Annotated in this window: 52 protein-coding genes and 1 riboswitch (2 of these 53 running past the window's edge); of the genes, 15 read left to right on the plus strand and 37 right to left on the minus strand. The window is 66.2% G+C overall.

Going from position 1 to position 57,319, the window contains the following annotated elements; translation table 11 throughout:
- Positions 1-647: the 3' portion of an MFS transporter gene (locus DIE13_RS07175; RefSeq protein WP_124826485.1), read on the plus strand. It extends 616 nt beyond the left edge of the window; the window shows 647 of its 1,263 coding nt (coding positions 617-1,263); the start codon falls outside the window, past its left edge; the stop codon is at positions 645-647.
- Between the two features lie 115 nt (positions 648-762).
- Here the strand turns inward: DIE13_RS07175 and DIE13_RS07180 are convergent, their stop codons facing one another.
- The 10 genes from DIE13_RS07180 to DIE13_RS07225 form a co-directional block, all read right to left on the minus strand.
- Entirely contained in the window at positions 763-1,929 is a 1,167-nt protein-coding gene (locus DIE13_RS07180) for a glycosyltransferase family 4 protein (protein ID WP_124826486.1), read from the minus strand.
- Positions 1,929-3,113 (minus strand): glycosyltransferase family 4 protein, encoded by a 1,185-nt coding sequence (locus DIE13_RS07185; protein WP_124826487.1) that lies wholly within the window; start codon positions 3,111-3,113, stop codon positions 1,929-1,931. Before DIE13_RS07185 ends, DIE13_RS07180 begins: the two co-directional genes overlap by 1 nt.
- Positions 3,110-4,576, minus strand: coding sequence for an O-antigen ligase (locus tag DIE13_RS07190; RefSeq protein WP_124826488.1), 1,467 nt, complete (start codon positions 4,574-4,576; stop codon positions 3,110-3,112). The genes DIE13_RS07185 and DIE13_RS07190 overlap by 4 nt, the downstream gene beginning before the upstream one ends.
- Positions 4,577-4,586: 10 nt before the next feature.
- Entirely contained in the window at positions 4,587-5,723 is a 1,137-nt protein-coding gene (locus DIE13_RS07195) for a glycosyltransferase family 4 protein (protein WP_124826489.1), read from the minus strand.
- A 127-nt stretch (positions 5,724-5,850) separates the two neighbouring features.
- Entirely contained in the window at positions 5,851-6,810 is a 960-nt protein-coding gene (locus DIE13_RS07200; RefSeq protein WP_124826490.1) for a glycosyltransferase family 2 protein, read from the minus strand.
- 62 nt (positions 6,811-6,872) lie between these two features.
- Positions 6,873-9,098 (minus strand): polysaccharide biosynthesis tyrosine autokinase, encoded by a 2,226-nt coding sequence (locus DIE13_RS07205; protein ID WP_124826491.1) that lies wholly within the window; start codon positions 9,096-9,098, stop codon positions 6,873-6,875.
- Positions 9,099-9,148: 50 nt separating this feature from the next.
- Positions 9,149-10,327 (minus strand): polysaccharide biosynthesis/export family protein, encoded by a 1,179-nt coding sequence (locus DIE13_RS07210; RefSeq protein WP_124826492.1) that lies wholly within the window; start codon positions 10,325-10,327, stop codon positions 9,149-9,151.
- A complete protein-coding gene (locus DIE13_RS07215; protein ID WP_124826493.1) occupies positions 10,321-10,764 on the minus strand; it encodes a low molecular weight protein-tyrosine-phosphatase in 444 nt (147 codons plus the stop codon). The genes DIE13_RS07210 and DIE13_RS07215 overlap by 7 nt, the downstream gene beginning before the upstream one ends.
- Positions 10,765-10,804: 40 nt before the next feature.
- Positions 10,805-12,220, minus strand: a complete 1,416-nt coding sequence (locus DIE13_RS07220; protein WP_124826494.1) for a UDP-glucose/GDP-mannose dehydrogenase family protein — start codon at positions 12,218-12,220, stop codon at positions 10,805-10,807.
- Positions 12,221-12,328: 108 nt separating this feature from the next.
- Positions 12,329-13,702, minus strand: a complete 1,374-nt coding sequence (locus DIE13_RS07225; protein WP_124826495.1) for an undecaprenyl-phosphate glucose phosphotransferase — start codon at positions 13,700-13,702, stop codon at positions 12,329-12,331.
- A 425-nt stretch (positions 13,703-14,127) separates the two neighbouring features.
- On the opposite strand from DIE13_RS07225, the gene DIE13_RS07230 reads away from it, so the two are divergent.
- Positions 14,128-15,654: a mannose-1-phosphate guanylyltransferase/mannose-6-phosphate isomerase gene (locus tag DIE13_RS07230; RefSeq protein ID WP_124826496.1), complete on the plus strand. Its 1,527-nt coding sequence runs from the start codon at positions 14,128-14,130 to the stop codon at positions 15,652-15,654.
- Between the two features lie 129 nt (positions 15,655-15,783).
- On the opposite strand, the gene DIE13_RS07235 is transcribed toward DIE13_RS07230, so the two are convergent.
- The 8 genes from DIE13_RS07235 to DIE13_RS07275 all read right to left on the minus strand — a co-directional run bounded on the left by DIE13_RS07235 (position 15,784) and on the right by DIE13_RS07275 (position 22,805).
- Entirely contained in the window at positions 15,784-16,725 is a 942-nt protein-coding gene (locus tag DIE13_RS07235; protein ID WP_124826497.1) for a transposase, read from the minus strand.
- A 650-nt stretch (positions 16,726-17,375) separates the two neighbouring features.
- Entirely contained in the window at positions 17,376-17,957 is a 582-nt protein-coding gene (locus DIE13_RS07245; RefSeq protein ID WP_124826498.1) for a DUF3501 family protein, read from the minus strand.
- 44 nt (positions 17,958-18,001) lie between these two features.
- Entirely contained in the window at positions 18,002-19,339 is a 1,338-nt protein-coding gene (locus tag DIE13_RS07250; RefSeq protein WP_124826499.1) for a heterodisulfide reductase-related iron-sulfur binding cluster, read from the minus strand.
- Positions 19,340-19,461: 122 nt separating this feature from the next.
- Positions 19,462-19,884 carry a rubrerythrin family protein gene (locus DIE13_RS07255; protein ID WP_096505537.1) on the minus strand — a complete coding sequence of 141 codons (423 nt, stop codon included), beginning with the start codon at positions 19,882-19,884 and terminating at the stop codon, positions 19,462-19,464.
- A 303-nt stretch (positions 19,885-20,187) separates the two neighbouring features.
- Complete coding sequence (locus DIE13_RS07260) at positions 20,188-21,456, minus strand: RNA polymerase sigma factor (protein WP_124826500.1); 1,269 nt, start codon at positions 21,454-21,456, stop codon at positions 20,188-20,190.
- On the minus strand, positions 21,453-21,869 hold the full coding sequence (locus DIE13_RS07265) for a VOC family protein (protein ID WP_124826501.1): 417 nt from the start codon (positions 21,867-21,869) through the stop codon (positions 21,453-21,455). Before DIE13_RS07265 ends, DIE13_RS07260 begins: the two co-directional genes overlap by 4 nt.
- A gap of 37 nt (positions 21,870-21,906) precedes the next feature.
- A complete protein-coding gene (locus DIE13_RS07270) occupies positions 21,907-22,326 on the minus strand; it encodes a YciI family protein (RefSeq protein WP_124826502.1) in 420 nt (139 codons plus the stop codon).
- A gap of 125 nt (positions 22,327-22,451) precedes the next feature.
- Entirely contained in the window at positions 22,452-22,805 is a 354-nt protein-coding gene (locus DIE13_RS07275) for a YciI family protein (RefSeq protein ID WP_124826503.1), read from the minus strand.
- A 216-nt stretch (positions 22,806-23,021) separates the two neighbouring features.
- Between DIE13_RS07275 and DIE13_RS07280 the strand changes: the two genes are divergently transcribed.
- From DIE13_RS07280 to DIE13_RS07295, 4 genes are all read left to right on the plus strand, one after another.
- Complete coding sequence (locus DIE13_RS07280; protein WP_124826504.1) at positions 23,022-24,818, plus strand: ExeM/NucH family extracellular endonuclease; 1,797 nt, start codon at positions 23,022-23,024, stop codon at positions 24,816-24,818.
- A gap of 337 nt (positions 24,819-25,155) precedes the next feature.
- Positions 25,156-25,542 carry a YqjD family protein gene (locus DIE13_RS07285; protein ID WP_098552630.1) on the plus strand — a complete coding sequence of 129 codons (387 nt, stop codon included), beginning with the start codon at positions 25,156-25,158 and terminating at the stop codon, positions 25,540-25,542.
- 64 nt (positions 25,543-25,606) lie between these two features.
- Entirely contained in the window at positions 25,607-26,191 is a 585-nt protein-coding gene (locus tag DIE13_RS07290; RefSeq protein ID WP_124826505.1) for a YSC84-related protein, read from the plus strand.
- A gap of 232 nt (positions 26,192-26,423) precedes the next feature.
- Complete coding sequence (locus DIE13_RS07295) at positions 26,424-27,476, plus strand: AI-2E family transporter (protein WP_096505553.1); 1,053 nt, start codon at positions 26,424-26,426, stop codon at positions 27,474-27,476.
- Positions 27,477-27,745: 269 nt separating this feature from the next.
- Here the strand turns inward: DIE13_RS07295 and DIE13_RS07300 are convergent, their stop codons facing one another.
- From DIE13_RS07300 to DIE13_RS07325, 5 genes are all read right to left on the minus strand, one after another.
- Positions 27,746-28,762 (minus strand): NADP-dependent oxidoreductase, encoded by a 1,017-nt coding sequence (locus DIE13_RS07300; protein ID WP_124826506.1) that lies wholly within the window; start codon positions 28,760-28,762, stop codon positions 27,746-27,748.
- A 34-nt stretch (positions 28,763-28,796) separates the two neighbouring features.
- Positions 28,797-29,585, minus strand: a complete 789-nt coding sequence (locus DIE13_RS07305) for an SDR family oxidoreductase (RefSeq protein WP_124826507.1) — start codon at positions 29,583-29,585, stop codon at positions 28,797-28,799.
- A 419-nt stretch (positions 29,586-30,004) separates the two neighbouring features.
- On the minus strand, positions 30,005-30,592 hold the full coding sequence (locus DIE13_RS07315; protein WP_124826509.1) for a phosphatase PAP2 family protein: 588 nt from the start codon (positions 30,590-30,592) through the stop codon (positions 30,005-30,007).
- Positions 30,593-30,673: 81 nt separating this feature from the next.
- Positions 30,674-31,990 carry an Nramp family divalent metal transporter gene (locus DIE13_RS07320; RefSeq protein WP_124826510.1) on the minus strand — a complete coding sequence of 439 codons (1,317 nt, stop codon included), beginning with the start codon at positions 31,988-31,990 and terminating at the stop codon, positions 30,674-30,676.
- The gene (locus tag DIE13_RS07325) at positions 31,939-33,012 is read right to left on the minus strand and encodes a helix-turn-helix domain-containing protein (RefSeq protein WP_124826511.1); all 1,074 of its coding nucleotides are present in this window, start codon (positions 33,010-33,012) and stop codon (positions 31,939-31,941) included. The genes DIE13_RS07320 and DIE13_RS07325 overlap by 52 nt, the downstream gene beginning before the upstream one ends.
- 485 nt (positions 33,013-33,497) lie before the next feature.
- Between DIE13_RS07325 and DIE13_RS07330 the strand changes: the two genes are divergently transcribed.
- Both DIE13_RS07330 and DIE13_RS07335 read left to right on the plus strand, forming a co-directional pair.
- Positions 33,498-34,439: a LysR family transcriptional regulator gene (locus DIE13_RS07330; protein ID WP_124826512.1), complete on the plus strand. Its 942-nt coding sequence runs from the start codon at positions 33,498-33,500 to the stop codon at positions 34,437-34,439.
- Between the two features lie 113 nt (positions 34,440-34,552).
- Positions 34,553-34,954 (plus strand): OsmC family protein, encoded by a 402-nt coding sequence (locus DIE13_RS07335; protein WP_124826513.1) that lies wholly within the window; start codon positions 34,553-34,555, stop codon positions 34,952-34,954.
- A 131-nt stretch (positions 34,955-35,085) separates the two neighbouring features.
- On the opposite strand, the gene DIE13_RS07340 is transcribed toward DIE13_RS07335, so the two are convergent.
- Complete coding sequence (locus tag DIE13_RS07340; protein WP_124826514.1) at positions 35,086-35,967, minus strand: Dyp-type peroxidase; 882 nt, start codon at positions 35,965-35,967, stop codon at positions 35,086-35,088.
- Between the two features lie 508 nt (positions 35,968-36,475).
- Here DIE13_RS07340 and DIE13_RS07350 point away from each other — a divergent pair.
- Positions 36,476-38,338 (plus strand): ABC transporter ATP-binding protein, encoded by a 1,863-nt coding sequence (locus DIE13_RS07350; protein WP_124826515.1) that lies wholly within the window; start codon positions 36,476-36,478, stop codon positions 38,336-38,338.
- A gap of 328 nt (positions 38,339-38,666) precedes the next feature.
- Here DIE13_RS07350 and DIE13_RS07355 read toward each other — a convergent pair whose 3' ends face one another.
- On the minus strand, positions 38,667-39,569 hold the full coding sequence (locus tag DIE13_RS07355) for a LysR family transcriptional regulator (protein ID WP_124826516.1): 903 nt from the start codon (positions 39,567-39,569) through the stop codon (positions 38,667-38,669).
- Between the two features lie 230 nt (positions 39,570-39,799).
- On the opposite strand from DIE13_RS07355, the gene DIE13_RS07360 reads away from it, so the two are divergent.
- From DIE13_RS07360 to DIE13_RS07370, 3 genes are all read left to right on the plus strand, one after another.
- Positions 39,800-40,762 carry a LysR family transcriptional regulator gene (locus DIE13_RS07360; protein ID WP_124826517.1) on the plus strand — a complete coding sequence of 321 codons (963 nt, stop codon included), beginning with the start codon at positions 39,800-39,802 and terminating at the stop codon, positions 40,760-40,762.
- Between the two features lie 242 nt (positions 40,763-41,004).
- Positions 41,005-41,658, plus strand: coding sequence for a cytochrome d ubiquinol oxidase subunit II (locus DIE13_RS07365; protein WP_124826518.1), 654 nt, complete (start codon positions 41,005-41,007; stop codon positions 41,656-41,658).
- 95 nt (positions 41,659-41,753) lie between these two features.
- On the plus strand, positions 41,754-42,434 hold the full coding sequence (locus DIE13_RS07370) for a hydrolase (protein ID WP_124826519.1): 681 nt from the start codon (positions 41,754-41,756) through the stop codon (positions 42,432-42,434).
- Between the two features lie 94 nt (positions 42,435-42,528).
- On the opposite strand, the gene DIE13_RS07375 is transcribed toward DIE13_RS07370, so the two are convergent.
- From DIE13_RS07375 to DIE13_RS07415, 9 genes are all read right to left on the minus strand, one after another.
- A complete protein-coding gene (locus DIE13_RS07375; protein WP_124826520.1) occupies positions 42,529-42,882 on the minus strand; it encodes a BON domain-containing protein in 354 nt (117 codons plus the stop codon).
- A 50-nt stretch (positions 42,883-42,932) separates the two neighbouring features.
- The gene (locus tag DIE13_RS07380; protein ID WP_390680040.1) at positions 42,933-44,024 is read right to left on the minus strand and encodes a porin; all 1,092 of its coding nucleotides are present in this window, start codon (positions 44,022-44,024) and stop codon (positions 42,933-42,935) included.
- A gap of 148 nt (positions 44,025-44,172) precedes the next feature.
- Positions 44,173-44,622: a nuclear transport factor 2 family protein gene (locus tag DIE13_RS07385; RefSeq protein WP_124826521.1), complete on the minus strand. Its 450-nt coding sequence runs from the start codon at positions 44,620-44,622 to the stop codon at positions 44,173-44,175.
- A 248-nt stretch (positions 44,623-44,870) separates the two neighbouring features.
- Positions 44,871-45,581 carry an NIPSNAP family protein gene (locus DIE13_RS07390; RefSeq protein ID WP_124826522.1) on the minus strand — a complete coding sequence of 237 codons (711 nt, stop codon included), beginning with the start codon at positions 45,579-45,581 and terminating at the stop codon, positions 44,871-44,873.
- Between the two features lie 38 nt (positions 45,582-45,619).
- Positions 45,620-46,678, minus strand: coding sequence for a maleylacetate reductase (locus DIE13_RS07395; RefSeq protein ID WP_124826523.1), 1,059 nt, complete (start codon positions 46,676-46,678; stop codon positions 45,620-45,622).
- A 42-nt stretch (positions 46,679-46,720) separates the two neighbouring features.
- Complete coding sequence (locus DIE13_RS07400) at positions 46,721-47,356, minus strand: alpha/beta hydrolase (RefSeq protein ID WP_124826524.1); 636 nt, start codon at positions 47,354-47,356, stop codon at positions 46,721-46,723.
- 62 nt (positions 47,357-47,418) lie between these two features.
- A complete protein-coding gene (locus tag DIE13_RS07405; protein WP_124826525.1) occupies positions 47,419-48,378 on the minus strand; it encodes a VOC family protein in 960 nt (319 codons plus the stop codon).
- 64 nt (positions 48,379-48,442) lie between these two features.
- Positions 48,443-49,201, minus strand: coding sequence for a citryl-CoA lyase (locus DIE13_RS07410; protein ID WP_124826526.1), 759 nt, complete (start codon positions 49,199-49,201; stop codon positions 48,443-48,445).
- Positions 49,201-50,697, minus strand: coding sequence for a class I adenylate-forming enzyme family protein (locus DIE13_RS07415; protein ID WP_124826527.1), 1,497 nt, complete (start codon positions 50,695-50,697; stop codon positions 49,201-49,203). Before DIE13_RS07415 ends, DIE13_RS07410 begins: the two co-directional genes overlap by 1 nt.
- A gap of 49 nt (positions 50,698-50,746) precedes the next feature.
- Between DIE13_RS07415 and DIE13_RS07420 the strand changes: the two genes are divergently transcribed.
- The 3 genes from DIE13_RS07420 (at position 50,747) to DIE13_RS07430 (ending at position 53,622) form a co-directional block, all read left to right on the plus strand.
- Entirely contained in the window at positions 50,747-51,700 is a 954-nt protein-coding gene (locus DIE13_RS07420) for a GntR family transcriptional regulator (RefSeq protein WP_244107968.1), read from the plus strand.
- A 281-nt stretch (positions 51,701-51,981) separates the two neighbouring features.
- Entirely contained in the window at positions 51,982-52,785 is an 804-nt protein-coding gene (locus DIE13_RS07425; protein WP_124826528.1) for an SDR family NAD(P)-dependent oxidoreductase, read from the plus strand.
- Positions 52,786-52,908: 123 nt separating this feature from the next.
- Positions 52,909-53,622 (plus strand): riboflavin synthase subunit alpha, encoded by a 714-nt coding sequence (locus DIE13_RS07430; protein ID WP_124826529.1) that lies wholly within the window; start codon positions 52,909-52,911, stop codon positions 53,620-53,622.
- 85 nt (positions 53,623-53,707) lie between these two features.
- Here the strand turns inward: DIE13_RS07430 and DIE13_RS07435 are convergent, their stop codons facing one another.
- The 3 genes from DIE13_RS07435 to DIE13_RS07445 all read right to left on the minus strand — a co-directional run.
- On the minus strand, positions 53,708-54,949 hold the full coding sequence (locus DIE13_RS07435) for a voltage-gated chloride channel family protein (RefSeq protein WP_124826530.1): 1,242 nt from the start codon (positions 54,947-54,949) through the stop codon (positions 53,708-53,710).
- 79 nt (positions 54,950-55,028) lie between these two features.
- Positions 55,029-55,134, minus strand: a riboswitch (Fluoride riboswitch).
- A 97-nt stretch (positions 55,135-55,231) separates the two neighbouring features.
- Positions 55,232-56,251, minus strand: coding sequence for a chemotaxis response regulator protein-glutamate methylesterase (locus DIE13_RS07440; RefSeq protein WP_124826531.1), 1,020 nt, complete (start codon positions 56,249-56,251; stop codon positions 55,232-55,234).
- A protein-coding gene (locus DIE13_RS07445; RefSeq protein WP_124826532.1) for a hybrid sensor histidine kinase/response regulator crosses the window boundary here: on the minus strand, positions 56,248-57,319 show its 3' end. It continues 1,238 nt past the right edge of the window; the window shows 1,072 of its 2,310 coding nt (coding positions 1,239-2,310); its start codon lies beyond the right edge, outside the window; it ends in the stop codon at positions 56,248-56,250. Before DIE13_RS07445 ends, DIE13_RS07440 begins: the two co-directional genes overlap by 4 nt.

Genomic DNA, 57,319 nt, shown 5'->3' on the forward strand with positions numbered 1-57,319 from the left:
CCGATGCCGATGCGCCGCGCGAACGCATCGGCTACGCGGCGCTGCTGGGGTCGATGGCGACGCTGTTGCGCACCGAACGCGTGCTGCGCGTGCGCGGCGCGATCGCCCTGCTGATGTTCGCCGCGTTCAGCATCTTCTGGTGCGCGCTCGTGCTGCCGCTGAGCGCCCCGCCGCATTCGATGTCGCATACGCAAATCGGCGCATTCGGGCTCGTCGGCGCGCTGGGCGCGGCGGCGGCGGCACGTGCGGGCCGACTCGCGGATCGCGGGCTCGGCGAAGCGACGACCGGCGCCGCGCTCGCGCTGCTCGCGTTCTCGTGGCTGCCGCTGGCGTTCGGCGGCTCGTCGATCGCGCTGCTGGTGATCGGCATCGTGCTGCTCGATGTCGGCGGGCAAGCCGTCCATGTTGTGAACCAGAGCATGATTCTGGGCGCGCGGCCCGATGCGCATGCGCGGCTCGTCGGCTGCTACATGCTGTTCTATTCGGTCGGCAGCGGGCTCGGCGCGATTGCGTCGACGATGATGTACGCGCACGCCGGATGGACCGGCGTCTGCGGGCTTGGCGCGGCGGTCAGCGTGATCGCGTTCGTCGTCTGGGCCGCGACGCGCACCCGGACGCGACACGTGCCGGCAACGGCGCGCGGATGACGGCAAGAAGCCGGCTCGCCCGAATCGGGTGGCCGGCCTGCGAACGGACGCACACGCGCGCGCATCGGTTCCTGCTTCGCGACGGCGACGGCGTGCGCTCACGCGCCGCGCTCGTTCAACCCGCCATCCGGATCGCCTCATCGTACACGCCGGCGACGCGGCGTGCGATCACCGCATTGTCGAAGTGATCGCGTGCATAGCCCTTGCATGCAGCTTCGTCCGGCAGCTTGATCGCGCCCGACAGCGCGGCGCCGAGCCCTTCGGCGATCGCGTCGGCGCCGGTGGACGGCAACACGAGATCGTCGGACAACCCGGCGACCGCCTCGGGCAGCCCGCCGACCGGCGTGACCAGCACCGGCGTGCCGGACGCCAGCGACTCGACCGTGATCAGCCCGAAGCCCTCGAGCGCGACCGTCGGCACGACGCTGACGGTGGCCGCGCGGTACAGCGCCGCGAGATGCTGGTCGGGCACGAAGCCGAGCAGCTTCACGTTGTCCTGCAGCCCGGCCGCGTCGACGCGTTGCTGCAGCTCCTCGGCGAGCTTGCCCTTCCCCGCGATCAGCAGCAGCACGTCGGGATGGCGGCGCTTGACCATGCCGATCGCGTCGACCAGATCCTCCAGCCCCATGCGCCGCACGAGCCGGCGCACGGCCAGCACGATCGGCCGGTCCTGCGGCAATTGCAGCTTGTGGCGCGCCTCGCCCGGCGTGAGCGGCGTGTCGAACTGCGCGGTATCGACGCAGCCGGGAATCACGCGCACGCGCGACGGATCGATCCCGTAGCGGTTCGTCAGGATCTGGCCGAATGCCTGCGACAGCACGATCAGCCGCGACGAACGCGTATAGACGGCCTGTTCGAGATAGCGCTTCGCACGCTGACCGAGCGATGCCGCGCCCTCGACCTGGCTCTCGTCGGCCCACGGCCCCTGGAAGTGCGACACCTGCGGAATCCCGCGCGTCACGTCGAGGCCCGGGAAAGTGTAGAGCGCGAAGTGCGACGAAATCACGTCCGGCCGCTCGCTGCGGATCTCGTCGCGCAGCGCGCGGCGCGCGGCCAGCATCCGGCGCGCGAGCGGCTGCGACGCGGGACCGAAGCCCTGGATCGCGCCGCCCGTGTCGTCGGCGACCTTCGGCGAGCCGGCGACAAGCCCGCGCACCTCGACACCCGCGCCCGGCAGCGCGCCGACGAGCGAGTAGTACATCCGGTCGAGGCCGCCCGCGCGTTCGGGAAACCAGTGCATGCCGATTTGCAACGATTTGATCGGCCGGGAAGAAGAAGACATCACGATTGCTCCTGCGTGACCGCATGCTCGACTCGCTCGAAGGCGGACGGCTGCGAGGGTTGGCCGATGCGCCGGTAAAGCGCGACGTACTGGGCGCCCATGTGGGCCCAGCCGAAACGGGTCATCAGTTCGCGGGCCGCGTCGCCCATCGCGCGGCAGGTGTCGCGCGACGCCGCGAGCGAGCCGATCGCCCGCGCGAGCGCGTCCGGATCGTCCGGGTCCTCCAGCACGATCCCGCAGTCGCGCGTGATGATTTCCGCGCCGCCCGCGGTGCGCGCGGTGACGACCGGCAGCCCGGCCGCCATCGCCTCCAGCAGCGACAGGCTCATCGCTTCGTAGCGCGAGGGGAACACGTACGCGTCGACCGAGCGCATCAGCGTCGGCATGTTCTTCACGAGCCCGAGGAAATGCACGCGCGACGCGATGCCGAGCGCGCGCGCCTCTTCCGGATACGGGCTGCCGGGCAGATAGCCGGCTACCGCGAGATGGACATGCGCCGGCAGCCGGGTAAGCGCCTTCAACACTGTGCCGAGGTTCTTGCGCGGCGTGCGCAGGTCGCCGACGAACAGCAGCAGGAACGCGTCCTCGGGGAGCTCGAAGGCCGCGCGGTCGGCCTGCGCGCCCGCGAACGCGCTGCCGTCGACGCCGTTGTGGATCACGCCGATCTTGCGGCTGTCGATACCGAGCCCGGCAATCTCGTCGGCGACCTTCTGCGACACCGCGGTAATCGCGCGCGAGCGGCGGTATGCCCAGCGCTCCAGCGCGGTGTTCACGCGCGTATAGACGTACTGGTAGGCCGACCACACCCCCTTCGTCAACCCGAACGGATAGTACGGGCTCTTGAACCAGCCGCCGTGCACGAAGTGCGCGGTATTCACGTCGGCGCGGATCCACGAGATGAAGCCGTTCACGTGCAGCACGTCGTATTCGCCGCGATGCGCGCGCAGCCACCACGCGCTCTTCAGTGCGAACACCTGCTGCTTGACGAGATTCGACGGCCAGAAACGCCCGGCCTTCACCGGCACCCAGCGCACGCGCGGGTCGGCCAGCAACGCCGGCGCGACGTGCGACGCGACCAGCGTGACCTCGTAGTTTTCGGCCAGCGCCGCGCGCGCGATTTCGTAATTGACGCGGCCCTGCCCATCGTTATGACGCACGACGTGCGTGACGATCGCGATCCTCAATGGTCGCCTCCCCGTGAATGCGCGGCGGCCGGCAGGCGCTGCGCCTTCTGCCAGTGCGCCGCGGATAGTATGGAAAAAATGGCCGTGAACATCAGCAGGCCGCCCGTGCCGATCAGCGAGTTCGTGAACACGAGCATCGCGAACGTCGACAGGCACAGGCTCAGGCATGCGCCGACGAACTTGTCCTTGCGCAGCTTGAACGCCGCGCGCAACGTGCGGCCGAACAGCATCACGACGCCTGCGAGATACAGCAGCGTGCCGGGCCAGCCGAGCACGAACGGCACGTTCATCACGCCGCTGTCGAAGCTGCCGTACTTGCCGAGCTCGCCGCTGTCGCTCGACAGCTTGGTCGACGCGCCGGTCGCGCCCATCCCTTCGCCGGCGACGTCGGTAAACGCCGTTTGCGCGAACGTCGCGTAGAACTTGTTGCGGTCGTCGTAGCTGCGGTCGTCCTTCAGGTTCGTGATCGATTCGAGACGCTGGCCGAGCCGGTCGGCCACCGGCCCGACGGTCAGGAGCGGCACGCACAGGCCGACCAGCACGACGCCGCTGACGAGGATCCGCATCCGCACGCGGTTGCTCGACTGCACGAGCTGGATCGCGAGTGCGATCACCCAGCCGCCCCACGTCGAACGCACGAGACACAGCGCGAACGACACGAAGCCCGCCGCGCCGGCGAACCAGCGGATCCGCTGCGGCGCCACCAGCACGAACACCAGCGCGCCCATCATCGCGAACGCAAACGGCCCGGACGAATTCATCGTGCTGAACACGCGCACGCCGTACGGCACCGGCTCGCCCTGCGAGCCCATGTCGGATCCGATCATCCACAGCACGTCCCACTGCGGCATCACGAAGTACTGCACGACACCGTACACGCCCATCACGAGCATGCCCCACATGAAGGTGGACAGCAGCACGTCGCGATACTCGGGGTAGTCGCGCGAGTTGACCATGATGTGAAAGCCGATCAGCACCGGGTACACCCAGTTCGCGAGGTCGTAGGTCGCAGCCATCACGCCGCTCGACACGATCCCGACGAGATACGCATAGGTGAGCCCGAAGAGAATCAGCAGCACCGGAATCCCGCGCCGCTGCGCGAGCACGCGGTAGTGCCGCAACAACCCGAGGCCGGCGATCATCGTCACCGCGAGCGGCGCGACCTGGATCAGGCTCGTCGGCGTGAAGGCGCCCTTCGACCAGTCGGCCAGGCGCCGCACCTCGGGACTCAGGAACCACACCCACCACATGAAGGCGACGTAGCGCGCCGGGCTCTTGAAATAGAGCCAGAGGCCGACCAGGATGGCCAGCACCGGAAACGCGAGCGTCAGTACCTTGCCCTGGTGAATGGCGATCAGCGCGGCGGTCAGCGTCCACAGCCCGGCCTGCCCGGCCCAGTGCTTCGGCTCGGCGAACCAGCTGCGGGGGCGCGACGGTGCGCGTTCGGCGGCAATCGTACTCATCGATCGGTACTCACTGCGACGACGGACGCGAATCCGCAAGCGGCATCGCCAGGCCCGCGGCGGCCGGTGTGCGACGCCGGCGCAGCATGTCGCGCGTGATCCGCACGTGCTGTTCGGCGAACGCCTGCGTGGTCAGGTCGCGCTCGCGCAGGCACGTCGCCGCGGCGCGCGCGCATTCGAGCGCGGCAGCCGGGTCGGCCACGAAGCGGTCGGCGGCCTGGCGCATCGCCTGCGCGTCGAACGGCGGCACGTACGCGGCCGTGTCGTGCGGGAAGTAGTCGCTGAGCCCGCCCACGTCGGACACGATCATCGGCTTGCCGACGGCCGCCGCCTCGAGCATCACGGTGATGCCCGACGCGTGGAAGTTCGGCCGCAGCGGCACGACGATCACGTCGGCCCATGCGTACAGCTCGTGCTGCTTCGCGAGCCCCGGCGCCGAACCGATCCGCACGTTCGGCGCATGCCACTCGCGCGGCACGCGGCGACGCGTCGCGAGCCGCACGTCGTAGCGCTCGTCGCCGCCGAACGCGGCGAGGAAGGTGCGCCAGTCACGATCGCGGTCGTTGCCGATCGCCGCGATCCGCAGCGGCCGGTTCGGCTGCCACCGTTGCGGGTCGGTGAGCGGAAAATCCTGCGTGTTCAGGCCGTAGTACACGAACTCCGCATCGCGCCCGAGGTAGCGGCGGCACAGCTCGGCGTTGTCGCGGGCGAGCGTGGTCAGCGCGTCGGCACGCGCGAGCAGCTTGCGGTACAGCCAGCGGCGCGGGCCGCCGAAGGTGCCCCACTTGTCGAACAGCCACACGCTCTGCGCGAGCAGCAGCGGACGCTTGCCTTGCGCGCCGGCCAGTTTCAGGATCAGCGCGGCGGCGAGGTGTTCCTGCTCGGTGTGCGTCCAGATCACGTCGGTGCTCAGCAGCGCGGCGCGATTGCGCCATGCGTGCACGACGTCGAAGCCAAGCGCGGCCTTCAGGCCGCGGCGCGCGAGGCTCGCGACGCGGCCCTCGCGCCGGTCCTGCGAATAGGTGAGCCGGAATTCGTCGGATTCCGCGTGGTGATAACCGTACAGGCAGCCGATGTTCTCGCCTTTCCGGTAGGTACGCGGATCGGCGCCGTAAAACAGGTGGACGTGAACCTTCGTGGCAGTCATGTCAGCCTCCGCCGGGCCGCCGCAAGGAGGTTGACCGCCCCCGCGGGGGACAGTGAACGCAGTGAGCGTGGGGGTCGTACCATTTCAGGCCCTCCGGGTGTGGCCGTGCGCAATGCGCGCGGCCCGTTCAAGACGTCACCGGCGGCATCGCCGCGCGGTGAGGGGCAAGGTTCGCGCGGCGCGCATCGCGTGCGCCGCGGCGCACCGCGCGCCAGTGCTCGCGCACACGCTCGCGCCTGGCGGTATGCAGCGACAGCAGCACGTGCGTAAAGCCGGGATAGACGCGCGTGCCGACCAGCGTCCACCACCACCACGCGATCTCGCGCCGCAGCGGCGGCAGATGCTCGCGCAGGATCAGATGCAGGTTGTACGCGCCGTTGCTGATCGCGTTGAGCGACGCGGCATCGCGCCGGTCGTCGTCGAAGCGCTCGGCCGGGAAATGATCGACCGCGATCGCCGGGTCGTACACGAGCTTCCAGCCTTCGCGCCGCACGCGCATGCTGAAGCCCATGTCGTTGTGCACCTGCGCGCCGGCGCCACGCAACCGTGTGTCGAAGCGCAGCCGCTCGATCGCGGCGCGCCGGTAGCTCATGTTCGCGCCCTTGAGCATGTCGACTTCGCGCGCGCCGCCGACGCCGAGATGATGGTTGCCGACGATCTTGCCGGACAGCGTGAGCTGGCCCACGCGTTCGCGCGATTCGTCGAGCACGCGGCCTTTCTCGTGAACCCAGTCGCGTCCGCCGACCGCACCGACGCGCGGATCGGCCTGGAATACCGCTTCGACGCGCGCGAGCCAGTCGGCGCGCGGCGCCGCGTCGTCGTCGGTGATCGCGACGACGTCGCCGTTCGCCGAGTCGAGCCCCTGGTTCAGGGCGGCGACCTGCCCGGGCACGTCGACCGGCACGATGCGCAGCGACAGCGCGCCGCCGACCGACGGATCGGCGAGGCGCTCGTGCGTGGCGTCGTCCTCCGGGCGCGCGACGACGATCACCTCGTCGGGCAGCCGCTGCTGGCGCTGCAGCGCCAGCAGGCAGCGCGCGAGGTCGGCGGGGCGCCGGTAGGTCGGAACAAGCACGGAAATCTTCATTTGGGGTTCTCCAGTCGGCCGGGCGGGCGCCGTTCGCGCCGGCCCGGTTGCGCGCAATACGCTCACGCGCTGAGGTATTCGTGCACGGCCGCATAGCCACGGCCGTAGCCGCGCGCTTTCGGCGGCACGCCGTTGAAGATCCCGCCTTCCAGATCGACGCCCGCGGTACGCAAGCGCTTGATCGCGTCGGCGATCTCGCCTTCGGTGTGCATGCCCGAGCGCAGCACGAGGAACGTCGCGCCCGCCATGCGGCCGATGATGGTCGCGTCGGTCACGGCCAGTACCGGCGGCGAATCGATCAGCACGATGTCGTAGCGCTTGCCGAGCCCTTCGAGGTATTGCGGCAGGCGCGTCGACATCAGCAGCTCCGACGGGTTCGGCGGGCGCGTGCCGGCCGCGATGAACGACAGGCCCTGCACCGGCGTCTCGCGGACCGCCTCCTCGAGCGGCGACTGGTCGCTCAGCAGCTCGGACAGGCCCGGCTGCGCGGTAAGGCCGAAGTAGCGGTCGAGCATCCCGCGGCGCATGTCGGCGTCGATCAGCAACACGCGCTTGCCCGAATGCGCGAGCAGCACCGCGAGGTTGACCGTCAGGAAGCTCTTGCCGATGCCCGGCGTCGGGCCGGTCAGCACGATCACGCGGTTCTTCGCATCCATCATCGCGAACTGCATCGCGGTGCGCAGGCTGCGCATGCTCTCGACGCTCAGGTCCTTCGGACGCAGGCTCGCGAGGATCGGCCGCGCACGGCCGCCGGCCTTCCCGGCCGCGGTGTCGAGCTTCACCTGCTCGGCGCTTTGCGGCACGAGCCCGTACATCGGCAGGTTGAACGTGCGCTCGACGCGGTCCGGATCCTCGATGCCCTGGAACAGGTTGCGGCGCAGGAACACGACGCCTGTGCCGAGGATCAGCCCGAGGAACACGGCGGCCGACAGGATCAGCACCTTCTTCGGCTTGACCGGATCGCCCGGACGCAGCGCCGAATCGACGAGGTGGATGTTGCCGCCCGTTCCGGCCTTCTGCACCGACAGTTCCTGCACGCGGTTCAGCAGCAGCACGTAGATGTCCTCGGCAACCTTCGCGTCGCGCTGGAGCTGGACGGCCTTCACCTCGGTCGCCGGCAGGCTGCGGAAGCGGTTGCTGAACTTGTCCTTCTCGGCCTGCAGTTCCGCGAGCTGCTGCTTCGCTGCGATCACCATCGGGTGCGAATCGGTGAAGCGCTGCGCGAGCGATGCGAGCTGCAGGCGCTGCGCGGCGATCTGCTGTTCGTACTGCACGCTGCCTTCGAGATAGACCTTCGCCTCGTCGCTCGCGTTGATCGAGCCGGACGTGCGCTGATACTCCGTGAGCGCGGCTTCCGCCCGCTCGAGGTCGGTCTTCAGACGCGGCTCCTCGCTCTTCAGGAAGTCGAGCATCTTGGTCGCTTCGGCCTGCTTCGCGATCACGTGCTGGTTCAGGTACGACTGCGCGAGCGCGTTCGCGATCGCGGCGGTCTGGTCCGGATCCTTGCCTTCGAGCGAGATCTGCACGACGCCCGTCTGCTTGCCCTGCTCGGTCACCTGGATGCCGGACTGGAAACCGGTGATCGCGTCGAGATCGTTGTAGCGGACCACCGTGAACTGCGTGCCCGGACGCGCGACCAGCTTCTGCACCAGCAGCGTCACGCCGCCGCCCTGCTCCGATTCGCCGGCGCGGCCCGACAGCAGCCGGTTGCCGTTTTCGTCCACCAGCGTATAGGTGCCGTTCGGGCCGGCCGTCAGCGTCAGCTTCTTGCCTTCGAGCGCCGGCACGACGTTGATCGTGTCGATGTCGGCCACTTCGCCGCCCCACGCGTAGGACTTCAGGCCGAGCCACGGCCGCGCCGGGTCGCCCGGCGTCGCCATGCGCGCGGCGAGGCTGCCGAGCAGCGGAATCGTCTTCGGCACGACCGAGAAGTTCAGCTTGAACTGATCGACGACCGGCGCGACGACGCCGCGGCTCTTGATGATCTCGATTTCCGCATCGGTCGGCGCCTGCTGCGGACCGCTGTTGATCATCGCGCCCGTCTGCGTCTGCGTGAGCGCCTGCGTCGTGTTGTCATTGCCCTCGACCCGCACGTGCACGTCGGCCTGGTACACCGGCTTCGCGACGTAACAGTAAAGGCCGGCGAGCGCGATGACCGTCACCGCGATGCCGAGCAGCAACCAGATGTCGTCCATGATCACCTGGAGCAACTGGCCGAGGACGACGTCCTCTTCCTCGGTTTTCGCGGTCAGATCCGCGTAGGAGTGTTTCGCTTGCGTGTTCACCATTCGTTCCCGCTTGAGTGGTGCCGGAGGGCAGGCGCCGCCCCGGCGGGCTATCAGCGCGTGATTTGCCGCATGTAGAAGATCGTCTGGATCGTCGGCAGCACCTGCTGCAGCACGCGGTTGAACTGCACCGAGCTTGCCGTGCTGACGTAGACGACGTCGAGCGGCTGCAGCGGGAAGCGGCTCGACAACATCAGCGCGTCCGGCTGCGTCATATCGAGACGGAAGACTTCCGGCTTCGTCGGGTTGTCACGCATGCCGCGCATCACGTAGATCTTGCGCGGATTCGCATCGGTGTCGAGGATGCCGCCGCCCGCGGTCAGCGCGTCGGCGATGGTCAGCTTGCCCTTGAGCATCGGCACGGTGACCGGCGTCTTGACCTCGCCCATGATGAACACGCGGCTGTCGCTGCGGTCCGGCACGTTGACGATGTCGCCCGGCTGCAGCATCACGTTCTGCTTCACTTCGCCGCGATCGAGCACGCCGTTCGCGTCGAGCGTGTATAGCTTGCCGTCGCGCGTCAGTCGCACGCGCTGCAGGTCGGCATCGCCGGTCGAGCCGCCCGAGCGGGAGATCGCGTCGACGAGCGTCAGAGGCACGTCGCTCACCGCGAGCGGGCCCGGCTGCTTCACCTCGCCCGTCACCTGTACCTTCTGGCTGCGGAACGACAGCACGCGCACGTCGAGCTGCGGATTCTTCACGTAGCGCGCGAGGGTCGATGCCATCTGGTCGCGGATCTGCGCGACCGTCTTGCCCGCCACGCGAATCCGGCCGACGAACGGGAAGAAGATCGTGCCGTCGGCGGCGACCGTCTGGCCGTACGGATCGGCCTGACCCGGCAGCGCGGTCGTATACGGCTGCTGCAGCGCGCCGGCGACCGACTGCGTTGTGTTGCCGCCGCTCGAGAACGACTGGCCCTGCGGCGTCGTCAGCTCGGGGTGATCCCACACCGTGACGCCGAGGATGTCCTGCGGGCCGACGCGGTATACGTACTGCGACGGATCCGTATAGCGGCTGGGTGGCAGCGGGTGCTCGACCTGCTGCTTCTGCAGCTGATCCATCACCAGCTTCGCGTCGATGTAATGAACCGGATAGGTTTCGGCCTGACCTTGCCGGCCTTCGTCCTGCAGGTTCGACGAGTCGAGATAGTTGCCGGGCGCGGTCGCGCAGGCCGACAGGAATGTCGTCATTGCGACGGCGAGCGCCAGCGGGCGCATGGGACGTTTCAGCATAGTTTTTGCAGCCATCCTTGAACCAGGCGTTCGATCAATGAGTAGCTCTCGCGATAGTCGGCCTCGGGGCCGCCGTGCGGATCCGCGATTTCGGCGTCCTCCCACTTGCCCAGCAGGTGGACCTTGCCGCGCGCGAACGGATCGACCGATTCGACGGCCTTGATCTGCTCGCGCTCGCTGACGAGAATCAGGTCGGCGTCGCGCACGATCCGGCGCGACAGCCGCCGCGAGCGGTGCGTCGTCGCATCGACGCCGCGCTCGGCAAGCAATTGCCGCATCACCGGATCGATGCCGTCGCCGTCGTTCGCACGGACGCCGGCCGAGTGGAACGTCGCGCGCGGGCCGCCGCGCGACGCCGCATGCGACTTGAACAGCATTTCCGCTGCCGGGCTGCGGCAGACGTTCGCGTGACAGACGATCAGGATGTTCCGGAACATGGCGTCTCGATTCGGGTGACGGGTGACGGTGACGCGCCGGTTACGCGTTCGCGCGCACGGCGCCCGGCACGCGGGCGGCGACGGCCTGGCGCGAGCCGGGCCGGCCGATCGGGTGGTATTCGATGCCCTGCTCGGTCATCGTCTCCGGCTCGTACAGGTTGCGTCCGTCGAAGATCACCGGCGACTTCCACTGCCGGCCGAGCGCGACGAAATCGGGGCTCTTGAATGCCTTCCATTCGGTGACGATCACGAGCGCGTCGGCATCGTGCGCGGCCTGCGCCTCGTCGTCGACGAAGGTCAGGCGCTCGAGCCAGCCCGGGTGATCCGCGAGATCGAGCGCGAGCACGCGGCGCGCTTCCCGCTGCGCAACCGGGTCGTAGGCGGCGATACGCGCGCCGCGCGACAGCAGCTCGGCGATCAGCTCGCGGCTCGGCGCCTCGCGCATATCGTCGGTGTTCGGCTTGAACGCAAGGCCCCAGATGCCGAACGCGCGGCCCGTCAGGTCCTCGCCGAAGCGCGCGACGATCTTGTCGGCCAGCACGCGCTTCTGATTCGCATTGACGGCCGACACGGCCTGCAGGATCTGCAGCGCCTGGCCGTGCTCGTCCGCGGTGCGGATCAGCGCCTCGACGTCCTTCGGGAAACACGAGCCGCCATAGCCGCAACCCGCATAGAGGAAGTGATAGCCGATGCGCGGATCGGAGCCGATCCCGCGGCGCACGGCCTCGATGTCGGCGCCGAAGCGATCGGCGAGGTTAGCAAGCTCGTTCATGAACGAGATGCGCGTCGCGAGCATCGCGTTGGCCGCGTACTTCGTGAATTCGGCCGAGCGCACGTCCATGTACAGCGTGCGTTCGTGGTTGCGGTTGAACGGCGCGTACAGCTTCTTCATCAGTTCGCGCGCGCGCTCGCCCGGCACGTCGTCGTCGCAGCCGATCACGATACGGTCCGGCCGCGTGAAATCGTCGACCGCCGCGCCCTCCTTCAGGAATTCCGGATTCGACACGACGGAAAACATCTGGTCGCCTTCGCCGCGCTTCGCAAGTTCGTCGGCGACCGCCGCGCGCACACGCTCGGCCGTGCCGACCGGCACCGTCGACTTGTCGACGATCACCTTGAAGCCCTCCATGGTGCGGCCGATGTTGCGCGCCGCCGCGAGCACGTACTGCAGGTCGGCCGAGCCGTCCTCGTCGGGCGGCGTGCCGACCGCGATGAACTGCACGTCGCCGTGCGCGACCGCGGCCTCGACATCGGTCGAGAAACGCAGGCGGCCCGCCGCGCGGTTGCGCGCGATGACTTCCTTGAGGCCCGGCTCGTGGATCGGTACGCCGCCGTCGTTCAGGACGTCGATCTTCGCCTGGTCGACGTCGAGACAGAACACGTCGTGCCCGATGTCGGCGAGACAGGCGCCGGTGATGAGACCTACGTAACCGCTGCCGATGATAGTCAGATTCATGATGTGTCGGACCTCTTGACCGATGATTCGAAATTCGTAAGCCGGATTCCCGGGGGACTGTCCGTCGCGTGGCCTGGCGGCGACGCGACGGATCCGGGAGCGCCCGACTCAGTAAGCGTTGCCGCCGGTGAAGCCTTTCCATAGCGTCAGCACGACGATCTTGATGTCGAGCCAGAACGACCAGTTCTGCATGTAGTACAGGTCGAGCTTCACGCGGCCCATCATCTTCTCGATCTGGTCGGTCTCGCCGCGAAAGCCGTTGATCTGCGCCCACCCGGTGATGCCCGGCTTGATCCGGTAGCGGAACATGTAGCCCTTGACCAGATCCTTGTAGATGTCGTCATGCGCGAGCGCATGCGGCCGCGGGCCGACGACCGACATCTCGCCCTTCAGCACGTTGATGAACTGCGGCAGTTCATCGAGGCTCGTGCGGCGCAGGAACCGGCCGACCGGCGTCACGCGCGTGTCGTTCCTGGTCGCCTGCGTGACCTGCCCGGCCGCTTCCTGGTGCACCTTCATCGAGCGGAACTTGTAGATCTCGAACTCGTGCCCGTCGATGCCCTTGCGCTTCTGGCGGAAGAACACCGGCCCGCGCGACGTCAGCTTGATCAGGCACGCGATCAGCAGCATCGCCGGCGCCAGCATCGTGAGCGCCGCCAGCGCGAACAGCCGGTCGAACACGAACTTCGGCAGGATCCGCACGTCGGTAATCGGCGACGCGGCCAGGTTGATCGCCGGTACGCCGAGCAACTCAACCACTTCCTGGTTGAAGAACGACAGGCTACGCACGTCCGGAATGAAGCGGATGTTCACGAAGTCGTGGCGAAACACCGTCACGATCTGGTGCATCCGGCGCTCTTCCGCGATCGGCAGCGTGAGCCACAGCTCGCGGATCGCGCGGCTGCGCACGAGCCATACCAGCGATTCGAACTGCCGCTCGATGCGCACGTCGTCGAGCGCCACATCCCCAGCCGCCGCGCTTTCGTCGTAGACGCACACCGGGTTGAAGCCCGCTTCCGGCCGCGCCCGCATTTGCGCGATCAGCCGCCGCGCCGCCGGCGTGCCGCCGACGATCGCGACCGCCTTCAGGTTGTAGCCGCCGCGACGCAACCGGCGCAGCACCGCATGCACGCATGCTTTCGAACCGGCCAGCAGCGTCATCGTCGTGACGGCCCAGTAACCGAGCCACAACCGCGACAGCTCGCCCGACTGGTGAAAGCTGAAACTCATCAGGATGCCGGCCAGCTCGACCACCAGCCAAGCGAACGCGACGCGGCCCATCAGCCCGACCAGACGCTTGCCGCGCCACGACTGGTAGATGCCGAATGCCGGAAAGCACACGACGACGAGCAGGCAGTCGAACAGCACCATCGTGCGCTGCAGGTCGTTGAACCAGACGCTGCCGCCGTGCAGCGCGGCGGCGAGCACTGCCCCCGTCACGACCATCGCGATATCGATGACTCTCGCCAGCACGCTCAACATGTCTGCTTCCTCTCTGAACAGGCGTTTGCCGAACAGCTCCTTGTGCAGCCCGTGCCGCACATTCGATTCAAACGTTGCATGACGCTATTGAAGCGGCAAGAAAATCCGCTCTCAAGCGCACAAGTATTTCGAAAAATAATCGGAAATTCTTGCCGCGATATTCTGGAATTAAATCGGCAGGTTTTCCCGAATCGAACGTGAATCAGGAATTTTTCGAAATCTTTACGGTTTCCGCTAACCCTTTGCTGGCTGGCGTCCCCAGATACCTCGCCGAATTATTTTTTATTTTTTTATTTGCATCCGACGCTATCGCGGAAAATTTTCCCGGATAGGTATTCCGCGAATATCGCGCAACGACCTCGGTTTTATTGTCGATTTACTTCATGCTACAAACAGGCCTGACTTCAATCGAGGAGAGTGTCATCATGATTGCTCCGGCCGTGGTAGCCGATACGCGCCATTCTTCTTCCGCCGCGAGCGACGCCGGTACGCGCGTCGCGGTGCAGCCGGTGATCCTTGCCGGCGGTTCGGGCACGCGTCTGTGGCCGATGTCGCGCGAACACTATCCGAAACAGCTGATCGGCCTGCTCGGCGATCGTTCGCTACTGCAATCCACCGCGCTGCGCCTCGACGATCTCGAGACCGGCCATCCGCTGAACGACGACGTGCTGGTCGTGTGCGGCGAGGATCACCGCTTCACGACCGCGGAACAACTGCGCGTCGCCGGCAAGTCCGCGTCGATCATGCTCGAGCCGCTCGGCCGCGACACCGCGCCCGCACTGACGCTCGCCGCGCTGCGGATCGTCGCGACCCGCGGCGACGCCGTGATGACCGTAATGCCGGCCGACCACGCGGTGGCCGACCTGCCGCGCTTTCACGCGGCCGTCGCGGCCGGCGTGCACTGTGCGGCCCAGGGCAGGATCGCGACGATGGGCATCGTGCCTGCCCGCGCGGAAACGGGCTACGGCTACATCCGCGTCGGCGCGCCACTTCGCGATACCGCGACGGGCGACCTCGACGTGCGCCGCCTGGATCGCTTCGTCGAGAAACCGCATCTCGAACTTGCTCAGCAGTACGTCGCATCCGGCGAATACTGGTGGAACAGCGGGATCTTCATCGTGCGCGCATCGGTCTGGCTGAACTCGATCCGCCAGCTCGAACCCGCCATCTACGCAGCCTGTGAGCGCGCCGTCGCGCAGGGCAAGCAGGACGGCGACTTCTTCCGCGTCGATCGCGACGCCTTCGCCGCATCGCCGTCGAACTCGATCGACTACGCGGTGATGGAGCCGCTCGCGAACCAGCCGCTGCTGTGCGAAAGCGTCGTCGTGCCGCTCGATGCCGGCTGGTCGGACGTCGGTTCGTGGGACGCGATCTGGCAAATCCTGCCGAAGGACGACGCCGAAAACGTCGGCCGCGGCAACGTGCTGTTCGAAAACGCCGAGTCGACCTTCGCGCATTCGGAAAGCCGGCTCGTCGCGTGCGTCGGCACGCAGAACCTCGTCGTCGTCGAAACGCCCGACGCCGTGCTCGTCGCCGACAAGTCCCGCGTGCAGGACGTGAAGAAGATCGTCGGTCGCATCAAGGCCGTGCGCGGTACGGAGGCCACCGACCACCGCAAGGTGCATCGCCCGTGGGGTCATTACGATTCGGTCGACATGGGCGAACGCTTCCAGGTGAAACGCATCGTCGTGAAGCCGGGTGCGCGCCTGTCGCTGCAGATGCACCACCACCGCGCCGAACACTGGATCGTCGTGCGCGGCACCGCGCGCATCACACGTGGCGAAGAAACGTTCCTGCTGTCCGAAAACGAATCGACGTACATCCCGCTCGGCGTGTCGCACCGTCTCGAGAACCCGGGCAAGATGCCGCTCGAACTGATCGAGGTGCAGTCGGGCGCGTATCTCGGCGAGGACGATATCGTCCGCTTCGACGATACCTACGGCCGCGAATGACGCAGCAATGCATGCCGGGCACGCCGCATCGACGGCGCGCCCGGCATGACGGAGAAACGGGAAGACAACCGGGAGATCGCGCGGGCATCGTGGCACACGACGGCCCGCGCGCTTCCGTTCGAATGACGATCAACCTACGCGGTACGCATACTCGCGGCGATCCGGCTGTACGGGATCGTTACGGCTCTCGGACAGCGCACCCGCGTGACGCTCGGCGATGAAGCGCTTGATGTCCGACTCCGCCCGCGCCAGCACGGACAGGCCGGCCAGCACCTCGCTTTGCGGCGCGTGCGCCGGCTCGTCGCCCGCACCATGGCGATCGATCCACTGGCGCGCCCAGTCGAGCGCGTACTGCTCCGCTTCGTCGGCATCGGTAAAGCGCGGACCGATCAAGCCCGAGCGCTCGACGCGCCGGTCGTCCTGCATGATCTCGGCCCAGGCGCGATACATCAGGTTCTGCACCGGCTGCGCCAGACCGCAGATCGTATAGCCGCGATATTCGTCGACTTGCGGTTCGGCCGCGGCGAAGCTCGCCGCGGTCGGACGCCCGCGGCGCAGCCCGGCGGGCGCTGCGCCCGGCACCGAGAACGACGCATCGGACGACACGGCCGCGTCGTCGCTCGACATCGCGGCGAGCGCCGCCCCTTCGCCGTCCCACGCACTCGCCTGCGCGACCGGCAGTTGCCACGACTCGGGGTTTTGCCAGAACACGCCGCGCAGCCGATCGTTATCGGGCACGGGCTCCGCACGGCACGCCGGCGCGACCGGCACAGGCGGCGGCGGAACGTACGCGAACGTGCGCCCGCTGAACTGGGTCAGCAGGTCGATCATCTGCAGCAGCGTACCGTTCGCGAGCCACTCTTCGTAGCGGCGGCGGCACGTCGGCCCGGACGGATAACGCCCGGGCAGTTTGGACCAGGCTTCACCGGTCGTCAGGATCCAGAGGACGGCGTTGGCAACGACGCGCGGCTCGGCTCGCGGACGGCCGCGACGGTTCAGCCGGATGGGTTCATCGGCGATCAGCGTTGAAAGACGAAACCACTCTTCATCGTTAAGCTCATCGAAGAACATAGTAGATCTCTCCACGCAGCCAGGCCGGGGCTGCGATTGGCGGCGCCGTCGTCACGCATCGCGTCACGGGGCGGCCCGGTTGCACATTATGGTTATCCGAATGTTGTGCATGCCGGCGCGGCACCGCACTTTCACGGTGCCGCCATTCCCGGCAATGGCGCACAAATCACGGTCTCACTCCAATGTGGGAATTTTTGTGCACGAAGCATACCACCCTCAGGGTTTATCTCAATATGACAATGACTTAATGTTACTTACTGAAACAACCTGCCATGGATGCGCAATCTATTTACGCTTGAATTTTTTTACGCGATCGTTATTCCCATGGCTGGAAAGCCCCGTCTGGCATGGCTTTGCCGGGGATACCCGAAGTCCTTACAACAGGCTTCAACCGATGTTCCGTCCCTCTCCGGCAACACTCGGCTGCATTGCTTCAAAAATTCGGTAAATCAGGGAAAATTCCGTAACAAGATATTCACGGATCGGTAAATCGTTCGAATACGGCTCAACTGAATTATCTCCGTGCACAATCTTTTTATTGTTTCTCTGCGGATGATGAAAGCGCCGAAGCAGGCAACGCGCATTGCTCCCGGCAGGCGAGTCCGGGCAGGTTCGTTACATCCTCGGCGACAGCGGCGGGCAACCGCGCGTCAGCGCAGATCTGCGACGAGCGATGCGCTTACGTCCGCATCGATGCGTTGCGGCGGCACCGAATAGGCCGGATGGTCGCAGCCGATAGACAGCGCCGCGCCGTCCTTGAGCGCCGCGCGCACGGGTCCGCTCAGTTGGAAGCGCACGAAATGAACGGCCGACGTTTTCTCCGCGTTGTCGCGATCGAGATCCTCGTCGGCGATCGCATAAACATCCGGATGCCCGTTGACGCGCAGGTACACGCGATCCTCGACACCGATCAGCCGCGCGAGCGCCGCGCGCCGTTCGGCCTCGTGCTCGTATTCGATCTGCAGCGTCGCCTTCAGGTTGGTGCCGTCGGGCACGAGCGGCAGATAGGCTTCCAGCTCGCCGTCGATGCCCGCTTCGTCGAAGATCTTCTCGATGTGCAGCATCTCCTGGATCTGATAGCGGATCGTGGTCTCGTCCTCGAACAGGAAGCGCAGATGGTTGCCGAGCGCCACCGCGCGGCGGCGCTTGTACGCGACGAGCCGCGCGTGTTCGGCCTTGCGGATCTTCGCGTACGCTTCGAGCGTCAGCAGCGAGTCACGGGTCAGCGTCATGGGATGTCCTCGAATGTCGTCGATGTCTTCACGGCGCGATCGATTCAGATGCCGTACGCGCGGCGCAACAGCGTCAGCGGATGCGCGAGCGGCGCGGCCGGCAGCCCGTGCTCGTCGATGCCCTGCTCGATGTGATGGCCGGCGAGCGCGCAGTCCGACGACACGACATCCGGTTTCGGCTCGGCCATCGCCTTGAACACGGGCGCGCCGATGCGCATCGCGTCCGCATGGAATGCCTTCTTCACGCCGAACGTGCCCGCGTGCCCCGAACAGCGCTCGACGACGTTGACGCGCGTGCCGGGCACGAGCGACAGCGTGTCGGCCGTCTTGCGGCCGATGTTCTGCACGCGCGCGTGACACGGCACGTGATACGACACCGTGCCGAGGCCGTTCTTGAAATCGGTCTTCAACAGACCGTCGCGGTGCCGCGCGATCATGTATTCGAACGGATCCCAGAATGCGTCGGCCACCGCGCGCACGGCTTCGTCGCCGGGGAACATCAGCGGCAGTTCGCTCTTGTACATCAGCACGCAGCTCGGGATCGCGCCGATCAGCGCATAGCCTTCGCGCGCATAGCGCTCCAGCACCGGCAGGTTCACGGCCTTCTTCGCGGCAACGCCCGCGAGGTTGCCCTGCTCGAGCAGCGGCATCCCGCAGCACGCCTCGCGCGTGACGAGCTCGTACGGAATCTCGTTGTGCGCAAGGATCGCGAGCAAGTCGTGACCGATGCCCGGCTCGTTGAAGTTCACGTAGCACGTCGCGTAGATCGCCACCTTGCCGGGCGTGCGCTCGCCGTCGCGCACCGGCAGGCCGTCCGAACGTTTCGCGGCGCGCCGGAACTTGCGCGGCGCGAACTCGGGCAGCCATGCGTTGCGATCGACGCCGAGCGCCGCTTCGAGTGCGTGGCGCGCGGGACGCGTACGATTCACCGCGTTCACCGTCTGCGTGACGACCGGAATGCCCGCGAGATGGCCCAGCGCGTCGGTATTCGACAGCACCTTGTCGCGCAGCGTCGCTTCGCCGCGCTGGTAGCGCGCGGCCTTCGCGCGCAGCATCAGGTGCGGGAAGTCGACGTTCCATGCGTGCGGCGGCACGTACGGACACTTCGTCATGTAGCAGAGGTCGCACAGATAGCACTGATCGACGACCTTGCCGAACGCGTCCTTCGACACTTCCTCGATGTCGCCCATCGGCGTGTCGTCGACGAGGTCGAACAGCGTGGGGAATGCGCCGCACAGCGACACGCAGCGCCGGCATCCGGCGCAGATGTCGAATACGCGCGTCATTTCCGCATCGATCGCGGCCTGGTCGTAAAACGCGTCGGACTGCCAGTCGAGCGGATGCCGGGTCGGGGCTTCGAGACTGCCTTCCTTGTGGGGCATGGGGCGCTCCAGCATGGCGCGCATCGCGCGGGCGCGCCGGCCGCGCGATGCGGACAGCGATCAACGCACGGCCAGCCGCGCGCCATGCCGCGGCGGGCCGTGCGGCCTTGCATGGGCTCGCGTCAGTCGACGAGACCGTCCAGCGCCTTCGTATAGCGGTTCGCGTGGCTGCGCTCGGCTTTCGCGAGCGTCTCGAACCAGTTCGCGATTTCGTCGAAACCTTCGTCGCGCGCGGCTTTCGCCATGCCTGGATACATGTCGGTGTATTCGTGCGTCTCGCCGGCGATCGCCGATTCGAGATTCTGCCGCGACGAGCCGAACGGCAAACCCGTGGCCGGATCGCCAACGGCTTCCAGATATTCGAGGTGACCATGCGCATGGCCGGTTTCGCCTTCGGCAGTCGAGCGGAACAGCGCGGCGACGTCGTTCTGGCCTTCGACGTCGGCCTTCGAAGCGAAATACAGATAGCGCCGGTTCGCCTGCGACTCGCCCGCGAATGCGGCCTTCAGATTCTCTTCGGTTTTGCTGCCCTTGAGTTGAGCCATTTGCGCCTCCGTTCGAGTCGGCGCGGCCGCATGCGAAGCCGGGCCGATGATGTATGTGGGGAACGATGCATGTGCGAAGCGCGCACGCATCGTGCTCTTTAATCTAGGCGCTCGCGTTCGCATCCCCCAATAGGCTTTTTCAATGCAACCGATAGCGGGCGGCCAGCGGGAATCCGGGGACGATACGGAATGCGCGGGCCGGAATGGCGCTCGGCGAGCGCCCGGCGACTGGCCGATTGGTGGCCGGGGCCCGGCCGGCTCCGCGCGACACGGCCTGCGGTGTGGTCGGGACGACATCACGCATCACGCATCCGTCGCGCGCTTGAGCAGCAATTCCCTTTCGCGCTCGTTACGGGTCAATTCCGCCGCGCGCCGGAATTCGACCTTCGCCTCGTCCGCCCGGCCGAGCTTCGCGAGCAGGTCGCCGCGCACGCTCGGCAGCCAGTGATAGCGCGCGAGTGCGGGATCGTCGCGCAGCACGTCGACGAGTTCGAGCGCCGCGGCCGGCCCGAACGCCATCCCTACCGCCACCGCGCGATTGAGTTCGACGACCGGCGAAGGCGCGACTTCGGCCAGTGCGTCGTACAGCGCGACGATCTGCGCCCAGTCGGTATCCGACGCGTGCCGCGCACGCGCATGGCAGGCCGCGAGCGCGGCCTGCAGCGCATACGGCCCGCGCAGGCCGCCGAGTTTCGTCGCCTGCTCGAGTGCCGCGAGGCCGCGCCGGATCAGTAGCGGATCCCAGCGGCCGCGGTCCTGGTCGAGCAGCAGCACCGGCCGCCCCTGCGCATCGGTGCGCGCATGCATGCGCGACGCCTGCAGTTCCATCAGCGCGACGAGCCCGAGCACTTCGCTTTCGTCCGGCGCGAGCCCGGCCAGCACGCGGCCGAGGCGCAACGCCTCGTCGCACAGCGCCGGGCGTGTCCAGTCGTCGCCCGCAGTCGCCGCATGGCCTTCGTTGAATATCAGGTAGATCACTTCGAGCACCGACGCGAGCCGTGCGGGCCGCGCGTCGGCGGAGGGCACTTCGAACGGCACGCGCGCCGCCGCGAGCGTGCGCTTCGCGCGCACGATGCGCTGCGCGATCGTCGGCTCGGGCGAGAGGAACGCGCGCGCGATCTCGCCCGTGGTCAGCCCGCCGAGCAGCCGCAACGTCAGCGCGACGCGCGCGTCGGTCGACAGCACCGGATGGCATGACGTAAAGATGAGCCGCAGCAGGTCGTCGCCGATGTCGTCGTCGCGCGCATCGGCGAGCGCATCCGCGATGTCGGGGACGACGTGCGCTTCGAGCGCGTCCATTTCACGGCCAAGCTGGTCGCGCTTCGCCGCATGTAGCGACTCCTGCCGGACCCGGTCGAGCGCGCGGCGTTTCACGGCCGTCATCAGCCATGCGGCCGGGTTGTCGGGCACGCCGTCGACGGGCCAGTGCTCGAGCGCCGCGACGAGCGTGTCCTGCGCAAGCTCCTCGGCCACGCCGACGTCGCGCACCACGCGTGCCGCGCGCGCGATGATCTTCGGCGCCTCGATGCGCCAGACCGCTTCGATCGCACGATGGGTCGCCTCGCGCATCACGATGCCGGCCCCTGCCCGGCCGCGTCCTGCGCCACGTACATCAGTTCCCATGCGTGGCCGTCCGGATCGGCGAAGCTGTGGCCGTACATGCCCGGGTATTCCATCGGCGGACGCGGCGTGGTGCCGCCGGCTGCACATGCCTTCGCGACGACTTCGTCGACTTCGGCAGGGCTTTCGCACGACAGGCACGACAACACCTGCACGTGCGTCGCCGGATCGACGATCGTCTTGTCGGTGAAGGTCTGGAAGAACGGCCGCACGAGCAGCATCGCGAAGATCGTGTCGCTGATCTTCAGGCAGGCGGCCTGATCGTTGGTATAGGCCGGTACGACCTCGAAGCCGAGCGCCTGATAGAACGCCTTCGAGCGCGGCAGGTCGGCCACGGGCAGGTTGATGAAGACCATCTCGTGCATGTCGGGTGCTCCGGGTGAGGGTGTGGTCAGGCGGACATCAGGCGCCAGGGCGGCCGACATGGAGTTCGCGGAACCGCTCGACCGCGTCGCCGGGCGTGAGGTCGTCGAGTTCGAACAGCGGGCGCACCTCGATCTCGCAGTCCATCTCCGCGCCGAACGGCGCGGGGAACCGGCGCGTCCATTCGAGCGCCTCGTCGCGTGAACGCACCTGGATCAGCGTGTAGCCGGCAATCAGTTCCTTCGTCTCCGCGAACGGGCCATCGACTACCGTACCCTTGCCGCCGGTGTACCGCACGCGCCAGCCGCGCGCGCTCGGCCGCAGGCCGTTCGCATCGAGCAGCACGCCTGCCTTGGCGAGTTCCTCGTGATAGACCGTCATGGCCTCGACCAGCCGGTTGTCCGGCAATGCGTCGGATTCGCTGACGGCGTTCGCCCGGATCATGATCATGAATCGCATCGTTCACTCCCTGTCGTCGGTGGAAAGAGGCGTCCGTTCATCGGCGCCTTATCCTGACGACGGGCGGCAGGCTGAGGGATCGACCTTCCACATGGCGAATCAGGGTAAACACCGGGAAACGGCCGTCACAGAAAGCACGGACCAACCGCACGCACTTCGACCGTGCACCATTGCGCGGCCGGGCACTGGCGCGCAATCTCGATCGCTTCGTCGCGCGTATCGACGTCGACGAGGAAGAAGCCGCCGACCATCTCCTTCGCTTCGGCAAACGGGCCATCGACGAGGCGCGTCTCGCCGTCGCGAACCTGCACACGGGTCGCGCGCTCGGAGCGCTCCAGCGACTCGACGCCGCGCAGCACGCCGCGCGCTTTCAGCGTCTCGGCGAAATCGACCATCCGCGCATACAGCGCCTGCCCGTCCTCGAGCGTGCGCTCGGCGCGCTGGCCGGTCGGTTCGACAATCAACAGCATGTAGGCCATGAAGATCTCCTGGTGAGGCCGTGCACGGAAGCGTCCGGAATGCATGCAGAAGCGATGCGCAACGGCAGGTCAGGTGCAGAGCGTAACAGCCGCGGCCGGCCCCGCCGGCATCGTTGGCCATCCGGCACTGGCCGAACGGCCATTTCGATCGCGGCACGCCATTTTGCCGTCAACATGCTTTCCCGAACCTTCGAATTTTCTTCCCGGGACCGCTCCATGTCACGCCTGCCGCCGTCGCTCGTGCTCGCCGCATCGCTCGTCTGTGCCGCCCTGCCCGCCACCGCCGCGCCGCCGATCAGCGCCGGCTGCGGCGGCGCAACCACGGCGATCGCCGACATCCGGCACCGCAGCGGCCGTTCGCCGCTGGCCGGACGAACCGCGTCGATCGAAGCGGTCGTCACCGCGGAATTCGGCGGCGCCGACGGCTTCGGCGGATTCTTCGTCCAGCAGGCCGACGCGCAGCGGCGGCAGCGGCCGGGCGTCCCAGAAGGCATGTTTGTCTACGCACCGAACGCGCGGGCCAACCCCGGCGATCTCGTCCATCTGACCGGCAGAGTCGAACAGAAGTACGGCCGCACGCAACTCGCGCTGTCGGGCCGCGTGGCCGTCTGTGCGCGCGGGCAGTCCGTTACCCCGGCAACGCTCGCGCTACCGGTCGACACGCTGTCGGTGTTTGCCGCGCACGAAGGCATGCGGGTGAGGTTCGCGCAAACGCTGACGGTCAGCGACACCTATTCGCTCGGCCGCTACGGCAGCATCGTGCTCAGCAACGGCCGTCTGCAGATCCCGACCCACGTGGCCTTGCCGGCCGAAGCCGCGATGCAGGCGGCGGCCAATGCCCGCAACCGCATCGTGCTCGACGACGGTTCGAGTCGCGTGACGCCAGTGACCGTCCGCTATCCGCCGCCCGCGCTGAGCGCCGCCAATACGCTGCGCACGGGCTACACGGTGCGCGGTATCGAAGGCGTGCTCGAGAAACGCTACGGGTCGTGGCGGCTGCAGCCAGTGCCGGCGTCGGCACCGGTCTTCGACGCCGCGTCGAATCCGCGAGCCGATGCGCCGGCACGGCATGCGCGGGCCGACGTGCGCGTCGTATCGTTCAACGTATTCAACTATTTCAACGGCAGCGGCGGCCGCTTCGGCGATCCGGCCAATCGGGGCGCGAAGACGCCCGCCGCATTCGCGCGCCAGGAAGCGAAGATCGTCGCCGCGTTGCGCGCGCTGCGCGCCGACGTGATCGGCCTGATGGAAGTCGCGAACAACGGTCATGGCCCCGCGAGCGCCGTGCAGCGGCTCGCTGCCCGGCTCGGCGACGGCTGGCGCGCGGTCGACCCCGGCACGGCACGGCTCGGTCGGGACGCGATCGCGGTCGCGTTGCTGTACGACAGCCGGACGATCGAACCCGTCGGACACGCCGCCACCGTCGCGATCGATGGCCGCGGCCGGCCGCCGCTCGCGCAGACGTTCCGGCGCATCGGCGGAACACTCGCGTTCACGGTCGCGGTCAACCACCTGAAGTCGAAGAATTGTCCGCACGCGACCGGCCCGGATCTCGACCGGCAGGACGGCCAGGGCTGCTGGAACGCGACGCGCACGCGCGCAGCCGCACGCATCGCCGACTGGCTCGCCACATCGCCGACCGGCATCGCAGCAGACGGCGTCCTGTTGATCGGCGACCTGAACAGCTACGCGAAGGAAGATCCGCTACGCGTGCTCGAGTCGCACGGCTACACGAACCTCGTCGCCCGCTTTCTCGGTAATGCCGGGTACAGCTACGTCTTCCGCGGCGAAGCCGGCAACCTCGACCACGCGCTCGCCACCGCGCCGCTCGCCGCGCGCGTGAAGGCCGTGCATGCATGGCACATCAATGCCGATGAGCCGACTGCGTTGCAAGCCGTACCCGATTACAAAACGCCGGCGCAACGGGCCGCGTATTACGCACCCGATGCATATCGCTCGTCGGACCACGATCCGATCGTCATCGACCTTGCACTGGCGGAAGGCGGCGCGTGAACCGCCGCGGGCACGAACCGTGCTCCCTTGAAAACCGGCGACTAGTGCAATTGCATCAAGCCGACGCATGCAATGGCACTATTTACCTGACCACTCGGGCAACGCCATATTTACCGTACTTTCACTTCGTGCAAACGCGACCCAACGCCACCTCGCCAGAAGCGCGAAATTTTTTCAACCGCCGCTCCGCCCCGTGTGGCGGGGCTTTCGAGGCATCCCGCCGACGAATTGAAAATTTGTCTCGAAACTCAATTGGAAGATGTGAATCACACTAGTTGCTGGGATTCGTCTTATCTTCAAATTGGCCTGTAAATCAAATCGAAGGAGGATAAACACCATGGCGCTCACTGACTCGATCGAACACAAGCTGGACCGCGGCCTGTCCGACATCCGTCGCACCGGCCGGCGCGTGGGACGCACGACGCGATCGGCCGCCCGCGATCTGCATGCGGACGTGACCGACGATCTGCGCGGGCTCGTCGACGAACTCGAAGATCTGCTGAAGAACGATGGCGACGGCGACATCGCTGCGCTGCGCAAGCGCGTGCAGTCGCGGCTCGATGAAGCGCGCAGCACGCTCGATTACGCATCGGGCTCCGCAGCCGCCCGGCTGCGGGATTCGGCCGAACGCGTGTCGCAAGCCGTACACGACAACCCGTGGCAGACCGCTGGCGTCGTCGCGGGCCTCGCGTTCGTTGCCGGCCTGCTCCTTTCCCGCCGTTGAACGGGGCTGCCCGCAGCGCTGAGCGCCCCGTCCGTCATCAACCCGACAACGAAGGAGAATCGCCATGCAGAAGTCCCTCGCCCTGAAAGCTGCCGCCGCCGTCATGCTCGGCAGTCTCGCACTTGCCGGCTGCACCACCACACCTGACAAACCCGAGAGCGCATCCACCAGCGCGTCGAAACGCGAGTCCATCGACGCGAGCGTGAACGCGACGCTGTCGCGCCTCTATTCGACGGTGCAGGGCTCGCGTGAGCTCGTCGCGAAATCGCGCGGCGTGCTCGTGTTCCCGAACGTGCTGCAGGCCGGCTTCATCGTCGGCGGCCAGTCCGGCAACGGCGCGCTGCGCGTCGGCGGCAGCACCGTCGGCTACTACAACACGTCGTCGCTGTCGGTCGGCCTGCAGGCCGGCGCGCAATCGAAGGCGATCGTGTTCCTGTTCATGACGCAGGATGCGCTCGACTCGTTCCGCAAGTCCGAAGGCTGGTCGGCCGGCGCCGACGCCTCCGTCGCGGTCGTGAAGGTCGGCGCGAACGGCGCGATCGACTCCAACACGGCCACCGCACCGGTCGAGGTGCTGGTGCTGACCAACGCGGGCCTGATGGGCGACCTGTCGGTGAACGGCACCAAGGTCACCAGGCTCAACATCTGACGAACCGGCGCGGCATCGCCGCGTCTCCGCTTCCCGGCAGCGCCGCGGCTCCGGCCGCGGCGTTTTCATGTGCGCCGCGCGCCCCGGCTATGATGGCGACACCTTTGCGGGCATACTGCGATCGGGCCGCCCCGCCGCGCGCTTCGCCGCGAACTCCGTGACGTTCGCGAGTCGATCTCGCCCGGGGCAACGAGATTCAATCAAACCAGGCATCAATCTGCGCGAACCATCCATGGATAGCGGACACGATCACCAAAAATTCTTCTATTTCCTGCTGTTCGCGGTCACCGTCGGACTGTGCTGGATTCTCGCGCCGTTCTCCGGCGCCGTCTTCTGGGGCACCATTCTCGCGATCCTGTTCCAGCCGGTGCAGCGCTGGCTCGCCGCACGCCTCGGCAAGCGTCGCAACCTCGCCGCACTCGTCACGATGTCGCTGATCATCCTGATCGTGATCCTGCCGCTCGTGTTCGTCACGGCCACGCTCGTGCAGGAAATCGCGTACGTGTACCAGGAACTGAAGAGCGCGCAGCCAAACTATTCGCAGTATTTCCAGGACATCATTCACGCGCTGCCGACGTCGATCCAGCACCTGCTGCAGAAATACGGGCTGACCAACATTCCCGGCATCCAGAAGAAGCTGACCGACGGCGCCGCGCAGATCAGCCAGTTCGCGGCAACCCAGGCGCTCAGCATCGGCCAGAACACGTTCCAGTTCGTCGTGAGCTTCGGCGTGATGCTGTATATGGTGTTCTTCCTGCTGCGCGACGGCGGAGAGATCGGCCGGCGCGTGCGCCGCGCGATGCCGCTCGACGAAGAGCACAAGAACCTGCTGCTCGCGAAGTTCACGACCGTCGTGCGTGCGACCGTGAAAGGCAACATCGCGGTCGCGCTCGTGCAAGGCGCGCTCGGCGGCCTGATCTTCTGGATCCTCGGGATCGAGGGCGTCGTGCTGTGGGGCGCGCTGATGGCGTTCCTGTCGCTGCTGCCGGCAATCGGTGCAAGCCTCGTGTGGGTGCCCGCCGCGCTCTACTTCCTCGCGATCGGCGCGATCTGGAAATGCGTGATCCTCGTCGCGTTCTGCGTCGGCGTGATCGGCCTCGTCGACAACCTGCTGCGCCCGATCCTCGTCGGCAAGGACACCAAGATGCCCGACTGGGTCGTGCTGATATCGACGCTCGGCGGGATGGCGCTGTTCGGAATCAATGGCTTCGTGATCGGGCCGCTCGTCGCCGCGCTGTTCATGGCGAGCTGGGACATCTACGCGCGTTCCGAACAGGGCGAATGACGCGACGAACGGGCACGGCCCGTCACGGATGACGAATGCGGTTCACGACGGGCGCCACGGCGCCCGTCGCCTTGTCCGGAGCCGCCCCGGCCATCGTTCGTCACGCAGGCGCTGCGAGCCGGCACGATCGGCCCGGCACACACAAAAAAGCGGCGGTGTGACGCATCCGTCACACCGCCGTTTGCCGAAACCGCACGGGACAAAACGCGCCCGGAATCGATCCCTTCGCGACGTTCGATCTCAGGTCGCGCGAACCCGAGAGCAACCGCTCACGCGTTTGGATCGACACGCAGCACGAGCTTGCCGCGATGGTCGCCGTCGAACAGGCGGTTCAGCACGTCGGGCGCGTTTTCGAGGCCGTCGGCCACCGTTTCCTCGGCCTTGAGCCGGCCGTCGCGCAGCCACCCCGCGAGCGTCTGCACCGCTTCGCGGCTCTTGCGATAGTCGAGGATCAGGAAGCCGCGCATCGTGATCCGCTTCGAGATGAGCACGCCGACGTCGTCCGCCGCACGTCCGCTGTTGTAGTTCGAGATCACGCCGCACAACGCGACGCGCCCGCCGATCACCATTCGCGACAGCACCGCGCGCATCACTTCGCCGCCAACGTTCTCGAAGTTCACGTGAACGCCGTCCGGCGTCGCCGCCTTGAGCTGCTGACGGAAATCGTCGGCCTTGTAGTCGACGGCCGCGTCGAAGCCGAGCGTCTCGGTCAGGTAGCGACACTTTTCCGCTCCGCCCGCGATGCCTACCACGCGCGCGCCATGGATCTTGCCGATCTGGCCGGCGATCGACCCGACCGACCCGGCCGCCGCCGACACCACGAGCGTCTCGCCGGGCTGTACCGGCGCGATGTCGGTCAGCCCGTAGTACGCGGTCAGGCCGCTCATCCCGCACGCGCCGAGCAGCGTCGGCAGCGGCAACCCCGACTGCGCGGGCAGCTTCACGAGCTGCGCGGCCTGATCGGCCGGTACGACTGCGTAGTCCTGCCAGCCGACGAGCCCCTGCACGAGATCGCCTTCCGCGAAACCCGCGTTGCGCGACGCGACCACGCGCCCGAGGCCGAGCGCGCGCATCACCTCGCCGATCGCGACGGGCGGCAGATATTGCGGCACGTCGCTCATCCACACGCGGTTGGTCGGGTCCATCGACAGATACAGCACGCGCACGAGCACTTCGCCGTCGGCGAGCGCCGGCACCGGCGTGTCGACCAGCGAAAAATGTTCGCGGCCGACGCGTCCTACCGGGCGCGTCTTCAGCAGCAGTTGGCGGTTCACTTGTGTCGGCACGATGTTCTCCTCCGGTTGTGGTTGTCGATGCGCGTCAGACCGCGCACATGCCGCCGTCGATCACGAGTTCGGCGGCCGTCACGAAGCGGCTCTCGTCGGACGCCAGATAAACGGCCGCATGCGCGACGTCGTCAGGGTCGCCGAGCCGGCGCAGCGGAATACCGCGAGCGAGCTTGCGCGTCGCGTCGCGTTCGCCGAGCGACTGGAACAGCGGCTCGACGATCCCCGTGCGGATGAATGCCGGGTGAATCGAGTTGCAGCGCACGTCGAGTTCGCGGCGTGCGCAATCGATCGCGACCGACTTCGTCAGCGACGCGACCGCCGCTTTCGACGCGTTGTATGCGGTGAAGTCCGGTTCGACCTTGAACGCGGCCACCGACGAGATGTTGACGATCGAAGCGGGGCTGCTCTCGGCCAGATACGACAGCGCATGCTTGCAGCCGAGCACGATGCTCTCGACGTTGATCGCCATCACGCGCCGCCACTCGTCGAGCTCGATCTGCGCGGGCGAGCCGATCGACCCGACACCCGCGTTGTTGACGAGCACCGACAGCCCGCCCATCGTGTCGACCGCCTGCACCAGCAGCGCCTGCCAGCGCGCTTCGTCGCGCACGTCCTGCGTCGCCGCGAACGCGACCGGCGCCGCGCGCCCCGCGTTGAGCTCCTGCGCGAACGCATCGAGCACCGCTGCTTCGGCGATGTCGGTCAGGAACACGCGCGCGCCCTGCTCGACCATCCGGCGCGCGATCGCGCGGCCGAGGCCGCCGGCGGCGCCCGTGATGTACGCGCACTTGCCTGCAAGGCGCGGAGAAACGACTGTCATGTGACCTGCTCCTATCGTGAATCGTCGTTGCGGACCGCTGCCGCGACGGCGGTTACCGTGCGCCGGCCGACGGCCGCGCGGTGTTGCGCGAGTATAGCGAGCGGGCAGCGACACACGCCCCGGACGGCTCGGGCAGCCCGTCGCAGCCTGCCCCCGATCGAACGAACGTCAGCGTACGCGAATGCCGCCAATCGATGAAATGAATATTCGTAATGCCCAGTCATAGATGTCGCTCATGATCTGCTCGCATCCGTGCCGATCCGATGGTGCGGCGCGACCGGGCTCTCGGCTCGACGGAAACCGGACGCCGGCACGAGTCGGCAACACGATGAAACGAATGGACTGAAGTATAGGAAGAGAGCCGCGGTGCGAGAACCGCATGCGGCACCGGGGTATCCGTGCCCCGGCGAGAACCGTCGTCAGAATCCGTCGCCTGACGCGCGCACGAATGCGCAGAGCTGCGGAGAATGGGTAGCGATCATCTGCTGGAACGGCGCGCGATGTCCATACGCGATGCCGGACACGAGCAGCAGGCAGACGGCCGCGATGCGCGGCGAGAACGAGCGCTTGAGCGCCCGGCCGTACGCGTGCAGGAACACCAGCGCGACCAGCGCGCCAAGCAGCCAGCCCGCAATGACTTCGGGAATCGTGTGCGAATGATCGAACACGCGCGCAACCGCCGTCACTGCGCCGACCGCGAGGCCCGCCGCCACACCCGGCAGCTTCCCCGGACGAAACGCCTGCCACAGCATCGACAGCGCGACGGTCCACACGGACGTCGACAGCATCGTATGCCCGCTGATCACGCGGAAATCGAACTGCGGAAGCTCGATTCCGCACCCTGCGTAGAGAATCTTGGTGGCCCCGACGAGGCTCATCCCGAGCGCGAGCAGCGCGACCCATCGCACCGCGAGCCGCCAATTGGACAGCGCGAGCCAGACGGCGCACGTCAGCGCGACCGGCAGGGTCAGCGCGGCATCGCCGATGTTGCTGATTTCACTCCACATGACGGACTTCGAACGACAAGCGAAAGGCCGCAGTTTAACGCAAGCGCGCCGTGCGTCTGTGTCAGCCTGTGACAGGCTGTATCAGCCCGCGACACCCGTAATCAGCAGCAGGTTCGTGCCGGTGATGACGGCAAACAGCGCCCACGCGGCCACCTGCATCCGGCGGCCGATCGCATGCTCGCCCATCGTGTTGCGATCGCTGACCGAGCGGATCAGCGGCCACATCGCGAACGGCAGTTGCAAACTCAGCAGCACCTGGCTCCACACCAGCAGCTGCCCGACCGAACCGTCGCCGAGCCACAGCACGCCGATCAGCGCCGGCACCAGCGCGAGCCCGCGCGTGATCAGCCGGCGCTGGTAGCACGGAATCTTCGTGTGCAGGAAGCCGTCCATGATCACCTGGCCGGCGATCGTGCCGGTCAGCGTCGAGCTTTGCCCCGACGCGAGCAGCGCAATGCCGAACAGCAGCGCGGCAGCGCCGCCCGCGATCGGCGTGATGAGCCGATACGCCTGTTCGATGTCGGTGACGTCGTGCCGGCCGGTCGCATGAAACGCGGCGCCCGCGACGATCAGGATCGCCGCATTGACGAGCATCGCGACGACCAGCGACACGCACGTGTCGATGCGCACCAGCGCGAGCGTGTCGCGAACCAGACCGCGCGCGCCGCCGACCACGTGCCGCGTCTGCACGACCGACGAATGCAGATACAGGTTGTGCGGCATGATCGTCGCGCCGACGATGCCGAGCGCGAGCACGATCGCATCCTTGCGGTCATGGCCCGGATCGCCCGGCACAAGCCCCAGCGCGACCGCATGCCAGTCGGGCGGCGTGATCGCGACCTGAGCGACGAAGCAGAACGCCATCGTCGCGATCAGCCCGAGCACAATCGCCTCGATCTGCCGGAAGCCCTTGCCTTGCAGCCCGAGGACGATCACCGTGTCGAGCGCGGTCAGCACGATCCCCCACGCGAGCGGCACGCCCAGCAGCAGCTTGAACGCCAGCGCGCAGCCGAGCACTTCGGCGATGTCGCACGCGATGATCGACACCTCGGCCGTCACCCATTGCACGACGCGGCCGAAGCGGCCGTAACGGTCGTAGCTCGCCTGCGCGAGGTCCTTGCCTGCGACGAGGCCGAGCCGCGCCGCCAGCATCTGCAGGAAGATCGCGGCAAGACTGGAAAACGCGACGACCCACAGCAGCGAATAACCGAATTGCGAGCCGGCCTGGATGTCGGTCGCCCAGTTGCCGGGATCCATGTAGCCGATCGCGACCAGCAGGCCCGGGCCGAAGAAGCGTTTGAGCTTTACCCAGCGCGACGCGCCGGCGTCGATCGTGATGCTGCCCTTTACTTCTGACGGGCAGAAGGGGGCTGTGGCGGTAGTGGGAAGCAAGGGCATGGGAACCGGGGATCGTGATCGCGACACGGTGATTTTACGGTCATCCGCCCCGTTTTCTCGCGCGCCTCGGCGCGCGGGCCGCGGCCCGGCCGCTCGCCGTCGGCGCGGCCGGGCCGCGGCGTAGCCCGCGCGTCGGGTATCCCGTCCGGCGCCCCGGCACCATTCGCCAGCAGCCGTTCGCGTTCGGCGACGCGAAACTCGGTCGGCGATATCAGCAGCCGCTGGCGAAACAGCTTCGCCAGGCGCTCGCCGCTGCCGAAGCCCGTGCGCCGCGCGACCTTGTCGGCCGGCAGCGTCGTGTGGATCAGCATGTGACATGCGCGCTCGAGCCGCACGTGCTGCACGAACTCGGTCGGCGTCACGCCGATTTCCTTCTTGAAGCGCCGCAGGAAATTGCGCTCGCTCATCGCGACCGTCTGCGCGATGTCGGCAATCGAGATGCGGTTCGCGCTCTGCGCACGCAGTTGCTGCACCGACATCCGGATCGACGGGCTCGCGCTCAACTCGCGAAACGCCCACATCGACTGCGTACAGCGCTGCTCGACCGGCCGCAGCAGGTTGCTGGCGATCTCCTGCGCGGCGCTATCGCCGAGATCGGCGCGGAACATGTCGAGCACGGTGCCGAGCACGTCCGCGTCGTCGGCCTGCCGTTCTATCGTTGCCGCCGAGCGACGGGCGCGACCCGTCGTCGTCGCGCCGGCATCCTGCGGCCGCGCTGCTCCCGCGAGCGTCGACAGGTCCATCCCGTCGACGATCCACCGCGCATGCCGGCGAATGTCGATCAGCCGGCGCCGCAACGCATCGTCCCAGTTGACCGACGCGCGATCGCCGTGAAGATGAAAGAACGCGAACGCCCGGCGGCCGTGCTCGTCGCCGAGCGCCTCGGCGGCGATCTTCACGCCGGACGACGACTGCAACAACCCGCCGCTTTCGGATACGTACTTCAGCTGGTAATCCGCACTGAACGCATGCAGGCGATTCGCCAGATTGAAAGCCTCGCCGAGACGCGCGGCCTGGGCCAAAGAAAACCCCGTACTCAAATAGACAACGACCCACCTCTGATCTGCTGCTTCCACTGGCCAAGCCCCCGACTGTTTCGACTTCTTCTAATACCGTCGAACTGTCGGGCTTATATTTGGTTTGACCTCGTGCGACAGGACGGCTATCTCGAAATATGAAGCGACGGCATCTTAGCCGAACGGGTCATGTCTTTGGCGCGAAATGGCCGAGAGGGACAGCATGATGGCGGATTACTACAGGCTGTCGCCGGCCGACGGCACGGCCGCGCCGAGGTCTGCGTCCCGATGCGGCGCGCGGGCAGCGGACGCAGCCAATGCTGTGTATCGGAGCGAACGTCATCCACGCGCATCGAATCGCATCGATCGTCGCGAACGAACGGGATACGAAACGACATTTCCGGCAATGCCGATTCGGGCGAACGCACACATGCCAGTCCGTTGTTCGCGCATCCTTTAGAATCGGCGCACTACCCTCCTCGCCTGCATCCGTGCCCGCCGATCATCGTCTCGACCTGAACCTGTTTCGCGTGCTCGACGCCGTCTACGTGCACGGCGGCATCGGTGCGGCCGCCCGTGCGCTGCATCTGACGCAGCCGGCCGTCACCCACGCGCTCAACCGGCTGCGCGCGCATTTCGGCGATCCGCTGTTCGTGCGCCAGGGCAACCGCGTCGTGCCGACCGAACGCACCCGTGCGATCATCGCGGACGTACAGCTTCACCTGGCCGGCCTGCAACGCACCGCGCGCGCGCCGTCGGCATTCGATCCGGCAACCCTCGACCTGAGCGTCGCGGTCGGCATTCGCGACGTGCTCGAGTCGATCGCGCTGCCGCAGATCGTCGCCGCGTTCGCCGACGAAGCGCCGGGCCTGCGGTTCGTGAGTCGCCGCGTCGCGGTGCACGACATCGAACGCGAACTCGCATCGGGCAATCTCGACCTCGTCGTCGACCGCCGCGTGCAAACCGGCCCGCGCATCGCAACCGAGCACCTGCTCGACGATTCGCTCGTCGTCGCGATGCGCCACGATCATCCGCTGATGAGCGGCACGCTTCGGCGCGGCGACTATTTCGCCGCGCGGCATATCGCGGTGTCGTCGCTCGGCGAACCGCAGTCGCTCGACGTGCTGCTCGGCAACGACGGGCGCTTCCGTCACATCCAGCTGGTCTGCCAGCACTATTTCGCCGCATGCCAGATCGCCGCGTCGGGAGACCTGCTGCTCACGCTGCCGCGCACGTATGCGCTGCGCATGACCTCGATGCTGCCGATCGCCGTGCAGCCGTTGCCGCTTCGGCTCAAGCCATTTCCGCTGCTCGCCTACTGGCACGAATCGCGCGAAACCGATCGCGCGCACCGGTGGGTGCGGGAACGTGTCGCGGCGCTGGTGCGGCGCAGCGCGGGCGTCGTGGCCCAGGATCGCGCTTCACGCCAATAGCGCAGGCTTGCGAGCCCGCCCCGGCGCCCGCGATTCCGGCCGAACCGGTATGCTGGCGGCTCTACGCCGCACGCCGTCGCGGCCCACTCGTTCCCGCTCACCGGAGACTTGCCATGTCGCTCATCCACGCTGCCGCCACCCTCGCCGCCGACGCGCCGAACTACGTCGTCCAGCTCCAGGCCGGCACGCACGCGCTGACCGGCGACGAAGCGCCGCGCGAAGGCGGGCAGGATCTCGGCCCGGCGCCGTACGAGTTCGTGCTCGCCGGCCTTGCGCAGTGCACGGCCGCGACGCTGCGCATGTACATGCAGCGCAAGGCGTGGCCGGACGTGCGCATCGACGTGCGCACCGAGTTGCATGCCGATCGCGAAGGGCTGCAGTACGTGCGCCGCGTCGTGACGCTCGACGGCCCCCTCGACGACGCGCAACGCCAGCGTCTCGCGGAAATCTGCGAGAAGACGCCGGTTACGCAGTTCATCAAGCGTGGCACGCGCATCGAAACGACGTTGAATTGACGATCGTCGTACGCAGCACCGGCATGCGGCGCGCGAAGCAGCCTGCCCCGCACGCGACCGATACCTGACATGCAAAACGGGCGGGCCGTGCGCGATGCGCGGCCCGCCCGTTCGCGAATGTCGTCCGGCGCTTACAGTCCGAGCGCGGACAGATCCAGCTTGCCGTCCTTCACCGGCGGGCACCAGAAATACGCACCCGTCAGCGGCCGCGTGAAGCGGAACAGACCGTCGACGATACCGTCGTCCGCGCCGCTCATCCGGCGCATCTGCACGTCGAACGCGCGGAACGAACAGCCGAACGCGACGAAGTAGAGGCCTGCGCGACGCGCATCGGACCACGGCGACGAGCGGCGCAGCATGAACGCCTCCGGCTCGAAGCTTTCCTGCGCGGTGCGCTTCACGTGCGCGAACTCGGGTGCGTCGTCGAGTTCCTCGTTGTCCGAGCGGCGGCGGCCGATGATGTGGTCCATGTCGCCGGACGCAATACGTTCCATCTGATCGAAGTCGTGCAGCCATTGCTGGACCGCGACGAAGCTCGAGCCGTCGAGCCCGGCGCCCTGCCCCGTGACGATCGCCGCGGCCACCGCGTCGTCGCCTTCCGGGTTCTCCGTGCCGTCCTCGTAACCGGACAGGTCGCGGTCGTTCGAATAGCGGAACCCATCGACGGCGTCCTGCAGCGCGAATGCCGGCGCAAGCGCGCGCTCGATCGCGCGTGCGCGCAGCACGAGGTCGCCGCGATCGTCGCCGCGCAGCCACACCCACACGTCGGCCGGCGTGATCGGCAGCGTGCGGTCGTTCACCGCGAACGCGGGGTATTCGGTGAGACCGGGAACCGGGCGTCCGATGTGCGCGGCCAGCGAATGTCCGAAGCCGACGACCGCGTCGCGCCCGTCGACGAGTGCGCGCAGCGCCGCGAGCGCCGCTGCCACGTTGTCGTTGTCCGAAATCGTGAAAGTCAGGTATCGGGCCGCCGTGTCGATCGGAGCCAGGATGCCTTGCTGAACGTCGCTCATCGTTTCCTCAGGAATGTATCGGGGTGAATCTGCGGGGCCGTACCGGCCGGCGCGTGGCAGGTGGCCGCGCGCCGCGCAACGCGAAAGTGTAATCGATGCGGGCGGCCGCCCCGTGCGCCACCGCGCCGCGGCGCGCGCCACGAAGAAGGGCCGGAACCCCGAATACTAACCGTATCGACGCAGCAACGCCGCATTCGTCAGACGTTGCAGCGAGTCCGGCACTGCTGATAAAATCCCTTCACGTCTTTTCGGCGTCCTTTCAACCGTTCACTTCAGGGAGGTGCAGATGTCCCGAATGCCAGCAACCTTCCCGAACGTGGTCCCACGGCGCGGCTGATCCAGCCCGTCGTCCGCGCCGGCTCCCGGATGCTTCGCTAACCCGCCAGCCCGCGCTTTTTTCCCGACAGCCCGTTTCGTTTTGTCCGCGTCGCTCGTGCGGCCGGCTGTTGCGTTTTCGACGTTCTCCGAACCGGAAAGTCCCGTCGCGCGATGCGCCGGGCAACGACACATGACCAGAAAAACCACTCGTCTGGGCGGCCAGGCGTTCCAGGCCGTTTTCGGCTTCACTTTCCGCTACTGGCGCAAACAGCCGGTGCGCACCGCGACGATCGCGGCACTCGCGCTGCTCGGCGCGCTCGCCGACGTGCTCACGCCGCTGTTCGCGGGCCGCCTCGTCGATGCGCTGTCGACCGGCCTGACCGACCGCGCCGCCGCGTGGCATTCGGCCATCGTCGCCTTCATCACGCTCGCCGCGCTCGGCATCGGCGCGACGCTGCTGCGGCAGGGCGTCTACCTGAACATCATCACGCTCACGCTGAAGATGATGAGCGAGATCGCGGCCGCGTCGTTCCATCGCGTGCAGCGCTTCTCGACCGACTGGCACGCGAACAGCTTCGCGGGTTCGACCGTGCGCAAGATCACGCGCGGGATCTGGGCACTCGACCTGCTCAACGACACCGTGCTGATCGCGCTGCTGCCGTCGGTGACGATGCTCGTCGGCGCGACCGTGCTGCTCGGCACGCACTGGCCGGTGATGGGGCTCGTCGTCGGCGCGGGTTCGCTGCTGTACATCTCGGTGACGGTCGCCGTGTCGCTCGGCATCGTCGCGCCGGCCGCGCGGCTCGGCAACCTGTGGGACACGCGCATGGGCGGCGCGCTTGCCGACGCAGTGAGCTGCAACGCCGTCGTCAAGGCGTTCGGCGCGGAAACGCGCGAGGAAGCGCGGCTCGCACGCGTGATCGGAAAATGGCGTCAGCGCACGCGCCGCACGTGGGTGCGCGGCACGTTCAACGGCGGGTTGCAGGGTGCGATGCTCGTCGCGATGCAGGCCGCGATGATCGGTGTCGCGTTGCGGCTGTGGGCGAACGACGAAGCGAGCGTCGGCGATATCGCGTTCTCGCTGACCATGTTCTTCATGCTCCAGGGCTATCTGCGCGACGTCGGCATGCACATCCGCAACCTGCAGCGCTCGGTCAACGACATGGAAGAACTCGTCGCGCTCGAGCATCAGCCGCTCGGCATCGACGATCGTCCCGACGCACCGGCGATCCGGATCGGCCAGGGCGAGATCCGCTTCGAACACGTGACGTTCCGCTACGGCAACCATCCGGTTGCGCTGTACGACGATTTCTCGATGCGCATCGCGCCCGGCGAGCGCGTGGGCCTCGTCGGCCATTCCGGGTCGGGCAAGACGACGTTCATCAAGCTGATCCAGCGTCTGTACGACGTGTCGGGCGGGCGCATCACGATCGACGGCCAGGACATCGCGCAGGTACGGCAGGATTCGCTGCGCAGCCAGATCGCGATCGTCCAGCAGGAGCCCGTGCTGTTCCACCGCACGCTCGCGGAGAACATCGCGTATGCACGCCCCGGCGCGAGCCGCGCCGACATCGAGCGCGCCGCGCGCCTGGCCAGCGCGCACGACTTCATCGTCGCGCTGCCGGATGGCTACGACACGCTCGTCGGCGAACGCGGGATCAAGCTGTCGGGCGGCGAACGCCAACGGGTCGCGATCGCGCGCGCGTTCCTCGCCGATGCGCCGATCCTGATCCTCGACGAAGCGACATCGAGCCTCGACAGCGAAAGCGAGGTGCTGATCCAGCAGGCAATGGAGCGGCTGATGGTCGGCCGCACGACGCTGGTGGTCGCGCACCGGCTGTCGACGGTGCGCTCGCTCGACCGCCTGCTCGTGCTCGATCGCGGCAAGGTGATCGAGGAAGGCAGTCACGACGAGCTGATCCGCATCGACGGCGGGATCTATCGCCGGCTGTTCGAACGGCAGGCGCTGGAACTGGCGAAGGGCCTGATCGATTCGCCGCAGCGCATGGTGGATGACGACGCGGGGCCGTTGGGGGAGCCGGCGGCGGTTTGATGGTCGTCCGTCACGACGTGGCCCGACGTCTGTATCCGCCGGGCCACGCCGGCGATCGGGTTCGGATCGAGGCCGTGCTGATGCACGGCCTCTTTTTTGATTCGTCGCTATCGCTCCCCTCCGGGCCAGACGAACGACGTATCCATCCGCGTCGCCCCGCCTGCCTGTCGCCCGGCCCACGGACATCGGACCGCCCACGTCCCTTCCGGCCCGCTCCACGAACACGAACGCACTGTTCGAAAGGCACGTACTACACACGTCCTCGCGACCGGCTTAAGCTAACGAGGCCCGCTGCCGAAGTCTGCGGCACTGACATTCCGGCAACCCGTCAGGATTCTTCGATACGCGCAAACTCGTCGACCAGAAAATCCAGCAGTGCACGCACCGAGGGAAGCAGCCCTCGGCGGGACGGGAATACCGCGTGGACGATCCCGCTTTTCGGTAGCCAGTCGGGCAATATCCGGATCAGTTCGCCACGGCGCAGTTCGTCGCTCACCATCATCGTCGGCAACTGGACAATGCCCGCTCCCGCCACCGCGGCCTGACGCAACGCAATCATGTCGTCGGTCACGAATCGTGGCGTGTGGCGCACCGTCGCCCGGGCATCGCCCAGGCCCTCGAGATGCCAGACATGTTGCGGTTGCGGTGGCCCGAAATCGAGACTCGGCCATTCGGTCAGCTCGGCAGGCGCCGCAATTGCATGCTGCCGCACGAGAGCTGGACTCGCGACGAGGCACCAGGTGCGTTCGCCGAGCACACGCATAACGAGATCGCTGTCCTTCAACGGCGGCGGGCGAACGCGAATGGCAATGTCGATCCCTTCGCCGACCACGTCGACGACGCGGTTGGTCGCCTCGAGATGCACGGTGACGCGCGGGTTGCGCGCCATGAACTCCCCCAGCATCGCGCCGATTCGGGCATGCAGCATCGCGACCGGACTGGTCAGTCGAACCACGCCCTGCGGCTCCGCCCGCATCTGCTCGATCACATCCTGTGCCGCCTCCGCCTCGACCAGCATCGCCTTGCAGTGGTTGTAGTAATGCTGGCCAATTTCCGTGACCGAGAACTGGCGAGTGGATCGCTGCACGAGTCGCACGCCGAGATGCCGTTCGAGCGTCGCGATCCGTCGGCTCAAGGTGGATTTCGGCACGCCGAGCACGCGGCTGGCCGGCGCGAAACCCTTGTGGTCAACCACCTGTGCGAAGAAATAGAGATCGTTGAGGTCCTGCATCGGCGCGCTCGATCGTTCCATAAATGAGACGCTGAGGATAACTCGCGCAGTCTACCGACGCAAAACAGGTTCCTCTACGCTTCGGTCATGCGCTCACCACGCAATCAGCCGGCTGAATCGCCCGGATAGCGCTCCCCCGACGTCGCCCGTGTCCGGCAGCACCCGAGCCACGCCGAATCGCGATGGAAGACTGCTTGTGTTCCACGTCCGACGACCACCCTGATCGCCTCATGAAATCGCTGAACCATGACGATATCCAAGCTTTCCTGCTCGCCGTCGAGCGGCAGAGCATATCCGAGTCCGCGCGTCGGCTCGGGTTGTCGAAATCCGTCGTCAGCAAACGCATCAGCGACCTGGAGCGCACGCTCGGCGTCCAGTTGTTGACGCGCTCCACCCGTAATGTCACGCCGACCGAATCAGGCCTGACGTTCTACCGTACCGCATCGGATTCGATACGCCGACTCATCGATGCCGCGGAAGCGATCGCAGAGCAATCGCAAGGGCTGTGCGGGGAATTGCGCATTACCGCGCCGATAAGCCTGACACGGCTCTGGCTCGGGGCGGCGATCGCACAATTCGCCGCAACTCATCCGCAATTGCGCGTCACGCTCGAGACCGACGATCGTATCGTCAACATCGGCGCGGAGCGGTTCGATGTGGCGATCCGTTCCGCACGGCTTCCCGACAGCATGCTCGTCGCACGCCGTCTCGCCGCCTGCGAGCGTGTTGTCGTATGCAGCCCGGGCTATCTCGCGGCGCACGGCGAACCGCGATCAATCGACCAGTTGCTTGGGCACAAGTGCCTGAACTACAGCAACGCGACGCCGTCCGCCACGTGGTCCTTCGTCACGCCGTCGGGTCTCGGCAAACCACGATCGATCAGCCCGGCAAGCACCTTTCTGTCCAACAACGGCGAAACACTGCGCGACGCGGCGATACAAGGCATCGGCATCGCGATGCTGCCACGCTACATCGCGGACGCAGACCTGCGCGACGGCCGGCTCGTGCGCTTGCTCGCAGCGGCAACGCCCCAGGACGAGACCATATATGCCGTATACCCGCGCAACCCGTTCGCGAATCACAAACTCAAACTGTTCATCGAGCATGTTCGTATCACGCTGCTCGACCCGAAGTGGCCCGGCAACGACGGCGACGACCGACACACCGATGCGCTCGCCGAAGATGCGCTCTGACACCCGCCGCCTCGGCTGACTCGGGACGATATCGAACGAGAGAGTCGCAACGAATACTCCTCCCCTGAATTTCCAGTCGATCAGTTATCCATATCGATTAGATGATGTCGTCCCAACCGGAATCCTCAACCCGACCATGTCCGTCAAGAAAATCCTCTCGTTCCCGGCGAAGGCGATCGGCACGCTCGCATTCGCGGCGGCCATCGCCACAACAGAGGTGGCACTGATTCTTTGCGGTCGCGATGTACGTCATGCTGGACGGATTCGATCTGGGTGTCGGCATCCTGCTGCTGTCCTCGAGGCACGGCCCCGAGCACGACGCGCTGGTCGACAGTATCGACCCCGTCTGGGACGGCAACGAAACGTGGCTGATTCTGGCCGCCATCGTCCTGTTCGGCGCGTTTCCCCTGGCCTATTCGATCCCCGCACCGGCCTTCTATCTGCCGTTCATGGTGATGCTGGTGTCGCTCGCCTCTCGCGGTGTTGCGATCGAGTTCCGGGTTCATACGCCGTTTCCACGCTTCTGGGACGGCGCGTTCAATATCGGATCGATACTCGCCGCGTTTGCCCAGGGCCTGGTTGGGGGTGCGCTGCTGTCCGGCGATATCGCGGTGGCAGGGGGCCGATTTTCCGGCAGCACACTGGACGTTTTCACGGGTTTCAATGTGCGGACGGCCCTGGCCGCCATCGCGGCGTATGCGAGCCTCGGCACCGCATCACGACGATGTGCCGCATGGGCTACGCCGCCGTGCGCCCCGAGCGCGCCTGGAACGGGCACGCGGCAACGGACCACGTTCGCGTGCCGCCTGTATGTCGCATCGCTGCTGGTGTTCGCATTGACCGGCTGCCTGCTCCACCTGCTTTTCGCCTTGATCTTTCGACTGCAGTGCCCGTAAGCATGACAGCCATTCGCGCAACCGCGCCAACCCCGGGTCCATCCGCTGTCCGTCCGGAAACGGCGCACCGGACCCGCCTTACCAGGAGTATTGCCATGAGCGCACCTGCCAACTTCAACGGTCAGCGCCCCGTCATCGACCCGAACGATACGGCGATGTTGTTGATCGACCATCAGAGCGGCCTGTTCCAGACCGTGAAGGACATGGAAATGACGGTCCTGCGCAATCACGCGATTGCGCTGGCCAGGATCGCCACGCTTTGCAAAATGCCGGTGATCACCACGGCGTCGGTTCCGCAGGGCCCGAACGGCCCGTTGATCCCGGAAATCCACGAAAGTGCGCCGCATGCCACCTACGTCGCGCGCAAAGGGCAGATCAACGCGTGGGACAATCCCGACTTCGTCGATGCGGTCAAAGCGACCGGCCGCAAGACGCTGATCATCGCGGGCACCATCACCAGCGTCTGCATGGCGTTCCCGGCCATCTCCGCGGCCCACGAAGGCTATAAGGTCTTTGCCGTGGTCGACGCATCGGGTACCTACTCGAAAATGGCGCAGGAAATCACGCTTGCCCGGGTGGTTCAGGCCGGTGTGGTGCCGATCGACACGGCTGCGGTCGCTTCCGAACTACAGCAGACCTGGCATCGCCCCGACGCACAACAATGGGCCGAAGTCTACGGGATGATTTTCCCCCCGTACCGCCTGCTCATCGAGAGCTACCTGAAAGCCCAGGAGGTGGTGAAGCATAACGAGCAGCTCGATTCCGAACGGGCATAACCCGGTCGGCCGTGCCGGTCCGCGCGCGCGGACCGGCTACACCCATCCTTCCCGATTCACGGGCCGCCCCGAATGCAGCGGCCCCGCCCGATGCTCACTCCGGCCGAATCAACAGGTCGTTCCTGACTGCGGCGACGCCGCTCACCGAGCTCGCTACCGCGGTTGCGATTTGAGACTGCGCGCTATCCGTCACCGAGCCGCGCAAGACGATCGCACCGTCGCGCGCAATGACGCCGATGTTGGCCGCATTCAGCCCCTTGGCGCTCCCCAGCGCGCGAACGACGGCCTTCTGAAGCCGGCGATTGGCGGCCCGGATTTCCTTCTTGCTGGACGTGACCGCCGGCGGCGCACTACCGGAACCGGCCGGCTCCGACTGAGCCTGGACGTTCACCGCAACGGACAGCGCGGTCGCCACGTAGAGCGACAACAGGGCGTGACTGGTCTTCATGTCTGATGTTCCTGATTTCGCGGCCCGGTATCGGGCCACGATCGAGATGATTAGAAAAATTTCCGGATGCCGACCGTCCCGCCGAACGTCGTGCCCGCGGTGCCATACAGTGCCCCGATCATCGACAGGCCGGTATTCATTGCCCCGTGATTGTTGACCAACCCGCATTGCGCGTAGAGGGTCGTGCTCTTCGACAGGAAATAGTCGGCGCCCACAGCCGCCATGACGGAATGATTGGTCGTACGGTTGCGATCGCTCGTCAGCCATACCCCTGCGTTGATACCCAGCGTCGGCGATGCGAACCAGTTGATGCCGCCGCCGAACACATTACTGTCGAACGAGCCGGCAACCTTGAAGTTGACGAACGATGCCTTTGCGGTGAGCGAGCCGAATTGATAGCCGACACCGATCATGCGGCCATCGAACTCGACATTGGTCGGCACCGGCGTGCTCTGCGCGCCGCCTGCATTGCCGCTGTAAAGCGCGGCATTGACCGTCAGTCCGCCGTGCTGGTATCGGATGCGCGCTGCATATTGCTTGCCGGAGCCAAAATCACCCGGCTTTCCGCCAAACGCGAACATGGTGCTGACGGTCAAACCGGAAAAGGTGGGGCTCGTATACGTCACTGCGTTGGGATTGAAAATGCTGGTTCCCAGCACGGTACCGACGTAAATGGTTGCTTCGCTGCCGAACAGCGAGAGATCGCGAGGATCCGAATCGTAAATTGCCTGAAAGAACGGGGAAAATTGCAACCCCATTTTCAACTCGCCGGCAGCGCCCGACAACGCAATCCACGATTCGCAACCGAACAGGTTTCCATTGCAGTGGAACAAGCTGCCGTCCGTCGCACTGATACCGCTCTGCAGACGAAACTTCGCCTTCAATCCACCTCCGAGATCTTCGACTCCCTGCAGGCCGAACTGCGAATAGTAGCGACCGCCGTCGATCATCGACACCTGGCTTCCATCGTTGAGACCGGTGACGGGGTTACGCGTCTTGTTCGTATAGAGCATCGCCACGTCAACCACACCGAATAGGGTGACACTGCCTTGAGCGTACGCAGGCGCGCATGCGGCAGTCGCCATCAGACAGCCGGCAAGCCCCAGCGAAACATGCTTTCTCGCTGACATCTTCATCTCCATACCTTGCCGCCAATCAAGCGACAATGGTTTGTTATCCTGATTTTTATAATCACATGCCGGATCGATCGACAAGACCGGTACCTATCTGCGTACCGTCAAGATCGACCTGGACGGTTCGATAGCGCGATCCGGCATCGCGAGCGCCAGCTCAGTAGCGGCGGATCGGTTTCGTCCCGAGCCACGGGTAGCGCTCCGTATCGCCGCCCGCATAATCCGGATCCAGATAGACGTGACACCGCTGGATCCTGAAATCGCGAATCTCGAACACATCGCACCAGCGCCCCGCGTGTGTGGCACCCGCCTGCCAGGCCGCCCCGGTTTTCAAGCTGCCGCTCGACAGCCCCTCGACGCACACGAGATCTCCGTGTTGAATGACGTTCAGGCAGGAAGTCTCGTGCGAGACGCCGGCAAGAATCGTCATGAGATCCCCAAACAACTGACCGATTTCCTCCTTGCCGCGTGCAACACCCCACTTCGGGAAATACATTTGCGCGTGGTCATCGAACAGTTCCAGCAGGTTGCCGCCCCGGTCCAGCCGCCTGAAGTACTCGAGCGCGATCGCCTTCCGTTGCTCATCGTTCATCGTCTTGATTTCCATCTTCGTCTCCTTTAACCAAAAACTTCATGCCCAGGTAAATACATTTGCATTCCTTATCGATTTTAAAATGACACTCCATTGAAATTTCCACGTCCGGAATGCTCCGTGCTTATTTCATGCCGGGGCGGCTACGCATCGAAAGATCGGGCCGGCGGTTTCGTCGTGAGCGCCCGGCCTCGGCAGGAACATCGCCATCAGGAAAAACGGGGGCGTCCCTGCGGAGCGCATGCCTGCACTGCCACGATCGGTTACTGTTCGATGAACAGCGGCGACATGTCGGCCACTGGCGACGGCCGGAGCAAAGCATGGGCGACGTCCAGCAACACCGGAGAAAGTTCGTTCAGCAGCGACTTCCATGTGCCGGGCCAGGACTGCACCGTCTGCCGGGCGACCCAGTCGTCCACGCTCGTCGGGTGCATATAGACACGCACCCGGTTCAGCGGGCCGACCATCACATTGAACGCGCCCAGCAAGCCATCGGCAAACGATGCGTCGTCGGCCAGCCCCCGTTGCGCGAAAGCCTGCCAGAACCGCGGCACGCCGCCTGCGCGGAACGTCAAGGTCGTCTCCGCGACCACCGCGCGTAGCGCGGACACCGGTATCGGCGCCCCATGTGCCGGCAACCAGTCGTTGCCGTTACCCCACATCGGCGTCGCCCGATCGAGGCTGGCCGGCACGAGAAATTCGTTTTCCTGGCGCAGGATCATCGGCCGGACTCGCGCGAAATAGGCGGCCAGACGCGTATTGCCGGGCAGGCCGCCCAACCGCGCTTGCCAGTCCGCGAAGTCGTCGTAGCGATAAAGGCAAACGACCGACTCGGACATACCGGATACAGCAGCGAACGCGCCGATCAGGCGCTGCAGGATCGGGCCCAGCCCGTCGGCGCGCAACTGCTGCGCCTCCCAGAAGTCATTCAGCATGCCTGGCTGCAGCGTGTAGGTACGGCGCTCGATCAGCATCGGTTTCTCCACTTCGCGGCGACGACGCCGCTATCGTGTTACAGGGGATCGGCGCCTTCGTAAGCGCGTTCCAGCAGTTCGCGAACCGCGTGTCGCTCGATCGGGCGAGGATTCGGATAGGCCTTGTCGACAATCAGGTCCGCCGCACAGTCGATGCCGTCGCGCGGCATCCCGATCTCGCGCAATGAACGAGGTGCATCGAGCGAGTCGATCAGGTCACGCAGCCCGGCGATCGCGTCCGTGGCACCGATCGCCCGCCCTACACGCCCGAGCGCATGCTCAACGTGAGCCGCGTTATAGCGCAGCGCATACGGCAGGATGACGGTATGGACGTCGGCATGAGGAAGATTGAACGTTCCGCCCAGCGTATGGCATATCTTGTGATGAACGCCCATTTGCACATTGCCGAGCACGGTTCCGCAGAGCCATGCGCCGTAAAGCGCATCGCCGCGCGCGTCGACGTCGGAAGGCGACACGTACAGACGCGGGAGCGCACTCGCGAGCGCACGTATCCCCTCTTCGGCCATCAGGCTATATACCGGGCTGCCATCGCGCGCATACAGTCCCTCGACGGCGTGCGCGATGGCGTTCATGCCACTCGTGACGCTCAGCTTCACCGGTAGCGTGAGCGTCAACCGCGGGTCATATACAACGCACCGCGGCAGCACGCGCCAGTCCTTGCCGGTTTTCTTCACACCCGCTTCGGTCAGCCCGTAGAGTGGTGTCATCTCGGAGCCGGCGTAGGTTGTCGGCAACGCGATGATCGGCAGATCGGCTTCCAGCGCAATGGCCTTCGCAAGGCCAGTCGTCGACCCGCCGCCCGCCGCGATGCACGCATCCGCGCCGGACTCCCGCATCACCCGGACCGCCTCTCGCGCCACCTCGACAGGGACATGCATGACTGCCTTGGCCAACACGCCCGCACTGCGCTTTCCGAGCAGATGGTCGATTCGACGCCCCAACTCCGCCTGTTCGGGCGTCGTAATCAGGATGGCCCGAGCGACACCCAGCGAGTCGAGAATCCCGGGAAGGGTTTCCAGGCTGCCGCTGCCGAACACGACCCGACCGCCGTGGCTTTCATGGTTGAACGACTGCATGATGTGATTCCTGCTCAAAGGGGTGTCCGCCGCGCGACCGGGTCATGTACCGAGCGTGCATCTCGCATATTCGATTTCCGCATCACGTATTCCGTGCTCGGTCGCCGGATCAACGTGCAGTGTTACGGCCGCGCCGGCCGCTTCGAACAGGGCCGCCGACCGGCGGACGTATTCCACCGGGACATGAGGGTCGTGCTCCCAGGTCGAAAACAGTACCGGCATCCCTGAAAAATCGTGCGCAGCCGGAGCGCGCGGCAGTTCCGACGGCCCGATCAGCGCACCGGTAAAGGAAATCAACGCACGGTACCGCCGCCGGCTGCGCCACACGAACTCGCTGCACAGGCAGGCACCTTGCGAAAACCCCATCAGCACCTGCGATGCATACGGGATACCCTGCAACCGCAGCCGCTCCGACAGCGCGTCCAGGCACGCGAGCGCGTCGGAAAGACGGGGCTCGTTCAATTCGACAGGAACCAGAAAACGCTCTGGATACCACGATGCACCGTCTGCCATGGGCGCCCGCCATGCAAGGTCCGGCCGACCGAAACGGCGCACGACGTGATCGTGCATCCAGTCCGCCGACTGACCACGCCCATGCACGAGAATTACCGCGGCACGGGCACGATCGATCGGCTCGCCATAATCGATCACCGGCTGTTCGAGATGTGCATTCGTCATGAGATCGACACTTCCAGACAATCGCAGCGGGTGGCACGTAGCCACCCGGCCTGCTTCTCATTTCAGTAATTGAGGGCTTCCAGCGACTCAAGGATCACTGCGCGCTGACTTTCGAACTGCGGCGCAAGCTGCACCGTCTGCCCCATCTTCTCGTACGGTTCGTCGACGAGGAACGCATCCGGCTTCGAAACGGTCGCCTCGAACATCGCGCCGCTCGGGGTGCGAACGTAGATCGATTCGAAGTAACCGCGGTCCTTGCGCTCCGACGTATCGGTAAAGCCAAGGCCTTCGAGATTCGCCTTGACCCGATCCTGTACCAAGCGGTCGGCAACCTGGAACGCGCAGTGATGCACGATCCCCTCGCCGTACGTCCAGCTCGCCTGCGGCATGTCCGGTTCCAGCACGTAATCGACAAACTTGCCGGAGCCGCCGTCGCCGAACGCATAGCGAGCGAACTTGCCATCCTTCTCGACCTCGTGCGCCGACCAGCCCTGCTGCATGAATTCCTGCGAAGCCTCCATGTCGCGCACGTTCACGCCGATCGTATGCAGACCGCGAATAGCCAGCTCGGCCGGCACGTCGCCGTTCGAATAGGGCTTGCGCGCGTCGTCGGCAATGCCGATCAGCTCGTACGGGATGCCGCACGGATGGGAAAACGACAGGACCTGCTCGCCGAAACGTTCCGAACGGCGGACCTCGAATCCGTGCGCGGCGAGCCGTCGTTCCCAGAACGGAATCGCCGACTCAGGAACCGACAGCGACAGGCCGCCGATCTGCCCCGCACCGCGCTGACCCTTGCGGCCGAAATGCGCCACCGGAAAGCAGGTAATCAGCGTGCTTTCCTCTCCGAGATCATTTCCGTAGTAAAGGTGGTAAAACGGCGCCATGCCGTCGTAGATGAGCGTCTTCTTCACGCTTTTCAGCGACAGCACCTTCGTATGAAAGTCGTAGTCCTGTTGCGCGGTGCCGACGCACAGCGTGATGTGATGGTGGCGCATGATCGCCTGGTTGATCTGGGTCATGTTTGTCTCCTTCATGGAATCGAATGCGATACGAATTCACGGCGGACAGGAACCGGCCGACGTACTAACCGGTCATCGCGTCGTCGACGAGTTGCCAGATGAAGCGCCCCGACGGACGCTTCTGCTCTTCCGCGATATGCGCGATCAATCCGGCCGCGCGACCGAGCACGGCGAAGCCGCGCATCAACGACGGGGGAATACCGAGATCGCCAAGCAGTGCCGCAATCGCGCCGGTCGCATTGATCGTGATGTGCTTGCCGGCAGCGGCATCGACTTCCGCAGCCAGCATGTCGAGCGCTTCGCAATGTGCGCCATACGTACCGGCGTCGCGCGCGAGCGCCAGCAATGCGATGGCACGCGGATCGTCCGGCCGGTGCAGATGGTGACCAAATCCCGGAACGGGCTCGTGCCGTGCACGGTATTCACGCGCCACATCCGCGGCTTCGCGCGGCGCGTCCGGCTGTGCCGCGACAATCCTCGCGAGCAACTCCGCGGCCGGCTCCATCGTGCCGACGAAACGGCTGGCCACCGCAAGCAGGCCTGCGGCTACGCCCGCCTGAAGATTCTCGGGCGAACTCGAGTAAACCATCCGCGTCGCAATCGCACTGGGGGTCATGCCATGCTCCATCAGCGTCACGAGAATCGCATCGACGACACGTCGCTGGTTCTGCCCGAGCGCGATACCGAAGGTCTGCTGCATGAATACATCGATAAAACCTGCGTTGCCGATCAGGTCGTGGACGAGATTACTGTCGCCGTAGTACACCGCATCCGCGGTGTAGTGACAGAGCCGGCTATCCGGCACATCGGCCTTGCCCGCCATCACTGCCCCCTTGTTCCCAGGATCGCATCCCGAACAGCCGGCTTGAGCACCTTGCCGACCGCGCTACGCGGCAATGCATCGAAAAAATGAACGACCTTCGGCGTCTTGACCGAACCCAGCTCGCGCTTGACGAAGGCGATCAGTTCGTCCGTGCGTACGCTTGCGCCCGGGCGCAGTTGCACCGCGGCATGTACCGCTTCGCCCCACTTATCGTCCGGAACGCCGACCACCGAGCAGTCCGCGACGGCCGGGTGCCCCGACAGGACCACTTCGACGTCTCCCGGATAAACATTGAATCCGCCAGTGATGATGACGTCGCGCATGCGGTCGCGCAGAAAAAGATAGCCGCGCTCGTCGAACACGCCCGCATCGCCGGTACGCAGCCAGCCGTCGATCAGGGTCTTGCGCGTTTCTTCTTCCGCATTCAGGTATCCGCTCATGACAAGGCCGCCGCGCACGGCGATCTCGCCCTCCTCGCCCGGCGGTAGCGGCGCCCCATCCTTGCCGACGACCGCCACCCGCGTCAGCAGCGTCGGTCGTCCGACCGACGCCAGGTTCTCGCCCGTCATGTCGGTCGGCGGCAGGAACGTGATGATTTGCGGTGCTTCAGTCTGCCCGAACGATGTACAAACGACCGGACCGAACACGGCCTGCGCATCGCGAATCTGCTCGGGCCGCATCGGAGCGCCCCCGTAGACCAGATAGCGCAACGAACCGAGCGCGCGCGGCATGCGGCGCTGTTCGTCGGCGAGCGCCTGGATCAGCGTCGGCGGTGCAAAGAAGACCGTCACGTCGTGCGCGCTCGCGTTATCGAGCAACGCACCCGGTTTCGCATGGTCGGGAAAGACCAGCGCACCGCCCGAGCCGAGGATCGGCAGCATGTATGTAGAAGTGCCGTGCGTGATCGGAGCCGCGACGAGATACCGGTCATTCGGCTGCAACCCGAGTTCATGAATCTGAGTCGCGATGCTCGTCGTCCACGCACGCAGCGGCTGGATCACCCCTTTCGGGAAACCTGTCGTCCCGCCGGTAAACTTGATGGCCTGCGCGTCGTCCAGCGGAATCCCGGCGCGCGAGCGAGGGCCCATCGCGAGCGCATCGCGATTTCCGGTCTGACGGGCCAGCGCCTCGAGCGGCTGCAACGGCGCAGCGATCGGCTCGAGACGCTCCAGCATCGCCGTATCGGCGAGTACCAGGGACGGCTTGACGAAATCGACGATGCGGTGCAACTCGGGATCGCCATTGCGCGGATTGAGCGGCACCCAGATCTTGCCGGCCGCGAGAATCGCGAGAATTGCCACCAAATGGTCGACCGAATTCGCGGCCCCCACACAAACACGGCTGCGCGGCTGCGGATCGATGCGATCGAGCGCGGCGGCGCGATCGAGCACGATTTCCGCGAGCGCGGAAAACGTCAGATCGCCCGCCGAGCTGATCACCGCGAGACGGTCGGGATGCCGCTGCACGGCACGCCACAAATAGTCGATTGGATACATGGGACGGACTCCGGGTTCAGGGCGCACTCGAGGCGAGTGCCATCAGTACGTGGCTGAACTTTATGAATTGTTCAAATGTTCGAACATTCGGATATACCCGAGGACCATGCGATACGTCCCCGCAACAAGGGAAGCGGCGCGCTTCATGAGACGTGTCGGGACGAACATTCGAACAAAGCGACCGAGCCGCCCGCTATACTGGAAGCCGCCCAATCATGCGTTGCCCCCGATGAACGCCCCCGTCCAAGCGTCCGATACCGTCTCGCTCGAATCCCCCCAGCCTCGTCATGTCGACCTTGCACGCACGTTGATGCACGACATCGGCAGCGGCCGATACCGAGTCGGCGACATGCTGCCGACGGAAGCCGAGCTTTGCGCCCAATGGAATCTCAGCCGCTATGCCGTGCGTCAAGCCATTCTGAAGCTGTGCGAGCTTGGCCTGATCAGCCGCCAGGCAGGGATCGGCACGCGCGTGATCGCGAGTCATCCGCACACGCGCTACGTGCAGTCGATGGATTCGTTATCGGATCTCGCCCGCTACGCGCAAGGCACGCGACTCGATGTCGTATCGCGAAGCGTCCGTCCCGTGAGCGATGCCGAGTCCGCCCTCCTGCACTGCGCACCGGGGACCAAATGGCTGCATATCGCCGGCATTCGCCACGATGTATCGGGTACAGCCGAGCCGATCGCGCTCGTCGACCTGTATGTCGCGGAGCGCTACAGTCGCCTGAAGGGCGTGGCAGAAACGCTCGACACACCGATACACACGATGCTCGAGCAACAGTTCGGCATCAAGGCGACTCGCGTCGAACAGCAGATCCAGGGGCTGCTGCTCGTCGGCGACCAGGCAGTCGCATTGCGGGTGCCGGACCAATCGGCCGGGCTGCGCATCGTGAGAACCTATTACGCTCAGGACACGGTGATCGAGGTCACGTCGGGCATTCATCCAGCAAGCCGCTTCAGTTATTCGATGACGTTTCAGCTGACGCATACATCGAACTGATACTCGATCTCCGGCGGCGTGCCGTGTCGAGCGAACGCGTCGCGTTCGTTCGACAAAAACGCTCTGTTCGACCAATCGTGTCTACCGCGCTTGCAACGTTTCGCTTAACGTAGCGTTTTAAATCCGCCGGCTGCTGCGCGATACCCTTTTCCGCGTTTCGGCTCGTTCGCACCATATTCTCTTCCAATAATATGTACTGCGAATTTTCATGTCGGATTCTCGATAACGCGCATGCCTGCCACGCAACCGATCACGAATCGCAACCATGAAAGGAAACGACGATGGACCTCAATCTCAGCGGACGTACGGCACTCGTATCCGGAGCAAGCAAGGGCGTAGGCAAGGGCATTGCACGAGCGCTGGCCGCCGAGGGCGTAAACCTGGTGATGCTGGCTCGAGGAGCGGATGAACTCGAGCGCACTGCCCGCGACATCGCGGACGAATTTGGCGTGCAGACGCTGCCCGTCAGCACCGACGTCAGGAACGCGGACGAGGTTCGGCATGCCAGCTCACGAGCCCGCGCGCACTACACGAACGTCCATATCGTGGTCAACAACGCAGGGGCCGCGATTCAGCGCAGCGATCGCGAAATTCTGTGGGACGACAGCGACTGGCTCAGCCAGATCGAGATCAAGAACCTCGGCGCATTGCGGGTGATCCGGGAGTTTCTGCCGCTCGTTCCAGACGATGGCACCGGACGAATCATCAACATCACGGGAGCATCGGGAACGATGACCTGGAACCCTGCGCTGACGTATGGGATGAACAATGCCGCACTCATTCATATGACCGGCTATCTCGCGGCCGATCTCGCGAGCCACAGGATCAACGTCAATGCGGTGGTGCCCGGACTGGTCGGCACTGAATGGCGAGAGGAATGGGCGCAGTCGATGGCCATCAAGGCAGGGAAGCCGGTCAGCGACTGGTTGCGCGAATTCTGCATCGGGAAGGGCATCCTGTCAGGACGCTGGGCGCACGTGGAAGAAATCGGCAGCATGGTTGCCTATCTGTCCTCCGATCATGCCCGCTATATCAACGGTGCACGCATCGCCGTCGACGGTGGCCTCACGGTAAACGCGCGGTGAGCAATCGATACGCCGGATCGTCGACGATATTTGCAACCCACCGGGCCGGTGCACCCGGGCCCGGCGCCATCGCCCCGGATCACTTATCATACCGGCCAGGCAATTTGCGACGAAAGGCAGATCATGTTTACAGGCATTGTTCAGGGTATTGGCGTCATCGAGACCATCAAGGATCACGGCGAGCTGCGAACGTTCAGCATCGCGTTCCCCGAGGGCTTCACCACCGACATCGAGATCGGCGCGAGCGTGTCGGTCGACGGCGTCTGCTTGACCGTGACGACGATCCATTCCCCGGCCCTGATCGACTTCGACGTGATGCTGCCGAGCCTGCGCATCACCACGCTGGCCGACCTCACGACCGGCGCGCGCGTCAACGTGGAGCGGGCCGCCAAGGATGGCGCGGAAATCGGCGGGCATCCGCTGTCCGGCCACGTCGACTTCATGGGGACCATCGCGGACATCGCGTCGTCCGAGCACAACCGGATGATCCGGATCGCCGTGCCGGCCGATTTCAAACGCTATGTGTTCGCGAAGGGCTATATCGCGATCAACGGCTGCAGCCTCACCGTGTCGGACGTCAACCGCGACGAAGGCTGGTTCGACGTGTGGCTGATTCCGGAAACGCGCCGCGCGACGACCTTCGATGCGAAGGGCGTCAGCGACAAGGTCAACATCGAGATCGAGCGCAGCACGCAGGTGGTCGTCGATACGATCCGCGAATCGGTCAAGGAAACGCTGGGCGAATTGACCGGCGTCGTCACAACGTTGCTGGCGGAAAAAGGCATCGACATCGAGGAACTGCTCGCGCGCAACGTCGCGCGGCTGCCTAAGCAGTAATGAACGGCGCCTTACCCGGTGATCCCCGGATCACCGGGTATCGGCCCGCGTTCTGCCCCCGGTTCGGCCACCTCGCGTGCCGGCCTTACTCCGCTTCCACGGCCACGCCCTTCCCCACCGCCACCCGCTGCGACCGATAGATCCCCGCGTGTCCGGAGAACAGGTACGCCACCACGCAAGCGACGATCGCATACACGCCGATATCCGCGCCGAACAGTTCGATCGCCATGATCGTCGACGCGATCGGCGTATTGGCCGCGCCCGCGAACACCGCGACGAAGCCGAGCCCCGCGAGCACCGGCACCGGCAGCGCGAGCACCTGTCCGAGCGCGTTGCCGAGCGTCGCGCCGATGTAGAACAGCGGCGTCACTTCGCCGCCCTTGAACCCCGACGCGAGCGTGACAACGGTAAACGCGAACTTGCCCGCGAAATCGTAAGCCGGCAGCGGCCCGTGGAACGCGGCCTCGATCGTAGGAATACCGAGGCCGAGATACTGCGGCACGTTCAGCACGGTCGCAGCCGCGGCAACCAGCAGGCCGCCGAGCACCGGCTGTAGCGGCGCGTAGCGCACGATCCGCCGAAGCCATGCCGTCAGCCCGTGCGTCGCGTATGCGAACAGTCGACCGACGACACCGAACGCGATACCCGCCACCACCGTCGCGGCAAGCCCCGCCGCCGACGCGGCCGGCACGAACGGAATCGCATACACGGTGTGATGCACGCCCCACGCGCGGCACACGACGTCCGCGACGATCGCCGATGCAACGCAGGTCAAGAGCGCGTCGTACCGCAAGCGGCCGATCGCGAGCACCTCGAGCCCGAACACGGCACCGGCGAGCGGCGTGCCGAACACCGACGAGAACCCGGCCGCGATACCGCCCATCAGCAGCACGCGCCGATGCTCGCGATCGAGACGGAACACGTGCGTGACGCGATCGGCGAGCGCGCCGCCCATCTGCACGGCCGTGCCCTCGCGGCCGGCCGACCCGCCGAACAGGTGCGTGACGACGGTCGCGACGAGCACGAGCGGCGCCATCCGCTTCGGCACGAGCGCCTTCGGGTCGTGGATCTCGTCGATCAGCAGGTTGTTGCCGCGCGCAACCGACTGGCCAAACCGATGGTAGATCCAGCCCGTCGCGAAACCGGCGGCCGGCAATCCCCACAAGAGCCACGGATGCGCGACGCGCGTGCCGGTCGCCCAGTCGAGCGCGATCAGGAACACCGCGGAAGCCGAGCCGGCCAGCACGCCGAGCAGGGCCGAGAGTGCGAGCCAGCGGCACACGTAGCGCACGGTCGCGAAAAAATCGGCAGAAGTCGAAAAAAACATGATTTCCAGATTCGACGGAACATCGAACCCTGGGCGGCAGAACACCGCATGGACGGCCTGCGACCTCCTGACGACCCAGGAACACGCAGGCATCATCAGCCGGGCAAACCGGCGGTTGAGGGCCGAATCGTGCACGGAACGCGCCAGGATCGACCGCAGGGAGGCATGCCATCTCCGCTGGCGGCAATTGTACGCGACGCGAAGCACGGCGCGCAATGCGGCCCCAGCCCCGGCCCCGGCCGCACGTGCTGCCCGGGCCACGCGCGAGGCCCCGGCGCGCCGTCAGTCGCGCGGCATGCGCGTCACACGCGAGATCAGCTGCGGACCGATCCGCTCGAGCGGCAGGATCGCCGATGCCGCGCCGATGGCCGCGGCCGCCTTCGGCATTCCATAGACGGCGCTCGTCGCCTCGTCCTGCGCGATCGTGTAGCAGCCCTTCGCGCGCATCGCCTTCAGCCCGAGTGCGCCGTCGCGTCCCATTCCCGTCAGCAGCACGCCCAGCGCATCGCCCTGCCAGCCATCGGCGACGCTGTTGAAGAACACGTCGATCGACGGCCGGTACGGCGTCTCGGCCGGATGTCGCGTATAGCCAAGCACACCGCTCGACGACAGGCACAGGTGATCATTGGTCGCCGCGAGCAGCACCTCGCCCGCCTGCGGCACGCTACCCTGCCGCGCGATACGCACGGGCAGCCGCGTATAGCCGTCGAGCCAGTCCGCCATGCCGAGCGCGAATGCCTGGTCGACGTGCTGCACGATCACGAGCGCGGCCGGAAAATCGGCCGGCAGCGCGCGCAACAGCGCGGTGAGCGCGGTCGGGCCACCCGCCGACGCACCGATCGCGACGAGCGTCGGCTGGCCGCGCGCGGGCGCCGGCCCCGGCGGCACGAGCGTGACCGTGCGGCTTTCGAGCAGCCGGCCGATCTGGTCGATCTTCGCGAGCAGCGGCTGCCGCGCCCCATCCGACGGCAGGCCAAGCGCGGGCGTCGGCGTGTCGACCGCGTCGAGGGCGCCGGCACCCATCGCCTCGTAGACCGACGACGTGTTCGCACTGACGCTCGCGGTCACGATCAGGATCGCGCACGGCGCACGCGCCATGATCTGCCGGGTCGCGGCCACGCCGTCGAGCTTCGGCATCACGAGGTCCATCAGCACGAGATCGGGCGGATGCGCGACGCAAAAATCCACCGCCTCGTCGCCATCGGTCGCCACCCACAGCACCCGGTGATCGGTGCGCAGCGCGATCACGCGGCGCAGTGCCTCGACGGCAAGCGGCAGATCGTTGACGATACCGATGTTCATCCGCGTGCATCCCCGATCAGGTCGTGCACCGCATCGAGCAGCGCCTCGTCGTGGAAACTGCTCTTCGCGAGGTAGTAGTCGGCGCCGGCATCGAGTCCGCGCCGGCGATCCTCGTCGCGGTCCTTGTACGACACGATCATCACCGGCACGCGCGTGAGCATCGGATCGCCCTTGATGAGCGTGACGAGCTCGATCCCGTCCATGCGCGGCATGTCGACATCGGTCACGACCAGGTCGAACGCGTCGCTGCGCACCGCGTTCCAGCCGTCCATTCCGTCGACCGCGACGGTCACGTCGTAGCCACGCTTCTCCAGCAGCTTGCGTTCGAGCTCGCGCACCGTCAGCGAATCGTCGACGACGAGCACGCGGCGGCGCCGGTCGGCGAGCGCGAGTTGCGGATCGCGCGTGAGCTTCGCGAGTTGTCCGCCGCGCACGAGCTTGTCGACCGAGCGGATCAGGTCCTCGACATCGACGATCAGCACCGGGTCGCCGTTCTCGAGCAGCGCGCCGGCCGCGATGTTCTGGATCTTGTGAAGGCGGCTGTCGAGCGGCTGCACGACGAGCATACGCTCGCCGAGGAAGCGGTCGACCGCGACGCCGTACAGCTCGGGCTCGCCGCCGACGATTACCACCGCCGTGCTGGTACGCGTGATGTCGGGTTCGCCTGCATCGAGCAGCTGATGCGCGGAAACAAGGCCCGCACGCCGCCCGTCGAACGGAAAATGCGGCTGGCCCTCGAGCACGTCGATGTCTTCGTGTGCGAGTTCGAGCGTGCGCCGCACGTGGGCAAGCGGGAACGCGTACGGCTCGCCGCCGACCTCGACCAGCAGGCTGCGGATCACCGACAGCGTGAGCGGCAGCTGCAGCACGAAACGCATGCCCGCACCGGGCTCGTTGAAGATGCGCACCGCGCCGCGCACGCCGCGCGCCATCTCCTGCACCGCGTCGAGGCCGACACCGCGCCCGGACACGTCGGTCACCGCGTCGCGCATCGAGAAGCCCGGCAGCAGCAGGAATTCGAGCAGTTCGGGATCGGATAACCGCGCGGCCGTCTCGTCGTCGGTCAGG

Origin of the sequence: Burkholderia sp. Bp9016, from assembly GCF_003857765.1 — a bacterium.
Taxonomy (GTDB): domain Bacteria; phylum Pseudomonadota; class Gammaproteobacteria; order Burkholderiales; family Burkholderiaceae; genus Burkholderia.

What these genes read in the sequence shown, in the direction of transcription:
- DIE13_RS07180 (WP_124826486.1), bottom strand. Translation starts at nt 1,929, where the DNA reads ATGTCTTCTTCTTCCCGGCCGATCAAATCGTTGCAAATCGGCATGCAC.
- DIE13_RS07190 (WP_124826488.1), bottom strand. Translation starts at nt 4,576, where the DNA reads ATGAGTACGATTGCCGCCGAACGCGCACCGTCGCGCCCCCGCAGCTGG.
- DIE13_RS07195 (WP_124826489.1), bottom strand. Translation starts at nt 5,723, where the DNA reads ATGACTGCCACGAAGGTTCACGTCCACCTGTTTTACGGCGCCGATCCG.
- DIE13_RS07200 (WP_124826490.1), bottom strand. Translation starts at nt 6,810, where the DNA reads ATGAAGATTTCCGTGCTTGTTCCGACCTACCGGCGCCCCGCCGACCTC.
- DIE13_RS07205 (WP_124826491.1), bottom strand. Translation starts at nt 9,098, where the DNA reads ATGGTGAACACGCAAGCGAAACACTCCTACGCGGATCTGACCGCGAAA.
- DIE13_RS07210 (WP_124826492.1), bottom strand. Translation starts at nt 10,327, where the DNA reads ATGCTGAAACGTCCCATGCGCCCGCTGGCGCTCGCCGTCGCAATGACG.
- DIE13_RS07215 (WP_124826493.1), bottom strand. Translation starts at nt 10,764, where the DNA reads ATGTTCCGGAACATCCTGATCGTCTGTCACGCGAACGTCTGCCGCAGC.
- DIE13_RS07220 (WP_124826494.1), bottom strand. Translation starts at nt 12,220, where the DNA reads ATGAATCTGACTATCATCGGCAGCGGTTACGTAGGTCTCATCACCGGC.
- DIE13_RS07225 (WP_124826495.1), bottom strand. Translation starts at nt 13,702, where the DNA reads ATGTTGAGCGTGCTGGCGAGAGTCATCGATATCGCGATGGTCGTGACG.
- DIE13_RS07230 (WP_124826496.1), top strand. Translation starts at nt 14,128, where the DNA reads ATGATTGCTCCGGCCGTGGTAGCCGATACGCGCCATTCTTCTTCCGCC.
- DIE13_RS07235 (WP_124826497.1), bottom strand. Translation starts at nt 16,725, where the DNA reads ATGTTCTTCGATGAGCTTAACGATGAAGAGTGGTTTCGTCTTTCAACG.
- DIE13_RS07245 (WP_124826498.1), bottom strand. Translation starts at nt 17,957, where the DNA reads ATGACGCTGACCCGTGACTCGCTGCTGACGCTCGAAGCGTACGCGAAG.
- DIE13_RS07250 (WP_124826499.1), bottom strand. Translation starts at nt 19,339, where the DNA reads ATGCCCCACAAGGAAGGCAGTCTCGAAGCCCCGACCCGGCATCCGCTC.
- DIE13_RS07255 (WP_096505537.1), bottom strand. Translation starts at nt 19,884, where the DNA reads ATGGCTCAACTCAAGGGCAGCAAAACCGAAGAGAATCTGAAGGCCGCA.
- DIE13_RS07265 (WP_124826501.1), bottom strand. Translation starts at nt 21,869, where the DNA reads ATGCACGAGATGGTCTTCATCAACCTGCCCGTGGCCGACCTGCCGCGC.
- DIE13_RS07270 (WP_124826502.1), bottom strand. Translation starts at nt 22,326, where the DNA reads ATGCGATTCATGATCATGATCCGGGCGAACGCCGTCAGCGAATCCGAC.
- DIE13_RS07275 (WP_124826503.1), bottom strand. Translation starts at nt 22,805, where the DNA reads ATGGCCTACATGCTGTTGATTGTCGAACCGACCGGCCAGCGCGCCGAG.
- DIE13_RS07280 (WP_124826504.1), top strand. Translation starts at nt 23,022, where the DNA reads ATGTCACGCCTGCCGCCGTCGCTCGTGCTCGCCGCATCGCTCGTCTGT.
- DIE13_RS07285 (WP_098552630.1), top strand. Translation starts at nt 25,156, where the DNA reads ATGGCGCTCACTGACTCGATCGAACACAAGCTGGACCGCGGCCTGTCC.
- DIE13_RS07290 (WP_124826505.1), top strand. Translation starts at nt 25,607, where the DNA reads ATGCAGAAGTCCCTCGCCCTGAAAGCTGCCGCCGCCGTCATGCTCGGC.
- DIE13_RS07295 (WP_096505553.1), top strand. Translation starts at nt 26,424, where the DNA reads ATGGATAGCGGACACGATCACCAAAAATTCTTCTATTTCCTGCTGTTC.
- DIE13_RS07305 (WP_124826507.1), bottom strand. Translation starts at nt 29,585, where the DNA reads ATGACAGTCGTTTCTCCGCGCCTTGCAGGCAAGTGCGCGTACATCACG.
- DIE13_RS07315 (WP_124826509.1), bottom strand. Translation starts at nt 30,592, where the DNA reads ATGTGGAGTGAAATCAGCAACATCGGCGATGCCGCGCTGACCCTGCCG.
- DIE13_RS07320 (WP_124826510.1), bottom strand. Translation starts at nt 31,990, where the DNA reads ATGCCCTTGCTTCCCACTACCGCCACAGCCCCCTTCTGCCCGTCAGAA.
- DIE13_RS07335 (WP_124826513.1), top strand. Translation starts at nt 34,553, where the DNA reads ATGTCGCTCATCCACGCTGCCGCCACCCTCGCCGCCGACGCGCCGAAC.
- DIE13_RS07340 (WP_124826514.1), bottom strand. Translation starts at nt 35,967, where the DNA reads ATGAGCGACGTTCAGCAAGGCATCCTGGCTCCGATCGACACGGCGGCC.
- DIE13_RS07350 (WP_124826515.1), top strand. Translation starts at nt 36,476, where the DNA reads ATGACCAGAAAAACCACTCGTCTGGGCGGCCAGGCGTTCCAGGCCGTT.
- DIE13_RS07355 (WP_124826516.1), bottom strand. Translation starts at nt 39,569, where the DNA reads ATGCAGGACCTCAACGATCTCTATTTCTTCGCACAGGTGGTTGACCAC.
- DIE13_RS07360 (WP_124826517.1), top strand. Translation starts at nt 39,800, where the DNA reads ATGAAATCGCTGAACCATGACGATATCCAAGCTTTCCTGCTCGCCGTC.
- DIE13_RS07365 (WP_124826518.1), top strand. Translation starts at nt 41,005, where the DNA reads ATGTACGTCATGCTGGACGGATTCGATCTGGGTGTCGGCATCCTGCTG.
- DIE13_RS07370 (WP_124826519.1), top strand. Translation starts at nt 41,754, where the DNA reads ATGAGCGCACCTGCCAACTTCAACGGTCAGCGCCCCGTCATCGACCCG.
- DIE13_RS07375 (WP_124826520.1), bottom strand. Translation starts at nt 42,882, where the DNA reads ATGAAGACCAGTCACGCCCTGTTGTCGCTCTACGTGGCGACCGCGCTG.
- DIE13_RS07380 (WP_390680040.1), bottom strand. Translation starts at nt 44,024, where the DNA reads ATGGAGATGAAGATGTCAGCGAGAAAGCATGTTTCGCTGGGGCTTGCC.
- DIE13_RS07385 (WP_124826521.1), bottom strand. Translation starts at nt 44,622, where the DNA reads ATGGAAATCAAGACGATGAACGATGAGCAACGGAAGGCGATCGCGCTC.
- DIE13_RS07390 (WP_124826522.1), bottom strand. Translation starts at nt 45,581, where the DNA reads ATGCTGATCGAGCGCCGTACCTACACGCTGCAGCCAGGCATGCTGAAT.
- DIE13_RS07395 (WP_124826523.1), bottom strand. Translation starts at nt 46,678, where the DNA reads ATGCAGTCGTTCAACCATGAAAGCCACGGCGGTCGGGTCGTGTTCGGC.
- DIE13_RS07400 (WP_124826524.1), bottom strand. Translation starts at nt 47,356, where the DNA reads ATGACGAATGCACATCTCGAACAGCCGGTGATCGATTATGGCGAGCCG.
- DIE13_RS07405 (WP_124826525.1), bottom strand. Translation starts at nt 48,378, where the DNA reads ATGACCCAGATCAACCAGGCGATCATGCGCCACCATCACATCACGCTG.
- DIE13_RS07410 (WP_124826526.1), bottom strand. Translation starts at nt 49,201, where the DNA reads ATGGCGGGCAAGGCCGATGTGCCGGATAGCCGGCTCTGTCACTACACC.
- DIE13_RS07415 (WP_124826527.1), bottom strand. Translation starts at nt 50,697, where the DNA reads ATGTATCCAATCGACTATTTGTGGCGTGCCGTGCAGCGGCATCCCGAC.
- DIE13_RS07425 (WP_124826528.1), top strand. Translation starts at nt 51,982, where the DNA reads ATGGACCTCAATCTCAGCGGACGTACGGCACTCGTATCCGGAGCAAGC.
- DIE13_RS07430 (WP_124826529.1), top strand. Translation starts at nt 52,909, where the DNA reads ATGTTTACAGGCATTGTTCAGGGTATTGGCGTCATCGAGACCATCAAG.
- DIE13_RS07435 (WP_124826530.1), bottom strand. Translation starts at nt 54,949, where the DNA reads ATGTTTTTTTCGACTTCTGCCGATTTTTTCGCGACCGTGCGCTACGTG.
- DIE13_RS07440 (WP_124826531.1), bottom strand. Translation starts at nt 56,251, where the DNA reads ATGAACATCGGTATCGTCAACGATCTGCCGCTTGCCGTCGAGGCACTG.